This window comes from Bradyrhizobium campsiandrae, assembly GCF_014529705.1.
GTDB lineage: Bacteria > Pseudomonadota > Alphaproteobacteria > Rhizobiales > Xanthobacteraceae > Bradyrhizobium > Bradyrhizobium campsiandrae.
Genome location: NZ_JAANIH010000017.1, coordinates 1 through 57671, shown reverse-complemented (window position 1 = coordinate 57671; position 57671 = coordinate 1). Strand labels below are relative to the sequence as shown.

At 64.9% G+C, this 57671-nt stretch carries 49 protein-coding genes, 1 tRNA gene, 3 pseudogenes and 1 riboswitch; of the genes and pseudogenes, 28 read left to right on the top strand and 25 right to left on the bottom strand.

All coding sequences use genetic code 11. From position 1 onward, the window contains the following. The first annotated feature begins 2 nt into the window (after positions 1-2). On the top strand, positions 3-1151 hold the full coding sequence (locus tag G8O24_RS15010) for an amidohydrolase (RefSeq protein ID WP_188100600.1): 1149 nt from the start codon (positions 3-5) through the stop codon (positions 1149-1151). A 15-nt stretch (positions 1152-1166) separates the two neighbouring features. Here the strand turns inward: G8O24_RS15010 and G8O24_RS15005 are convergent, their stop codons facing one another. The 6 genes from G8O24_RS15005 to G8O24_RS14980 all read right to left on the bottom strand — a co-directional run bounded on the left by G8O24_RS15005 (position 1167) and on the right by G8O24_RS14980 (position 8004). Continuing rightward, positions 1167-1454, bottom strand: coding sequence for a hypothetical protein (locus G8O24_RS15005; protein ID WP_188100465.1), 288 nt, complete (start codon positions 1452-1454; stop codon positions 1167-1169). Positions 1455-1552: 98 nt separating this feature from the next. Next, entirely contained in the window at positions 1553-4057 is a 2505-nt protein-coding gene (locus G8O24_RS15000) for a two-component system VirA-like sensor kinase (RefSeq protein WP_188100463.1), read from the bottom strand. After that, positions 4054-5037, bottom strand: a complete 984-nt coding sequence (locus tag G8O24_RS14995) for a cytochrome-c peroxidase (RefSeq protein WP_311972301.1) — start codon at positions 5035-5037, stop codon at positions 4054-4056. Before G8O24_RS14995 ends, G8O24_RS15000 begins: the two co-directional genes overlap by 4 nt. A 190-nt stretch (positions 5038-5227) precedes the next feature. Further along, positions 5228-5830, bottom strand: coding sequence for a DUF1127 domain-containing protein (locus G8O24_RS14990; protein ID WP_188100462.1), 603 nt, complete (start codon positions 5828-5830; stop codon positions 5228-5230). Between the two features lie 163 nt (positions 5831-5993). Then, positions 5994-6719: a response regulator gene (locus G8O24_RS14985; protein ID WP_188100460.1), complete on the bottom strand. Its 726-nt coding sequence runs from the start codon at positions 6717-6719 to the stop codon at positions 5994-5996. A gap of 334 nt (positions 6720-7053) precedes the next feature. Continuing rightward, positions 7054-8004 carry a c-type cytochrome gene (locus G8O24_RS14980; protein ID WP_188100458.1) on the bottom strand — a complete coding sequence of 317 codons (951 nt, stop codon included), beginning with the start codon at positions 8002-8004 and terminating at the stop codon, positions 7054-7056. Between the two features lie 346 nt (positions 8005-8350). On the opposite strand from G8O24_RS14980, the gene G8O24_RS14975 reads away from it, so the two are divergent. The 3 genes from G8O24_RS14975 to G8O24_RS14965 all read left to right on the top strand — a co-directional run bounded on the left by G8O24_RS14975 (position 8351) and on the right by G8O24_RS14965 (position 12286). Further along, positions 8351-9703 carry a glycosyltransferase gene (locus G8O24_RS14975; protein WP_188100456.1) on the top strand — a complete coding sequence of 451 codons (1353 nt, stop codon included), beginning with the start codon at positions 8351-8353 and terminating at the stop codon, positions 9701-9703. A gap of 83 nt (positions 9704-9786) precedes the next feature. Continuing rightward, positions 9787-11022 carry a Bcr/CflA family efflux MFS transporter gene (locus tag G8O24_RS14970; protein WP_188100454.1) on the top strand — a complete coding sequence of 412 codons (1236 nt, stop codon included), beginning with the start codon at positions 9787-9789 and terminating at the stop codon, positions 11020-11022. 115 nt (positions 11023-11137) lie between these two features. After that, on the top strand, positions 11138-12286 hold the full coding sequence (locus G8O24_RS14965; RefSeq protein WP_188100452.1) for a caspase family protein: 1149 nt from the start codon (positions 11138-11140) through the stop codon (positions 12284-12286). A gap of 76 nt (positions 12287-12362) precedes the next feature. Here the strand turns inward: G8O24_RS14965 and G8O24_RS14960 are convergent, their stop codons facing one another. Together G8O24_RS14960 and G8O24_RS14955 are read right to left on the bottom strand one after the other, a co-directional pair. Further along, a complete protein-coding gene (locus G8O24_RS14960; protein ID WP_188100596.1) occupies positions 12363-15479 on the bottom strand; it encodes a DEAD/DEAH box helicase in 3117 nt (1038 codons plus the stop codon). A gap of 410 nt (positions 15480-15889) precedes the next feature. Next, positions 15890-17077, bottom strand: a complete 1188-nt coding sequence (locus tag G8O24_RS14955; RefSeq protein WP_188100450.1) for a CaiB/BaiF CoA transferase family protein — start codon at positions 17075-17077, stop codon at positions 15890-15892. A 171-nt stretch (positions 17078-17248) separates the two neighbouring features. On the opposite strand from G8O24_RS14955, the gene G8O24_RS14950 reads away from it, so the two are divergent. Together G8O24_RS14950 and G8O24_RS14945 are read left to right on the top strand one after the other, a co-directional pair. After that, positions 17249-18136: a VOC family protein gene (locus G8O24_RS14950; RefSeq protein WP_188100448.1), complete on the top strand. Its 888-nt coding sequence runs from the start codon at positions 17249-17251 to the stop codon at positions 18134-18136. A 127-nt stretch (positions 18137-18263) separates the two neighbouring features. Then, on the top strand, positions 18264-18488 hold the full coding sequence (locus tag G8O24_RS14945) for a hypothetical protein (protein WP_188100446.1): 225 nt from the start codon (positions 18264-18266) through the stop codon (positions 18486-18488). A gap of 106 nt (positions 18489-18594) precedes the next feature. Here the strand turns inward: G8O24_RS14945 and G8O24_RS14940 are convergent, their stop codons facing one another. From G8O24_RS14940 to G8O24_RS14930, 3 genes are read right to left on the bottom strand one after another with little or no spacing between them, the layout of a single operon-like run. Continuing rightward, entirely contained in the window at positions 18595-21489 is a 2895-nt protein-coding gene (locus G8O24_RS14940) for an NHLP bacteriocin export ABC transporter permease/ATPase subunit (protein WP_188100445.1), read from the bottom strand. Continuing rightward, positions 21486-23645, bottom strand: coding sequence for an NHLP family bacteriocin export ABC transporter peptidase/permease/ATPase subunit (locus G8O24_RS14935; protein ID WP_188100443.1), 2160 nt, complete (start codon positions 23643-23645; stop codon positions 21486-21488). Before G8O24_RS14935 ends, G8O24_RS14940 begins: the two co-directional genes overlap by 4 nt. Beyond that, a complete protein-coding gene (locus G8O24_RS14930) occupies positions 23638-24903 on the bottom strand; it encodes an NHLP bacteriocin system secretion protein (protein ID WP_188100441.1) in 1266 nt (421 codons plus the stop codon). The genes G8O24_RS14935 and G8O24_RS14930 overlap by 8 nt, the downstream gene beginning before the upstream one ends. A gap of 56 nt (positions 24904-24959) precedes the next feature. Here G8O24_RS14930 and G8O24_RS14925 point away from each other — a divergent pair, with 56 nt between their 5' ends. Together G8O24_RS14925 and G8O24_RS44300 are read left to right on the top strand one after the other, a co-directional pair. After that, positions 24960-25598, top strand: coding sequence for a hypothetical protein (locus G8O24_RS14925; RefSeq protein ID WP_244645859.1), 639 nt, complete (start codon positions 24960-24962; stop codon positions 25596-25598). Between the two features lie 494 nt (positions 25599-26092). Further along, positions 26093-26212, top strand: a pseudogene (locus G8O24_RS44300) (integrase); the annotation flags it as partial. A gap of 75 nt (positions 26213-26287) precedes the next feature. Here the strand turns inward: G8O24_RS44300 and G8O24_RS14920 are convergent. The 4 genes from G8O24_RS14920 to G8O24_RS14905 all read right to left on the bottom strand — a co-directional run bounded on the left by G8O24_RS14920 (position 26288) and on the right by G8O24_RS14905 (position 31084). Then, positions 26288-28387, bottom strand: coding sequence for an acetate--CoA ligase family protein (locus tag G8O24_RS14920; RefSeq protein WP_188100439.1), 2100 nt, complete (start codon positions 28385-28387; stop codon positions 26288-26290). Between the two features lie 12 nt (positions 28388-28399). Continuing rightward, positions 28400-29185 carry an enoyl-CoA hydratase/isomerase family protein gene (locus G8O24_RS14915; protein WP_188100437.1) on the bottom strand — a complete coding sequence of 262 codons (786 nt, stop codon included), beginning with the start codon at positions 29183-29185 and terminating at the stop codon, positions 28400-28402. A 5-nt stretch (positions 29186-29190) separates the two neighbouring features. Continuing rightward, positions 29191-30174: a tripartite tricarboxylate transporter substrate binding protein gene (locus tag G8O24_RS14910; RefSeq protein ID WP_188100435.1), complete on the bottom strand. Its 984-nt coding sequence runs from the start codon at positions 30172-30174 to the stop codon at positions 29191-29193. Positions 30175-30298: 124 nt separating this feature from the next. Further along, a complete protein-coding gene (locus G8O24_RS14905; RefSeq protein ID WP_188100433.1) occupies positions 30299-31084 on the bottom strand; it encodes an IclR family transcriptional regulator in 786 nt (261 codons plus the stop codon). A gap of 225 nt (positions 31085-31309) precedes the next feature. Here G8O24_RS14905 and G8O24_RS14900 point away from each other — a divergent pair, with 225 nt between their 5' ends. Continuing rightward, the gene (locus G8O24_RS14900) at positions 31310-31735 is read left to right on the top strand and encodes a tripartite tricarboxylate transporter TctB family protein (protein ID WP_188100431.1); all 426 of its coding nucleotides are present in this window, start codon (positions 31310-31312) and stop codon (positions 31733-31735) included. 10 nt (positions 31736-31745) lie between these two features. Further along, a complete protein-coding gene (locus tag G8O24_RS14895; protein WP_188100429.1) occupies positions 31746-33278 on the top strand; it encodes a tripartite tricarboxylate transporter permease in 1533 nt (510 codons plus the stop codon). Positions 33279-33315: 37 nt separating this feature from the next. Here G8O24_RS14895 and G8O24_RS14890 read toward each other — a convergent pair whose 3' ends face one another. Both G8O24_RS14890 and G8O24_RS14885 read right to left on the bottom strand, forming a co-directional pair. Then, positions 33316-34281 (bottom strand): D-2-hydroxyacid dehydrogenase family protein, encoded by a 966-nt coding sequence (locus tag G8O24_RS14890; protein WP_188100427.1) that lies wholly within the window; start codon positions 34279-34281, stop codon positions 33316-33318. 513 nt (positions 34282-34794) lie between these two features. After that, positions 34795-35016 (bottom strand): annotated as a pseudogene (locus G8O24_RS14885) (tripartite tricarboxylate transporter permease); the annotation flags it as partial. On the opposite strand from G8O24_RS14885, the pseudogene G8O24_RS45600 reads away from it, so the two are divergent. The 3 genes and pseudogenes from G8O24_RS45600 to G8O24_RS14875 all read left to right on the top strand — a co-directional run. Next, positions 34907-35361: pseudogene (locus G8O24_RS45600) on the top strand (tripartite tricarboxylate transporter substrate-binding protein); the annotation flags it as partial. The pseudogenes G8O24_RS14885 and G8O24_RS45600 sit on opposite strands and share 110 nt — an antisense overlap. 19 nt (positions 35362-35380) lie before the next feature. Then, entirely contained in the window at positions 35381-35659 is a 279-nt protein-coding gene (locus G8O24_RS45150) for a tripartite tricarboxylate transporter substrate-binding protein (protein WP_283815553.1), read from the top strand. A gap of 186 nt (positions 35660-35845) precedes the next feature. Beyond that, positions 35846-36145 (top strand): hypothetical protein, encoded by a 300-nt coding sequence (locus tag G8O24_RS14875; protein WP_188100425.1) that lies wholly within the window; start codon positions 35846-35848, stop codon positions 36143-36145. A gap of 369 nt (positions 36146-36514) precedes the next feature. Here G8O24_RS14875 and G8O24_RS14870 read toward each other — a convergent pair whose 3' ends face one another. Next, complete coding sequence (locus tag G8O24_RS14870) at positions 36515-36691, bottom strand: hypothetical protein (protein WP_188100424.1); 177 nt, start codon at positions 36689-36691, stop codon at positions 36515-36517. A 184-nt stretch (positions 36692-36875) separates the two neighbouring features. Next, positions 36876-36950 (bottom strand) — tRNA-Gln (locus tag G8O24_RS14865). 245 nt (positions 36951-37195) lie between these two features. Between G8O24_RS14865 and G8O24_RS14860 the strand changes: the two genes are divergently transcribed. Beyond that, positions 37196-38974 (top strand): acyl-CoA dehydrogenase family protein, encoded by a 1779-nt coding sequence (locus G8O24_RS14860; protein ID WP_188100422.1) that lies wholly within the window; start codon positions 37196-37198, stop codon positions 38972-38974. A 64-nt stretch (positions 38975-39038) separates the two neighbouring features. Here G8O24_RS14860 and G8O24_RS14855 read toward each other — a convergent pair whose 3' ends face one another. Then, the gene (locus G8O24_RS14855) at positions 39039-40271 is read right to left on the bottom strand and encodes an MFS transporter (protein WP_188100420.1); all 1233 of its coding nucleotides are present in this window, start codon (positions 40269-40271) and stop codon (positions 39039-39041) included. 296 nt (positions 40272-40567) lie between these two features. On the opposite strand from G8O24_RS14855, the gene G8O24_RS14850 reads away from it, so the two are divergent. The 8 genes from G8O24_RS14850 to G8O24_RS14815 all read left to right on the top strand — a co-directional run bounded on the left by G8O24_RS14850 (position 40568) and on the right by G8O24_RS14815 (position 49755). Then, complete coding sequence (locus G8O24_RS14850; RefSeq protein ID WP_188100419.1) at positions 40568-41326, top strand: enoyl-CoA hydratase-related protein; 759 nt, start codon at positions 40568-40570, stop codon at positions 41324-41326. Positions 41327-41440: 114 nt separating this feature from the next. Next, entirely contained in the window at positions 41441-43099 is a 1659-nt protein-coding gene (locus tag G8O24_RS14845; protein ID WP_188100417.1) for a bifunctional metallophosphatase/5'-nucleotidase, read from the top strand. 134 nt (positions 43100-43233) lie between these two features. Continuing rightward, positions 43234-44163, top strand: coding sequence for a histone deacetylase family protein (locus tag G8O24_RS14840; protein ID WP_188100415.1), 930 nt, complete (start codon positions 43234-43236; stop codon positions 44161-44163). Positions 44164-44238: 75 nt separating this feature from the next. Beyond that, positions 44239-44490: an exodeoxyribonuclease VII small subunit gene (locus G8O24_RS14835; RefSeq protein WP_188100413.1), complete on the top strand. Its 252-nt coding sequence runs from the start codon at positions 44239-44241 to the stop codon at positions 44488-44490. Positions 44491-45076: 586 nt separating this feature from the next. Next, positions 45077-47005, top strand: coding sequence for a 1-deoxy-D-xylulose-5-phosphate synthase (gene dxs, locus G8O24_RS14830; RefSeq protein WP_188100411.1), 1929 nt, complete (start codon positions 45077-45079; stop codon positions 47003-47005). A 193-nt stretch (positions 47006-47198) separates the two neighbouring features. Next, positions 47199-47753: a nucleoside 2-deoxyribosyltransferase gene (locus G8O24_RS14825; RefSeq protein ID WP_188100409.1), complete on the top strand. Its 555-nt coding sequence runs from the start codon at positions 47199-47201 to the stop codon at positions 47751-47753. A gap of 27 nt (positions 47754-47780) precedes the next feature. Then, the gene (locus tag G8O24_RS14820; RefSeq protein WP_188100407.1) at positions 47781-48515 is read left to right on the top strand and encodes a TlyA family RNA methyltransferase; all 735 of its coding nucleotides are present in this window, start codon (positions 47781-47783) and stop codon (positions 48513-48515) included. Beyond that, positions 48508-49755, top strand: a complete 1248-nt coding sequence (locus tag G8O24_RS14815; RefSeq protein WP_188100405.1) for a class I SAM-dependent RNA methyltransferase — start codon at positions 48508-48510, stop codon at positions 49753-49755. Before G8O24_RS14820 ends, G8O24_RS14815 begins: the two co-directional genes overlap by 8 nt. A 4-nt stretch (positions 49756-49759) precedes the next feature. Here G8O24_RS14815 and G8O24_RS14810 read toward each other — a convergent pair whose 3' ends face one another. From G8O24_RS14810 to G8O24_RS14795, 4 genes are all read right to left on the bottom strand, one after another. Continuing rightward, positions 49760-50344 (bottom strand): hypothetical protein, encoded by a 585-nt coding sequence (locus G8O24_RS14810; protein WP_188100403.1) that lies wholly within the window; start codon positions 50342-50344, stop codon positions 49760-49762. A gap of 71 nt (positions 50345-50415) precedes the next feature. Further along, positions 50416-50799, bottom strand: coding sequence for a bleomycin resistance protein (locus G8O24_RS14805; protein WP_188100402.1), 384 nt, complete (start codon positions 50797-50799; stop codon positions 50416-50418). Positions 50800-50852: 53 nt separating this feature from the next. Then, entirely contained in the window at positions 50853-51488 is a 636-nt protein-coding gene (locus G8O24_RS14800; protein WP_188100400.1) for a hypothetical protein, read from the bottom strand. A gap of 165 nt (positions 51489-51653) precedes the next feature. Next, on the bottom strand, positions 51654-52532 hold the full coding sequence (locus G8O24_RS14795; RefSeq protein WP_188100398.1) for a DUF1194 domain-containing protein: 879 nt from the start codon (positions 52530-52532) through the stop codon (positions 51654-51656). Between the two features lie 252 nt (positions 52533-52784). Further along, a riboswitch (Fluoride riboswitch) is annotated at positions 52785-52863 on the top strand. 126 nt (positions 52864-52989) lie between these two features. Between G8O24_RS14795 and G8O24_RS14790 the strand changes: the two genes are divergently transcribed. Genes G8O24_RS14790 through clpS form a run of 5 tightly spaced genes read left to right on the top strand, consistent with a single transcriptional unit; the run spans position 52990 to position 55730 of the window. Next, positions 52990-54198: an MFS transporter gene (locus tag G8O24_RS14790; protein WP_188100396.1), complete on the top strand. Its 1209-nt coding sequence runs from the start codon at positions 52990-52992 to the stop codon at positions 54196-54198. A gap of 7 nt (positions 54199-54205) precedes the next feature. Then, entirely contained in the window at positions 54206-54604 is a 399-nt protein-coding gene (crcB, locus tag G8O24_RS14785) for a fluoride efflux transporter CrcB (protein WP_188100592.1), read from the top strand. 6 nt (positions 54605-54610) lie between these two features. Continuing rightward, positions 54611-55036 (top strand): fluoride efflux transporter CrcB, encoded by a 426-nt coding sequence (crcB, locus tag G8O24_RS14780; RefSeq protein ID WP_188100394.1) that lies wholly within the window; start codon positions 54611-54613, stop codon positions 55034-55036. 2 nt (positions 55037-55038) lie between these two features. Then, positions 55039-55380, top strand: a complete 342-nt coding sequence (locus tag G8O24_RS14775; RefSeq protein ID WP_188100392.1) for a DUF190 domain-containing protein — start codon at positions 55039-55041, stop codon at positions 55378-55380. A gap of 44 nt (positions 55381-55424) precedes the next feature. After that, on the top strand, positions 55425-55730 hold the full coding sequence (gene clpS, locus G8O24_RS14770; protein WP_025034645.1) for an ATP-dependent Clp protease adapter ClpS: 306 nt from the start codon (positions 55425-55427) through the stop codon (positions 55728-55730). Between the two features lie 4 nt (positions 55731-55734). Here the strand turns inward: clpS and G8O24_RS14765 are convergent, their stop codons facing one another. Next, entirely contained in the window at positions 55735-56715 is a 981-nt protein-coding gene (locus G8O24_RS14765; protein WP_244645857.1) for a LysR family transcriptional regulator, read from the bottom strand. Positions 56716-56797: 82 nt separating this feature from the next. Between G8O24_RS14765 and G8O24_RS14760 the strand changes: the two genes are divergently transcribed. Continuing rightward, positions 56798-57511: an aconitase family protein gene (locus G8O24_RS14760; protein ID WP_202988760.1), complete on the top strand. Its 714-nt coding sequence runs from the start codon at positions 56798-56800 to the stop codon at positions 57509-57511. The last annotated feature ends 160 nt before the right edge of the window (positions 57512-57671 follow it).

The following is a 57671-nucleotide window of genomic DNA, read 5'->3' as shown; positions in this document are numbered from 1 at the left end:
TTTTGACCCCCGAGCTGCACCAGAAACTCACCGCGTGGCGCCAGCATCTGCATGCCCATCCCGAGCTGTCGCTGCAGGAGAAGGCAACCGCTGCCTTCGTGCAGGAGCGGCTCACCGAGCTCGGCATTCCCTTCGAGGCCGGCATCGGCGGCCACGGCGTGGTCGCGACGCTGACGCGCGGATCGGCCGCGGGGCGCGTCGGCCTGCGCGCCGACATGGACGCGCTGCCGATCACCGAGGATACCGGGCTCAGCTATGCTTCGAAGACGCCGGGCGTGATGCACGCCTGCGGCCATGACGGGCACACCGCCGCGCTGCTGGGCGCGGCCGCGCTGCTCGCCGCCGACACCAGCTGGAGCGGCACGGTCGACTTCATCTTCCAGCCGGCCGAGGAGGGCTTTGGCGGCTCGCGCGCAATGGTCGCGGCCGGGCTGTTCGAGCGCTTCCCGATGGATCGCGTGTTCGGATTCCACAACTGGCCGGGCCTTGCCGCCGGCACCATCGCGGTCCATGACGGCGCGGTGATGGCATCAGGCGGACGCATCACCATCACCATCGAGGGCCATGCCGGCCACGCCGGCATGCCGCATTTGACGCGCGATCCCGTCATGGCCGCCGGCCATCTGATCGTGGCGATGCAGTCGGTCGTGTCGCGCGGCGTCGATCCGCTCGACACCGCCGTGCTCTCGCTGTCGACGATCGAGGGCGGCACCGCGCCGAACCAGATCGCGGGCAAGGTCGTGATCCGCGGCACGCTGCGGCATCACCGCGACGAGGTGAAGGACATCATCCTCAAGCGGATCGGCGAGATCTGCGCCGGCATCGCCACCAGCTTCGACGTCAAGGTGACGCCCGACATCGTCATGGGCGTCGGCGTGACGGCCAACACGCCGGAAGAAGCCGGCCTTGCGCGCCTCGCCGCCGACAAGGTGAGCGCGCCGGTGCGGCGCGATCTTGCGCCCAGCATGGCGGGCGAGGATTTCGCGTTCTACCTGCGGCACCGCCCCGGCGCGTTCGTCTGGATCGGCAACGGGCCCTTGCGCGACGGCGCCGAGCTGCACGGCCCGCGCTACGATTTCAACGACGCGATCCTCCCGGTGGCGTCTGGCTGGATGGCCGAAGTCGCCAAGACGGCGCTGTCGTCCAACTGAAGCGAGAAGCCATGATCAGCAGCCGCGGCAGATGATCAGCTTGCGGTCGATCTCGGTGTCAAGCCGCCGCAATTCGTCGTCGCCGCGCGTGGCCTCTGTCGCCTCGGGAATATCGACGGGCCGCGGCTGCCGGTGACCGATCGGAGCCTGCCGAAACAAATCCGCATATCGCGCCGGCGCGGCCTCGCCCGGCGCGGCGATGGTCGTATGCGGGGCAGCTGCGCTCCCTCCCGCTTTGAGGCTCGAGGCCGAACCCAGCAAGAAGGTCGCTGCGAGCATGGTCACGCCAAGTCTGATGGACATCATCTCTCTCCCGTTGCGGTGACATGTGCGAAGACACGCCTTTCGAAGGCCCGCAATGGATAGGAGATCCCGGCTACCCGACCATGTCGTTCGCGCTGCTATCGCGTTACTGCTGCAACCCGCCGGAGCGTCGCACGCGCGGGCGACGAGGCGAGGCACCGGGCCAGAGCGCCGGCGAGCTCCGCCGAGGTCAGCGGATGATGGACGAGCTCGGTGATCCCCGACGTCCCCAGCGAGGGCATGGCCAGTTCACGCGTCGACGGCGCCGCCAGAACGATCGGCATCATCGGCGCGGCCCCGTGCAATGCGGCCGCAAGATCGAGCGAGGAGCCTCCGGGCAGATGGCACACCAAGGCGGCATCGAAACGCGCGCGCGCCGCCCGGCAGGCCGCAACCGCCTCCGCCACCGCCGTGAAGCCGACGGGCTCGTAGCCCAGTGCCGCGAGGATTTCCTCGTAGCGCAGCAGGCGACCGCGATCGGCATCGAGCACGAGCACCGTTTCGCCCGCGCCGCGCAACGCCTGATCCGGGCCCTGCTGCACCGAGACCGGCTCGTCCGGCTCGCCCGATGGCAGCCAGACCTCGAAGCGGGTGCCGGCGCCGGGCTCGCTCTGCACCGTGATGGCGCCGCCATGCTGCTCGACGATCTCGCGAACCGTCGCAAGACCGAGGCCGTTGCCATCGGGGCGGGTCGTGAAGAACGGCTCGAAGATTCGCTCCAGCGTCGCCTGATCCATGCCGGGCCCGGAATCGGCGACCGAAATGACGGTGAAGCTGCCGGGGCCGATCTGGCTGCGCCCGACTGCCAATTGCTGCGGAAGATCACGGGTCCTGATGCCGAGCTCGATACGGCCGGGCTGCTTCATCGCCTGTGCCGCGTTGTTGCACAGATTGAGGATGACCTGCTGCAACTGAGCCGGCTCGCCCAGCACGACGGCCGTTTCGGCGGTGTCGCTCACCTCAAATCCGACATGGGAGGGCAGTGAGGCCGCCAGCAGCGACCGGGTCTCGTCGACCAGCATCTTGAGGCAGACGCGCTCCCGCCTGCCCTCGCCGCGGCGGCCGAAGGAAAGTATCTGCCCGACCAGCTCGCGCGCCCGCTCACCGGCGCGGCGGATCTCCGCCAGATTCGCAGCCGACCGGCTTCCCGGCGGGACCCGCGCATCGGCCATTTCGGCATGGCCGAGAATGGCGCCGACGATGTTGTTGAAGTTGTGCGCGATGCCGCTGGCAAAGGAGCCGATCGTCTCCATGCGCCGCGCCTGCTGCAGGCTTGCCTGGAGACGCTCCTTCTCGCTCTCGAGCCGGGCGCGCCGGATCGCGTTGCCGATGGCGTCGAACGCCATGCGAAACAGCGACACCTCGGACCAGTAGGTGAGCGCACCGCCATGCACGGCATCGAAGCCGAGGATGCCGTCGCGGTTGCCGTAGGCCGCCATGATGCACAACCAGCCGCTGACATCAGCCTTGGCGAGCATGTTCATGGTGTCGTGGGGATGCGAGGCATTCACCTTGGGGATATAGACCATGCCGTCGTCGCCGCCGTCGAGCTGCGGCGCAAGACTCAGCGCCCGCTCCGGCCAACCTTGCGGGAATTTGACGCCCTCCCGCGACCACCGATAGGTGTGCCGGGTCGCGCCGACCATGCAGCAGAAATAGGCGCGGTCCGCGCCGATCCATCCTGCGAGCTGATGCAGCGCCGTCTCGACGTCGGCGGCGATGCGCTCGTTGCTCGAATTGATGAACAGCATCGAGATATCGACGATGACATGCTCGAACGCCGCGCGGCGGCGCAGCGCCACGGCGCGCTTGCGCAGCAGCGACCCGAAATAGATGATGCCGCAGAGCAGCAGCAGCGAGGTGATGTATTGCAGCAGGCGCGTCCTGCGCGCCGAGGCGCGCGCGGCAAGCTGGCGTTTCAGGATCACCGCCAGCATCCGATCCTGCTCGCGATTATTGGAATCGGCGACCAGCGCCTTCAGGATGGTGTCGATCTCGGGCAACAGATCGTGCAGCATCTGGCCGTGGGTCAGGAGCGCGCGGACCGTGTCCGCTTCCGCCGGCGGCGCTGGCAGCTGGGCCAGCTCCTCCAGCCGATCCTGGACCTGGCGCGCCGCAACGCTCGACGTATCGAGCGTCAGGCGCAGCATCGCGGCGGCCAATGCGGACGCAGCCGTCACCAGCGGCCGGTCATCCGAGGCCGCCAGCTTGTCGCTGAACAGCCCGAAATAGGCGAAAGAATTCTGGAGCAGCGCGTTCCTGCTCTTGAACCGCTCGATCAGGTTCTCCTCCCGGGCGACACGCACCGTGAGAACATCGATGGCGCTGGTCTGTTCGGCGTCGAGACCCGCCGTCTCGCGCAGCCGCGTCAGGGCGTCGTCATAGGCATTGTCCATCTGCACCAGCGCGTCATAGTTGCGCGACAGGCCGGCGCGCGCGGTGAGGACTTCCCGGGTCATCCCGCGCTCGAAGCGGGTGAAATCGCCGAGCGCCTCGAGCTGGCTGTCGTAGCGCGCCGAATTGACGTTCAACCCGTTCAGCAGCAGCCAGGTGAGCAGGGCCAGCACGAACATCACGCTGGCGACGGTCGGTGCGCGTTTCATGGCGAGCCTCCGACCGGCGCGCCGCGAAAGGTTCCGGTCAGGCTGTTGAGAAAGGCGACCAGCGCCTTGGCCTGCTGGTCCGTCAGCGTCGCGTTCAGCTGGGCCACCGCCATCTTGCGAACCGCGTCCTCGAGCGTCGGCGCGCTGCCGTCGTGAAAATACGGCGGTGTCGTCGCGACGTTGCGCAGGCTCGGCACCCGCAGGATCCTCGGCTCAGGCGATGCGAGCGGATGGAAGATGCCGTGGCGTTCGTACAGATTGCCGCCGACATTGACGCCCTGGTGGCAGGCCGAGCAGCCCAGCGACTTGAACAGGCGGTATCCGTTCAGTTCGTCGGCCGAGAGCGCCGCGTCGTCGCCTTCCAGCCAGCGATCGAACTTGCTGCCCGGCGTGAGCAGCGTGCGTTCGAAGCTTGCCAGCGCGTCGACGACATCGCCGCCCTCGGGCCGGCGGCCGTAAGCGGCAAAGAAGCGATTGCGCATATCGGGATCGGCATCGAGCTTGGCGGCGATCTCGGCCGCGCTGCTGGCCAAGGTGTACGGGCTCTCCAGCGATGAATTGATATCGGCCTGGACGGTGCGGAATTTTCCCTCCCAGCTGAAGCGAAAGCTGAGCGTCGAATTGAAGACGGTCAGGGTGTTGAGCGGCAGCTCCTTGCCGTCAACGCCGACATCATGCTGCTTCTGGCTTGCACCATTGGTGGTGATGTCGTGGCAATATTGGCAGCTGCGGGAATTGTCGTGCGATAGCCGTCGATCGCTGAACAGCCTTTCGCCAAGCTCGACCTTCAGGGGATCGAGGACAGGAGCCGGGGGAATCGGCGTGATCGGCTCTCCCCGGTCCAGCAAGGGAAGCGACGGCGATTTCGACGGCGCGGGCGTGACGTCCGCGCAGCACAGCAGCACCGCGCAAATCGCGACCAGACCACCTCGATAGCCTGCGCCCGGTCCGACTCCGCGAAATCCCGTCAAATGCCGCACAGCCGTTCATATGGGGTGGAAGCGAAACGCAACTGCGCGTGCTCAAGGGTTTTTGATCAGGGGTCGGCGATGTCGTGAACGCGGCCGCCGCAAGGTCCAGAGCCGAGTCCCCGGCACGAGGCCGCTCAAGCCCAGCGAGCGGCACACGGCCTGGCAAAACCCCAGCCCGGCGCAGGCGAGATAGATGGCCTCAGCAATCACGGCAGTACCTCACCATGCGCTCGATGTCGGACCGGTCGCACATGCCGAGGTCCCGCAAGGTCCGGTCGTCGAGTTCCATCAGCGCCGCCACGGCCTGCTTGATCTCGCGCTCCCGGCGCAGATGCGACGACAGCACCGTCAGCGTCTCGCCGAGCGAATGCAGCCAGCTCCAGCGCCGGGCGGGTTGTGCATCGAGGCGTCGGACGCGATCGAGTGTCACGACATTCCCGTTGCCCCCGTCGGGAGGCCCGTGCGGACGCAGCGTTGGCCTCTCGTGGTCAACCTCGTGCGGCCGCCAATCCTGTTGGGACCGCAGAATCTCGTGAACGGGCACCACCGCCATCGGATGCAGCGCGGCACCATAGAGGGCAAAGCCGTCCAGGAAGAAGCCGAAGACATCCCGCCAGATGGAACCTTCCCGGTGCGGCTGCGCCGGGCCTGGACCGACCTCCTCAAAACGCCGCGTCGTCATGCCATCGGAATCGAGGATGGCGACGCCGCGGCCGCCGGCGCTTTCGACCCAGCCGGCTGCATCGGGCTCCCCGTCATCCAGCCGAACCAGACGGACCACACGGTGAGGACGCGTGTTCATCATGAAACTCCCACATGCTGTTCGCGGGAGGCAAATTGCGGGAGCGCCGTTACGCCAAAGTCACCATCGACAGGCAAAGAGGTTACAATTGCAATCGTGCCGCGGATTATTGTTTGAGCAGCATCTTTGCCAATCGCCGATCCGCGCTCCTTCGGATCATGCGCTAGAACGGCTCCACGGGAACCGCGAAGACGTAGCCGACGCCGCGTTCGGTCTGGATGACGCGCGGAGCGCTTGGGTCGGCTTCCAGCTTGCGCCGCAGGCGTAGGACCTGAACATCGATGCTGCGATCGAAAATGTCCTCGTGAATGCGGGTTGCCTGCAACAGATGCTCGCGCGTCAGGGGGCGCTGCGGTGCCTCGAGGAAGGCCAGCAGCAGCGCATACTCGCCCTTGCTGAGCGGAACCGCCGTTTCGCTGGGATCGATCAGTTTTCGGCCGCGCCGCTCCAGCTTCCAGCCGCTGAATCGATAGCCTCCGCGCTCGGGATCGCGGGCGCGCGCCGCTCGGCCCATTTCCTGCCGCCGCAACACCGCGCGAACGCGTGCCAGCAGCTCCCGCAGCGAAAACGGCTTGATGATGTAGTCGTCGGCACCGAGTTCGAGCCCGACGATACGATCGATTTCGTCGGGACGATGGCCGGTCGTGATGATGACAGGCACATCGGAATGCGAACGGATCTCGCGCAACAGATCCAGCCCGTCGTCTTGACCGAGCCGGAGGTCGAGAATGATCAGGCTGGGCTGACCGGTCTCGAGATAGTGATTCAGCTCGGACCTGTTGGAGGCCGCCCTGGTCGGGACATTGTGTTCCTCCAGATATCTGATCACCATCTGTCGCAAGGTAGGATCGTCATCGACAACAACGATGTGGCCAACATCCGCAAGCATACGTCTCTCTCAAAATCCGCCCCCACCAATTGAGTCGCTTCAAGGTCGGCAATCATTCAAAGTAATCTGGACAGTCGAACCGCCGCGATGCGGCGGTGGCGTTCAATCAGGTCTGGATGACGTCGTAACGCGGTTATTCTGCGGCGGAGCGCTCAAGGATGTCGCAGACGTGAAGCATTGTGATCTCAACCAATGCTACTTTTGAGCGATTCCAGTCTGCCGGCGCAGCGACGATCGTTCGTCGGTGATGAAAGGACTTTTCGGCGGTGAGGACAGGCTTGAGCGGCTGGCGCGGCCGAACGAGAACCGGCCGCACCAGATCGCCAGGGCTACGTCAGGATCGCGGCAGACTCATCAGGTACTGGTAGATCGCGGCAAGCTCGTCGTCGTCCATCCGCCCGATCGGTCGCCACGGCATCTGATCGTTGAGCCGATGTCCGTTCGGATCGACACCCGTGCGCATCGTGGCAATGAACTGCGTCTCGCTCCAGTCCTTGACGATGCCGAGGTCGGGTCCAAGCGGGGGCAATTGGCCGGGCACGCCACCGGCGAGGTCCTTGCCATGGCATTCGCGGCAGTCCTGATAGGACAACAGATACTTGCCATAGCGCGCGTTCGGGCCTTTCGGCGGCGCGACGATGACGCCGCCGAACACGGGCTTGGCATCCGGCAATAGTCCGGCGCCCAGCATGGCAAGGCCCAGCAGGCTGAAACGATCGGGCGGATCCGGGGTCCGCTCGCCGCTGATCGGCAGGCTGCGGAGATAGGCGATCACGGCCTTGGTGTCGTCGTCACTGAGCCGGCCGGCGTTGGTGAACGACATGATCGCGAGCCATCGTCCGCGCGCGTCGACACCATTGCGAATGGCGCGGAAGATCTCGCCATCGGACCAATGCCTCAGGTCTCCGGCGGGAGTCAGATTCGCCGGCACGAACGAGCCGATCGGCAGCGGGAGATCCTTGCCGACATCGCCGCCACCCGACAGCACGCCGCTCTTCGAATGACATCCGGCGCAAAAGCCATTGGCGACCGCCCTGCCGCGCTCAACTTGCGCCGGCGTCGCCTCGACCTTGAGATCGGGGACAGGAGCGGTGCGCGCGTGCTGCCTGACGATCCCCGCCACCGTCAGCGCGCTCACCGCGGACAACGGCACGGCCAACATCACCGCCAGCACCACACCGCCCCACTTTGCCAGGGGATGCTTTGCCCGCCAGGCGCGAACGCCCGACCAGACCAGACACGCGATGAAACCAACCATCGCAGCCAGGGCAACATAATTCTGCATGCTGTTTCTCCAAACAATTCTGCGCGATCGAGATCGTGCGCTATCTCAGCCGTCAATATTCACTTCGAGGCCGTTGCCACCGCTCAATCTCTGCTGCATGCGAACCGGCTCCCTGCCGGATTACGAGCGCGGCATTACCGCGCCATGTCACGCGCTGCCGCTCGCGTTACGGCCGTAATCCGCATGCGACGGCGCCCGCCTCGGCAACGCCACGATGCGTTGCCGGCGTAACCATTTCACGGCCATCGGAAGCCCTGCTGTAACGGCGATCCCGTCAAGTGCTCTTGCTTACGCGGCCGGCCGCCGACCGGCGACCGCGCGTCCGATCATCAAGAGGTCAGCTCCCATGAAGATTCTCATCACTTCGACGCCTGCGACGGGCCATCTCAATCCACTGCTCGCGATCACGCAAATCTTGCTGGAGGATCGCCACGAGATCGCCTTCCTCACGGGCAGCGCCTATCGCGCCCGCGTCGAGGCGAGCGGCGCGAAGTTCTTTTCGCTTCCTGAAGGCGCTGATTTCGATCCAAGCGATGTGTTCTCGCGCGCGCCCGAGCTCAAGACCATCCCGCCCGGGCTCGATTGGCTGCGCATTGCCTGCGAGCGGTTGTTCGTCGACACCGTCGCGGCCCAGCACGAGGGGATGCTGCAGACGCTCCAGCAATTTCCCGCCGATATCATTCTCGGTGACGACATGCTGTTCGGCGTGCTGCCCATGCTGCTCGGACCGCGTTCGCAGCGGCCGCCGATCGCTCTCTGCGGAACGTCATTCCTGCACTGGACGCGCGAAGACGGCGCGCCGAACTTCCTCGGCTTGCCGCCGGCGACCACCGACGAGCAGCGCGATCGATATGCGATCCTCGCCCGGGAATATGATGCGGCGGTCGATCAACCCGTGCTGCGGCGGCTGAACCAGGTGCTGAAGGGCCTCGGCGTCGGGCCGATCGCGATGCCGCTGTTCCACTCGGTGGTCGCGCTCGCCGATTCCTATCTGCAATTGTCGGTGCCGAGCTTCGAATTTCCCCGCGAGATCCCGCCGTCCGTTCATTTCGTCGGCACGCCTCCGATCATCGCCAAGCAGGTGCCGCTGCCGCCCTGGGCCAGTGAGCTCGACGGCTCGCGCAAGATCGTCCTGGTGACGCAGGGAACGGTGGCCAATCACAATTTCAACCTGCTGGTTGCGCCGACGCTGGCGGCGCTTGCCGACGAACCCGACGTCCTGGTGGTCGCGACCGCTGGCGGCCGCCCGGTCGACGCCATCCCCGGCAAGATCCCCTCGAACGCGCGCGTTGCCAGCTATCTGCCGTTCGAATGGTTGCTGCCGAAGGTCGACGTGCTCGTCACCAATGGCGGCTATGGCAGCGTCAACCAGGCCTTGAGCTTCGGCATCCCGCTGGTCACCGCGGGGCTCACCGAGGACAAGGCCGATGTCAACGCGCGCGTGGCGTGGTCCGGCGTCGGCATCAATCTCGCGACCAACGAACCGACGCAGGCCGCGCTGCGCGAGGCGGTGCGAACCGTGCTCGATCAGCCGCGCTATAGCCAGCGCGCCTCGCAGCTCGCGGACGAATACGCCGAAATCGATACGCGGTCGGAAATCATCCGGGTGATCGGCGAGCTCGTCACCGACGAAACCTCGGTGTCGCGCGCCCGCGCGATCGCGGCGAGCCAGGGGCGGCGTGCAGGCCGGCGCGCCTGATCACCACCGCTGAACGGAATGATGGAGCGCGGCGCATCCGCGCTCCATCGCCTTGAATTGTCGGATGTCGAGAAGATCAGCCCATGCGAATCGAACCTGAAACCTTTGCATTCACCCTTCTGCTCGGCCTCCTGGCGGCCGTGCCCTATTCCGGCATCGACATCAACCTGCCGGCGCTCGCGGCCACCGGCGCCACGCTCGGCGCCAGCGCCTCGGATGTCGGACTGACGATGAGCGCCTTCATGCTCAGCCTCGCCGCCGCGCCGCTGGTCTATGGGCCGGTCTCGGACCGCCTCGGCCGCAAGCCGGTCCTGGCCTTCGGCCTGACACTGTTCGTCGCCGCCAGCATCGCCTGCGCGGCTTCCTCCTCGCTGCCGGTTCTGCTGCTGGGCCGCTTCGTCCAGGGCATCGGCGCCGCCGCGACCGCGACGACCTTTGCCATCATCCGCGACCTCTTCGATGGCGATGCCGCGCGGGGCAAGATCGCCAACGTCATGGTTGCGGTGAACGTCGCGACCGTGATCGCGCCGACGGCGGGCGCCGCGCTGCTCGCGGTTTCCGGCTGGCAATCGATCTATGCGACCCAGGCCGCGATCGGTTTCATGCTGCTGGTGGTGGTGATGTTTCGCTTCGCCGAGACCGCGTCGATCGCGCCTTCCGGGCGACTGGTGCCGTCGGCCGTGATCGACAGCTATCGGCGGGTGCTGACGCATCCGGTCTCGCTTCCCTACATCCTGGTCGGCGCCGCCGGCGGCGCGACGGTGTTTGCCTACGTCACCGGCGCTTCGCTGTTCTTCGTCGGCGCCGTCGGATTGCGGCCCGAACAATACGGCCTGATCTTCAGCGGCTGCTCGGCGGCGGTGATGGCGGGCGCATTTCTGGACGGCCAGCTCGGCCGGCGCGGGATCTCGTCGGGCCACATGCTCGCGATCGGGCTGACGCTGTCGTCGGCCGCCAGCCTCGCCCTGCTCGCGATGACACTGATCGGCTGGATGCCGACGGCCCCTACCGTCGGGCTGCTGATGGCGGTGGCATTCGGCTTTGGACTGAGCGTGCCGAACGTGATGAGCGCAACGATGCAGCGCCTTCCCGAGATCGCCGGCGCCGTCAGCGCCGCGGCCGGCAGCATCCAACTGATCTCGGGCGCCCTGTCGAGCGCCCTGGTCGCGATCCGCTTCGATGGACGGACCGCACTCTCGATGACCGCGGTCATGGCCGTATCGTCACTGCTCGCCCTGCTCCTCTATCTCTTCGTGGCGCGTCCCGCGGAACGCCGGCTTCAGGCCGAGATCGTCAACCCGGCGCTGGCGTCGCACTGAGTTCACGACGTCCCGGCGCCGCTCCCCTCGCGAACCAGGTCGCCGGGACCGGTGCCCGTGGCTCCGCCGGATCGATTGCGCTAGGATCAGAACTCGCCCGAGCCAGCGAGATCCGATGAACCGGCGCGAATTCGTTTCGGGGGTGATGGCGGCGACAGCGCTGGCCGGCACGGCGGCGGCCGCAGCCGACGGCCGGCGCGTCGCGCTCGTCATCGGCAACGGCGCCTACAGAAGCGTGCCCACGCTGCTCAATCCGCCGAACGATGCGAGCGACATCGCCGCGGCACTGAGGCGGCTTGGCTTCACCGTGTCCCTGGTGACGAACGCCGGCTTCGATGCCATGCGCCGCAGCCTGATCGCCCTGGGGCGCGAGGCCGCCGGCGCCGACATGGCCGCGGTGTATTTCGCCGGTCATGGCATGGAGATCAATGGCGAGAACTGGCTGATCCCCGTCGACGCGGAGTTGAAGCGGGACACCGACGCGGCGAATGAAGCCATCAATTTGCAAAGCGTGATGTTGCAGGTGTCTGATACCACGAGCCTTGGCCTCGTCATCCTCGATGCTTGCCGCAACAATCCGTTTGCCGCCAAGATGAACAGGTCGATCGCCACGCGCGCGGCCGCGGCGAGCGGGCTTGGCCGCATCGAACCGGTCGGCAACGTTCTCGTCGCCTATGCCGCGCGCGACGGCACCACGGCGCTCGACGGCGATGCGCGCAACAGTCCGTTTGCAGCCGCACTGCTGCGCAACATCGAAACGCCCGGCGTCGAGGTGACCTTCATGTTCCGCAACGTCCGCGACGAGGTGATGGAGGCGACGCGGAACGCGCAGCAGCCATTCGTCTACGGCTCGCTGTCGCGCAAGGCGATCTACCTCGCCGGCCGGCCACCGCCAGGGAGCGAGCAGACGGCGCCCGATCCGCTTCCGGCTGCCATCTCTCCAGCGCCATCGCAAGCGCCGGCATCAGCGGTGATCGATCCCGCGCTGGTCGGCACCTGGGAGATCATGGTGCCGAGCGGCCGCGGGCCGTCGCGCTGGATCTGGCGGATCATGGCCGACGGCACCTACCGCTTCCACGCCGAGCCGCAGCGCTCGGCGCGTCCGCATGAAGGCACCATGACGGCCGCGAACGGCCGCTGGACCCTGCACGCCATCAGGGGGCTGTCGGGCTACAGCGACGGCGGCGGCTACGAGATCCACGACGCGCTGGCCGTTATCACAGGCAAGCTCGGCACCGGGGCCTGGAAGCGCAGCGCCGAGTAGATCGGCGAGTGTCGTCGCAGCCCCATTCCCGGCCATGTGAACCGATCGGATCGTCACGCCTGATTGCGTGACGCGGTTACGTCTCGTCGAGAAGCTCCAGCAGCTCCTCGACGCGATCGAACGGAGCATCCCGCAGCTGGCTATGGTAGACGACGCGGTCGCCGTCGCGTTGCAGCGACTTGCCCTTGGACGTCCCCTTGGACTTCCGCAGCCGTCCCGGCAGGAATGTTGCAGCCACCGCGTTCTGCCCGACGTCGAGGCGGATGATGCCCCTGCGCTTGCACTCCAGCCTTAATCGCGCCGCCGCGAAGAAATCGCGGGCCGCCTGCGGCAATGGTCCGAAGCGACGCGAGGTTTCCTCCTCGAGATCCTCGAGATCGTCCTCGTTGCCGCAGCGCGCGGCGCGGGCATAGAGCTCGAGCCGCACCGGAGCCGATTGCACGTAGCTTGCGGGCAGCATGTCCGCGACCGGCAGATTGAGGTCGGGTACCCACACCACCGACGTGCCGTCATCGACCTTCTCGGAGGCCATCTTCAGGAGATGGCTGTAGAGCACCGGCCCGAACACCTGGACGTGGCCGGATTGCTGCTCCGAGAACAGATCGCCCGCGCCGCGGAGATCGAGGTCGCGTTCGCTGATGGCAAAACCGGCGCCCGGCCGGCTGAACTCCTCCAGCACGGCCAGCCGCTTCTCGGACTGCCCCGAGGCCGACTCGGTCAGGAGATAAGCGAAGGCGCGGATGCCGCCGCGACCGACGCGCCCGCGCAGCTGGTGCAGCTGGGCAAGGCCGAAATTTTCCGGCCAGCACACCACGATGGTGTTGGCGCGCGGGATGTCGAGACCGCTCTCCACGATGTTGGTGGCGAGCAGCACGTCGGCCTTGCCCTCGACGAAGGTCATCATGCGGTCGTCGATCTCGTCGGCCGGCAACTTGCCGTGCAGACAGACGATCTTGAGATCGGGCGCCACCGCCTGCACGCGCGCCAGCATGGGCTCGAGATCCTGGATGCGCGGGCAGATCAGGAAGCTCTGGCCGTGCCGACGCTGCTCGCGCAGCAAGGCCGAAGCGATCGCGGCATCCGACAGCGGCGCGATCTTGGTCGCAACCGGAAGCCGGTGCACCGGCGGCGAGGCAATGACGCTGAGATCCCTGAAGCCGGCCAGGCCGGCGGCAAGCGTCCGCGGAATCGGCGTCGCGCTCATCCAGAGCGTATGGACGCCTTTGGCGAGGGCGGACAGTTTCGCCTTCTCGGCCGCGCCAAAATGCTGCTCCTCGTCGATGATGACGAGCCCGAGGTCATCGAACTTCACGTCCTTCGAGGTGAGCGCCTGCGTGCCGACCACGACCCTGGTCCTGCCAGTGCGCAGCCCGTCCCTGGTTTCGCGCGTCTCCGCGCCGGACGTGGCGCGCGACAAGCTTCCGACCTCGATATCGAGAGGCGCGAACCGCTTGCGGAACGTTGCGACATGCTGGCGGGCCAGCACAGTGGTCGGTACCGCGATCGCCACCTGCTTTCCCGACAGCACCACGGCGGCCGCCGCGCGCAGCGCCACCTCGGTCTTGCCGAACCCGACGTCACCGCAAATCACCCGGTCCATGGGATGGCCGGATGCAAGATCGTCCAGCACGTCGTGGATGGCCTTGGCCTGGTCGATCGTGGTGAAATAGGGAAAGCGCGCGACGAATTTCTCGTAAGGCGCCCCCGGCGGGACGAGCTTTTCGGCGCGCCGCCGCTTGCGCTGGCTGATGTGCTTGGCGAGTGCCTTGCCGGCGAGCTGGATCTCCCGCTCGGCCTCACCGCGGCGGGCCCACCATGTGCTGCCATCCGCCTTGTCGAGCGCCAGCTTGCCGCGTTCCGTCGAATAGGGCCACATCTGCGCCAGATCAGACGGCGGCACCAGCACCGCATTGTCGCCAGCGAAGGACAAGCGGACCATCTCGCGCATCGCGCCGCCGCCGGTGTTCACCGTCTGCAAGCCGTCGAGCACCGCAAGACCGCGCTGCAGATGCACCACCACCGTGCCCTGCTCGGGGACGTCGGCGTGATCGAAGGCCGCGCTCCAGCTCCGCGCCATCGGCTGCGGATGATGTGCGCGGCTGCCGAGCACGTCGGTCGCCGTCAGGACGACGGCCTTCCTGCCGGGAACGACGAAGCCGGCGTCGAGATCGGCGAGCAAGGCCACGTCGCGCTGGCGCGCGCTCTCGACCTCCGCCCAATCCGCGACGCGTTCCGCCCGGACGCCGCTCATCCGCTCCATCGCGCGCAGATCTTCCTCCTGCGCTGCGACCAGGACCAGGCGCGAGCCGGCGCGCCTGGTCTCCTCGACGAAGGCACGCAGGGCCTTCCTGGCCGATGTCAGCTTGGAGAATTCCGGCGTCGGCTGGAACGGCGCATTGCGCGGCAGCACCTTCATGCCGCGCGTCGCCTGCTTCCAATCGCTCCGCCCCAGATAGCCGCGCTCCCGGTCGGCGCGGCCCGCTGCTTCCTCGATCGTGTTCAGCCAGGCATCGGCGTGGACGGCAACGCCGGCATCGGCGATCCACTTGGCTTTGCCGCAATAGTCGAACAGCGTCGCGCGCCGCGCCCGCGCGCCTGACATCGCTATTCGTTCCGACATGGGATCGACGAGCAGCTCCCTGGTCTCGAAGATGATGTCATGCTCTTGCGGGTCGAACGCCACGATCCGCTTGATTGTGCGCACCGAATGTTCCACCCGGAATGGACCGAGCGCGCCCGCGGGAAATATCTCAAAGGTCTGGCCGTGAAACAGGACGCCGCCCGGATAATCCGGCTCGTCGTCGAGATCATAGCCGAGCTCTTCGAGACGGACGCGAAGCTCGGCTTCCGCGAACGTGCCGCCGACCTTCAGGCTCGTGTTCAGGCGCAACAGGTTCGCCGGCGCGGGCAAGCGCTCCATGACGGCTTCCGCCGTCGAGATCAGAAACACCGGCTTTCTGGCTTTCGCGAGGCGCCGCAGCACCGAGGCCCTGCGGCCCGCAATCTCGCGCGACGGCTCCAGTTGATCGAACGGAAGGGTGTTCAGCCGCGGAAACACCAGCACCTCGCAGGACGGGTCGAGCGCATGAATGACGCTGCCGAGCCGCTCCGCCCTGTTCTCGCTTTCGGCGAGGAATACGAGACCGTTGCGGCCGGCCTCCTTCCATTGCGCCAGCAGATGCAGCGCCATCATGCCGAGCGGCGATGACGAGGAGACCGTGGCACGCTGCACGCTCTTGCCTTGCTTCGAAGACGCCTTGCTCGGCGAACGCCGGCTTGTCCGGCTCTTTGCGAGCGTGCGCTTTTTGGGCGAACTCTTGACTGTCGCTTTCTTGATTGCCGCGTCCTTGGCTGGCCGCAATGTCTTGGAATGACGCACGTGAATCCGTTTCTCGTAGACAGTCGTCAATGCCAGGCGCCACCGAGCTCATGTTGATTCGGTTGCGAATGGTCATGCATATGGGATGGGGCGCACGAACATGCGCCTCTCCGACACCCTCGTGCGACGCAGAGGTCGCCGGCAAAGGCTGAACGCCCGAGGATGAGCCGCCAGTCGTCTAGCAGACGCGCCGGCCCATTTCCACTCTTGTGATAACGTCGCGACTAAATGATCCCGCCCTGTCGCAGTACTGCAATCTCCGCCTTGTCGTAGCCGAGTTCCGCCAGCACGGTATCGGTATGCTCGCCAAGCGTCGGCGGACGTGCTGCGATCTCGCCGGGCGTTTCCGACAGCCGAATCGCGGCGCGGGCGACCGGTGCCTGTTTCGGCAGGCCGGGATAGTCGACATCCTGCAGAAAGCCGGCGGCGCGAATGTGCGGATGGTCCAGCGCCTGTTGCGGGCTCAGAACCGGCCCGGTCGGAATCATCGCCTTGCCGAGTGTGTCCACAGCCTCCTGCGTGGTGCGCATCGCGCACCAGCGTGCCATCCGCTCGCTGATGACGGCGCCGTTATTGCCGCGGCTGATGTCGTCGGCAAAGCGCGGGTCGTTCAGCCAAAGCTCTTCCTCGCCCATCAGCTTCGCCCAGCGCTTGAACAGCGGATGGCCGGTGACCTGGCACAGCACCCAACCATCTTTGGTGCGATAGATGTCGGCCGGCGCGGCAGTCTGGCCAAGGTTGCCAGTCGGCACACGATTGACATTGATGACCGCCTGCTCGATCAGCGTGGCATTGGTGAACGACAAAGCGGTCGCCAGCAACGCGCCCTCGACGATCTGCCCGCGGCCGGATTTGCCGCGCTCAATCAGCGCGGCAAGCGTTCCGAACGCGCAATGCAGTGCGGTGCCGAAATCGACCCAGTTCACCGCCGCGCGGTACGGCGGATCGCCGGCGCCGGTCATGTAGACCGAACCCGACATGACCTGCCCGACGCCGTCGAAGCCGACGCGGTCGGACCACGGGCCCGGCCCGCCAAACGCGGTGGCCGTGGTCAGGATGATGTCCGGCTTGACCGCCTTCAGAGAGTCATAGTCGAGCTTCATGGCGCGGAGCGTCTGCGGCGGCAGATTGGCGACGACGACGTCGGCGGTCGCGATCAGCCGGCGCATCACCTCCTGGCCCCGCTCGGTCATCGGATCGAGCGTGATGCACTTCTTGTTGCGGTTGACCTGCAGGAACAGCGCGCCCTCGCCGCTCTCACCGACCGGCGCCACGAAGCGATCCTCGCTGCCGTCGCGCTTTTCGACGCGGATGACCTCGGCGCCGAACTCGGCCAGCAATGTCGCGCAATATGGTCCCGCGATATAGCGCCCGAAATCGAGCACGCGCACGCCTTGCAGAACTCCCCCCATCGCCCTCATTCCCTCATCTCGTTCCGGTCAGATTACAGGGAATGAAGACCACGGCAAGCTGCAGCGCAACGTGCCGCCGGCCCTCAAGATGTGATCGGCCAGGTGTTTCGGCCGGCGGACATTCTGCTCTAGGATGGCACGAGCCATCCCTCCAACAAGAAGCGCACAGCCATGCCGCAACAATTCGACAGGTCCGCAGAAGATCTCGGCAATGCCATTCATTTCGAGCACGTCAACATCCAGGTCCCGGACCAGCGCCTTGCCACGCTGTTCTACGTCACCGGCCTCGGGCTCACCCGCGATCCCTATCTGATGGTGTCCGATACCAACATGTGGATCAACGTCGGACGGAGCCAGTTTCATCTGCCCAGCGGCAAGGCGCAGGTGCTGCGCGGCCACACCGGGCTCGTCATCGAAGGACGCGAGGCGCTGCTGGCGCGGCTGGCTTCGGTCAGAGGCAAGCTCAACGGCACGGCCTTCGCCTACGCCGAGCACAACGATTATGTCGAAGCGACCTGCCCCTGGGGCAATCGCATCCGAATCCATGAGCCCGACGCGGCGCGTTTCGGGCGCATCACGCTCGGCATTCCCTATGTCGAGTTCGACGTGCCGGCCGGATCGGCGCAGGCCATCTGTTCATTCTACCCTGACATCATGGGCATGCCGGCGACTTTGCGCAATGGCGATGGGAGGGTTGCCGCGGTCAAGACCGGCCGCGATCAGTATCTTTTGTTCCGCGAGACCGATCGCGCGCAGCCGGACTATGACGGCCACCATGTGCAGATGTACATCACCGATTTCTCCGGTCCCTACCGCAAGCTGCTGGCGCGCGATCTGATCTCGCGCGAGGACAACCAATACCAATATCGCTTCTGCGACATCGTCGATCTCGACAGCGGCAAGCCGTTGTTCACGGTCGAGCACGAGGTCCGCAGCGCGACGCACCCGATGTTCATGCGGCCGATGGTCAATCGCAATCCCGTGGTCAACAACCGCAACTACGCCTATGGCCACGATCAGGCGTCGTGGGCGATGGGGCCGGATCAATACGAGGGATAGGACTCCGGCGACGAAATTCGCGACAGGAAGCGCAGCGTGATACCAGTCACGGCACGCGCGCGTTGCATGCGGCATGCTGTCCACAGTTGCGGGGATGATCCCGCAGCATCAAGACAGGAGAGACAACATGACCCATCAGATCGACAACAACATCGCCAATTGCGAACTCTCGATGGAGCAGCTCGACGGCGTTGCCGGCGGTGGCTGGTTCGGCAGCCTCGTGCACAGCATCGAGCACGGGCTGAAGTCGTTCTTCACCAACCCGGTCGTGGCGGGGATTGCCGCCGGCGTCATTCTGGTCGGCGGCATCGTCACCGGCGGCGCTGGCAATCCGCCCCAGAGGCTGAACTAAGGCGAGCCCGAGAGGCGGCCTCTCAGCCGAGTTGACAGCCGATCAGGAAGCTCCCGGACAAAGGCGTCCGGGAGTTTTCGTTTGCGACAACCAGACAGACGAGACCTCAGAGCATCTGACGCTGCGCGAACGCGGCGAACATGCCGGAGGCGGCGTTCAGCTCGGCGAACGTTCCGGTTTCGACGATCTTGCCGTCGACCAGCACGATGATGCGGTCGGCGCGCTGCACGGTGCTGAGCCGGTGGGCGATCACGATGCGGGTGACGTTCAGATTTTCCAGCGCGTCGCTGACGATGGCCTGGGACCGGTTGTCCAGCGAGCTCGTCGCCTCGTCGAACAGCAGGATGCGCGGACGCCGGGCGATGGCCCGCGCGATCATGATGCGCTGGCGCTGACCTCCGGACAGCGTGCTGACGCCCTCGGCCACCTGCGTGAGCATGCCCATCGGCATCGCCTTGATATCGTCTTCGATGCCGGCGAGGCGGGCGGCTTCCCAGGCCTGATCGAGCGGCAGCCGGATGCCGCCGCAGATGTTCTCGTAGATGTTGCCGTTCGCGAGCTTGGCGTTCTGCAGCACCACGCCGAGCTGGCGCCGCAGCGCGCTCGCATCCAGCGTCTCGATCGACTTGCCGTCGTAGAACACCGCGCCCGTTTCCGGACGCTCGAACCCCAGCAGCAGCCGAAACAAGGACGATTTCCCGCTGCCGGACGGCCCGACCACCGCGACATATTCGCCCGGCGTGATCTTCAAGGTGACGTTGTCGAGCACCAGGGGACCATTTGCGAGATAGCGGAACGACACGCGCGCGAGCTCGACCGATCCGGACAGCTCTCCCGGCGACTTGCGATCGTCGGGGATTTCCGTCGGGCTCGCGATCAGCGGCCGCAACCGAAGCAGCGGCGGAATGGCGATGAGCGCCTCGCTCACGCCGGCGGCCCAGGAGCCGACCGATCCCATGGATTGACCGAAGGCGGAGAAGAACGCGAAGAACGTGCCGATGTCGGTGAGCAGGGCGCTGCTCGAATAGGACGCGTAGGCATAGATGATCAGCGTCGCCACAGTCGGGAACGCCGTCTCGAACGCACCGAGACCGTTGCCAGCGACCTGCGAGGAGACGAAATACTGCTTCTGGGTCGCGAACTGCTTCGACCAGATCGCGAGCGCGCGAGACGTCGCCGCCGAGACGCGTAGCTTGCCGACCCCGGTCAGGAGCTGGAGCACGAAGCCGCTGACCTTGCCCTGCTGGTTGAAATGCTTGCTCTCGAAATGCAGCCGCACCAGATTGGTGCCGATGATGGCCACGGCGCGGACGAATGTCAGCGCCACCGCGACCAGTGCCAGCTTGAGGCTGTAATAGAGCATCAGGCCGAGACTGAACAGGCAGAACAGGCCGGCGATCATGCCGCGCAAAGCGTGCCCGGTCAGGGCCCGCCGCGCGGCATCGATGCCCATGGCGCGGTCGACCAGCTCGCCCGCGGTAAACTCGCGGAAGATGGACGTCGGCAACCGCAGCAGACGGTCGATCATCGCCGACTGCAGCCGCCAGTCGATCATTGCCTCCATCCGCAACATCACAAAGCCCTGCATGACCTGGACGCCGGCCACCGACAGGCCGGCGAGAACCAGCGCGAGCGCGCAGAAGCCGAGTTGATCCAGCTCCGATCGCGGGATGATCGAGCTGATCAGGAGATTGGTGACGAACGGCGTCACCAGCGACAACAGGCCGATCATGACGACCGACAGCGCGATGCGCAGCCCGCTGCCGCGGGCATAGCGCAGCGAAAACCGCAGAAGGTCGGTGAATGTCAGGGTCCGCGACGGCAGCGGCGGATAGAACGTCGCCGCCTCCGGCGCGATCTGCGCCGCGATGGTGCGATCGACCGGCCGGCGCGCCTTGGTGAGCGGATCGATCATGACGTAGCCGCGACGTGGCTCGAAGACGAGCGCGATCGGGGCGGCGGTCTCAGCGAGCCAGCCGACCATCGGACCGGCGTCGAGCTTCCACCAATTCGACCGGAGCAGGACCTGGCGCAGCCGCAGGCGCGCCGACTGCGCGATTGCGACGAGGCCCGCCAAATCCTGCGCACTGCCATCAACGCGACCGGAGATCACGATCGGCGCGCGCATCGCGCTGCCGACGATCTGGCAGGCGCCGGCCAGCCTGTCGGACCAGGAGGCATCGAGCGCATCGTGGTCGAAGCGCCGCACGATGATGCCGGACAAGCGGTCGAAGGCTTCCACGGCCTGGGTCGCGGCGAGCCCGGTTCGGCTCACCAGACGCTCGCTCTCGCTTGAGGAGTCGCGGGACAGAATCTCCCGGACACAGGCAACGAAGCTGAGATGGAATTGGTCGACCGCCGGCCAGACCAAGCCGCCAGCCGGCGCGACGTCCGTTGCGCTTACGACGCAACCCTCGGCGCCCGCCTCGACCCACAGGCCTGCCGTCAGCGGCAGCGAAGGACTTGCCGCGGTGCAGGCCGGACCGCTCCCGATCAGGCTGAGCGCGCCGCGCTGAACATTGAGCCAGAGCAGGCCGCGCATCGGGCCGCGACGGGACTCGCCCGCTGTCATCGCAACGTCGCCGCCAGGCAGTTCGGCCATTTGCCACGACGGCGCCGGTCCCGCCACAAAGCGCGCAAGGCGCTCGATCCAGCGCACCGCCTGTTCCGGCGCCACATCGGCCCTGGGAACGACGGACACACGCGCGTCCTGGGCGCCGACCGCAATGAAGCGCAAGCCGTCCGGAGATGACGAAGCCAATGGCGAAAGGTCAGGAATGATGCCGCCGCGCTCAATGCGGAACAAATGATGCCGCAGGCCGGATCGGCCGTCCCTGACATCGACGGCGAAGATGTCGGCGTGACCGGCGGCGATTTCGAAGACATGGCCGTGGTGATCGAGCAGGATCGGCCGGCGGCCGTCGAGCGCCATCTCGCCCGGCACATCCAGCGCCGCGACGAGCGCCGCGCCGGACACGATATTGTCGATCCGGCCGGTCATTCCTGCGACACCAGTCTGGCATATTCGCCGTTCTGCGCGAGCAGCGTCTCGTGGGTGCCGCGCTCGGCGACCTTGCCCTGCCGCAACACGATGATCTCGTCGCAATCCCTGATCGTGCTGAGGCGATGGGCGATGATGATGCAGGTGCAGCCGCAGCGGCGAAGATTGTCGTCGATGGCCTTTTCCGTCACGGGATCGAGCGCCGCGGTGGCCTCGTCGAGCACGACGATGGAGGGACGGCCGACCAGCGCGCGGGCGATCTCGATGCGCTGGCGCTGCCCGCCGCTGAAATTGGTGCCGCCCTCGTTGACGTAGGAATCGTAATTGCCGGCGCGGATCGCGATATCGTCCTGGATCTCGCCGTCCTTGAGCGCCCTGGTGAGGTCGATGTCGGGGACGGTGCGGTCCCAGAGCGTGAGATTGTCGCGCACCGTTCCCTCGAACAGGAAGATGTCCTGGTCCACATAGGCGATCGAATTGGCGAGGATATCGGGCGGGATAGAAGCAAGCCTGGTCCCGTCGATCAGGATCTCGCCGGCCCAGGGCTTGTAGAGCCCGCAGATCAGGCGGCCGAGCGTGGATTTGCCGCTGCCGGATGCGCCGACCAGCGCCACGCGCGATCCGGGATTGACGGTGATCGAGAGAGCGGAGATCAGCGGCGGCTCCAGCAGCGAATAGCCGAACTGCACGTCGCGGAATTCGATCCGTCCATCCAGCTTCGCCGGGAAAGCGTCGTCCGACGCGCGCGCGGGATCGCCGAGCGGATAATTGTAGACGTCTTCGAGGCGATCGAGCGCGCCCTTGATCAGCTGGAAGCTGCCGGCCTGATTGACCAGCGTCGCCACCGGCTCGGAGAAACTCGCCATCAGCGCCTGGAAGGCGACGAGGCTGCCGAGCGTCAGCGAGCCCTCGATCACCCGCAAGCCGCCGAGGATCAGGATCGCGGTCATGGTCAGTCCGGCGATCAGGGTCGGGATCATGTCGAGAATGATCGACGACGAGGCGAGGTCGCGCTCGGCGTTCAGCACCTTGGCCTGAACGCCAGACCATTGCACGAAGGCCTCGTCCTCGAGCCCGCTCGCCTTGATCGTCTCGATCGACCTGACGATGCTGACGACGGCTCCGAGCAGCTTGCCGCGCTCCAGCGAGAGCCCGCGGCTCAGATCCTCCCTGCGCCGCATCGACAGCCGCAAGGTGAGCACATTGAGCAGCGACAGGCCGATGCACACCAAGGCCAGCCAGTGATCATAGACGATCATGGCGACGGCGAAGAACACCACCGAGGTGAGGCTGAGCGCATTCGCGGCGATGCCGCCGGCCAGCAGCCGCGCAATCTGATCATTGGCGCCGACCCGCGCGGCGATGTCGCCGGCATGGCGCTGGGTGAAGAACTCGATCGGCAAGGCCATCACCCGCCAGAGAAAGCGGCTGATCATCACCACCGAGAGCTTCGTCTGAAGCCGCAGCAGCAGCGATTGCTGCAGCAGCGTCAGGATGGTGCGGATCAGGGCCGTCACACCCATGCCGATCAAGAGCGGGCGCAGCCAGCCGTCCAGATGCTGAATGAGGATGTCGTCGATGAAGATCTTCGAGAAGCTGGCGGCGACGAGGCCCGGGATGACCATGACGAAGCTGAGCAGGACCAGCAGCCCGACCGCGGCCTTGGAGCCGCGCAATTCCCGCAGCAGGAGCCGCAATCCCGCCGGCTTGGCGCCAGAGGGCGCGAACCCGGGCGCCGGCTCCATGGTGAGGACGACGCCGGTAAAGCTGCGGTCGAGCTCGTCGATGCCGATCTGTCGCCGTCCGAAGGCGGGATCGTTGATCCAGGCCGACCTGCCCTTGATGCCTTCCAGAACGACGAAATGGTTGAAGTTCCAGTGGATGATGCATGGCGTCGGCGCCGAGCCGAGCGCTGTGAGGTCCAAGCGAAATCCCTTGGCATTCAGCCCGAAGCGCTTCGCCGCCCTGACGACGTTGCTGGCCTTGCTGCCGTCACGGGAGACGCCGCATTCGACGCGGAGCCGCTCCAGCGGCACCCATGCCCCGTGATGCGCCAGCACCATGGCGAGGCAGGCGGCGCCGCATTCGGCCGCTTCCATCTGCAGGATCGTCGGCGTGCGCTTGATGGCTCCGGAGGGCGCAACAGGACTATCCATCGATCCCCGTCCACTTCCTCAGAAGGGGGACAACGAGGTCGATCGGGCGCCGGCTTCTGGTGGTGATCTCCGCCTGCGCCAGCGTGCCGCTGGTGAGATGCACCTGCGGTCCCTTGCCGACCGCCCAGCGATAGCCGCTCGCGGTCGACACATCCTGCTCCAGCGACACCGTGACCGCATAGGGCGCACCATCGTGGGAGAACACCTTGACGAGCTGGTCGTTGTGCAGCACGGCGGTCATGCCCTGCGGCGTCACCGGAAATTCGGAGACGCTCGAGACCACGCCGACCATCGTGCCGAACTCCTCGCGCTTGACCGTGCTCGGCGCCACCCGCACTTGGTATCCAGCCTTGACACTCTTGCCCTGTTCGGCGGGGATGTAGACCACCGCCTCGAGCCGCGCGCCTTCGTCCTCGATGAGCACGACCGGCGTTCCCACGGCGAGGACCGAGCCGGACGATGTCTTGATCTCGAGCACGCGTCCGGCAATCGGGCTGAGCACCTGCGAATTGCGCCCGAGCGTGCCCGCCAGCGCCTGCATCTCGCGGCGCGCGTTGTTCGCGGCGAATTCGGCCTGCTGCAATTCGCGCGCGCGCTGGGTTTCGAGATCGGTCTTCTGCGCGTGAAGCTTGAGGATCTCGTTCTGCGAATCCGTCCGGCGCTGCTGCGCCTCGGTCAATTCGAGACGGCGGTCCTCGAGCGTCTTGCGCGTCGTCAGGCCCTTCGTCATCAGCTGTTCGAGATTCTTCACGTCGACGTCGAGGGACTGAACGCGCTGGCCGGTCGCCTCGATGACCTTGTTGAAGGCCGCTTCGAGCTTCTCGAAGTTGGAGGCCTTGACCGCGAGCTCCGCCTCGACCTTCGCGGCCATGTCGTCATGCTCGCGCTGACGCTCCTTGTAGGTTTCGACCGCGTTGCCGTATTTCTGCTCGATCTCGGTCTGCGATATCTGGGCGATCACCTGTCCGCGCGCGACATGATCGCCGACCGAGACACTGAGCGAGGCGAGCCGTCCTTCGGCGGCGGAGACCGCGTCGACGACGCGGCCGCTGCCGACCAGAATCCCCTGCCCCGACACGCGCGACGGAATCCGCCCGTAGACGCCCCAAACCAGCGCGGCGACCAATGCGGTCGTGACGATCGCGGCGAGGATCCAGTCGGCCGGCTTGGTAATGGCAACGAGATGGTCAAGCTCCTCCGGCGAGGCCGCGCGCTGCAACGCGCTGGCGCGGAAGATTCGATCGGCGCCTTCGGTCACACCGCCCTCCCTCGCAGGACATTGCGGCGCGATCGTCCGCACGGACGAGGCCGAGAATGGGATTGAGCGAAATTGTGTGCGGGGCTAAGCTCACGGCGAGAACGAGCCGCATTTGTCGAGGCAGAGGACATCGGACGCATCAGATGAATGTGAAAGCGGACCGCATCACGCTCGTCGCAACGGCCCGTGCGTCGACCGCGGCCCTGGTGGGGCCGTGCCTTGGATTCCTGCTTGGATCGCTGCTTGGATTGCTGGTCGCCACGAATGTCTGCCTGGCCGGCGTGCTGAGCCAGACCGATCTGAAGAAGGTCGAAGATCTCAGGCCGATGTTCGCGACCCTGATGGGCGACCTCGTACAGACCTCCAAGCGGACCGACATCTCCGCCGTCGATGCGGATTGCGTGAAGTCCACGATCCAGAATCTTGTTGAAATTTCTCAAGAGCTGTCCAGTTTCGAATATCTGATCACGATCGAGAAAGAGCTGACCAATGTCAGCGAGAATGACCCGACCCGCGACGTCGTGAAATTTGCCGTCGAGCAGTCGACCAATATTCTGACCAGCCAGCGCAAGAAGATCGCCCAGTTGCCCGATCAGTGCATGAGGTTGCCTCTCGCCTTGGCCAAGTCTCAACAGGCTTTGCAAGTCGTCGACGCGACGACGGGAATTTTGAGTTCTATTCGCTCTCGACTTTGATGGGATTATAGCCGGTTACGACATCCGGACAAGCGTGCGCCCCTGTTTGGCCCCACCGACACATCGTCATGGAAGCTTACCGTGCGACGGATCGAAAGCGGTCATCCGAACGAATGACCTCTCCGCATCATTGTCGTCCGGAGCACGCCTGGCCCGGCTCGGGATCGTCATCTCCTGCTTGGGAAAGATCTCTCTGTCAGTGGTGACAGCAATAGGACTCTCGCGTGCGTCCAGGCTGTGAGGGCAGTCACACAGGAACTCGCACTGAAATGCGCGGCAGCATCCCGGCTCCAAACGAGTCTCCCGACCCAAAGGCCCGGAAGAGCAACGCTCGATAGCGGCGGAAGTTGATTAAGTCAGAGAACGGAATATCGAGCGATCAGGCTTTCTCGGGCTGGACGCGCTTGCGCCGGGCGCCCGCGTGGGACCCGCTGATTAAGAGTTCAACCCCATCGCTTCTCTGCAGTTTCCGAATGCACGCCGCACTACGATGAGTCTACAATCATGCACGGAAGACGAACAGGTCGCTGCCGTCAGACAATCCAGCCGATGCTGTCGATTGGAATGAGGAGGAGCGACGCAATACAGGGATGGAATCAGCCGACCTGAAGGGTTGATTTGCTTAGCTTGCTGCGCTCGAGAAACCCGTGCAGGCGCCGACGCAAGCAACTCGCTCTTGGAGATCGTTCTTACGGAGCCAGACCGCTGGTCAGCACCGCCACCGCGTCCGCAGCGCAAACGCCCTCGCCCGCCGGAAGAACAAACATTGGATTGATTTCCGCCTCGACGATGCGCCCGTCGAGCGCGACGGCCATCGCGGCGAAAGCAACGATCGCGCTGACCAATCCCTCGACGTCCAGTCTGGCGCGCCCACGATATCCGTCGAGCAAGGGCCAGCACCTGAGCTCTTGGACCATCTCCAGCGCAAGGTCGCGCGAAAACGAGATATCGGGAGCCAGCAGCCGAATGACCGTGTCGTTCATGAGTTCGGCTGTAATGCCTCCCATCCCGAGCAACAGAACGAGACCAAGCGGATCGCGATGACAACCGAGGATCAGTTCAAATCCTCCGCTTGGCACCATTTCCTGAACGATGAAGGCTTCCGGCGCACGGCCCACGCGGGCTGCGACGACCTCCCGCATCCGATCGAGAGCACCGCCCACGGTCGCAGCATCCAGCCCAACGGCGACGCCCCCCACATCGCTCTTGTGGGTAATCGTCGAGGAGAGGATCTTCAGGACGATCCTGCCACCTAACTCGCGTGCCGCCTCACCGGCCTCGAGCCCGTTCGCCACGATCTTCTCCCGCACGACAGGGACACCAAATCTTGCGAAGAGCGATTTGGCCCTGTGCTCATCAAGTGAACCATGCCAGTCGCCCGGAATATCGACCGCCGGGCGCGGCTGACTTCCTTCGCGCCGGCGGAGGGGGCGTCCGACGGTCCACAGGGCGTTGAGAACAACGGTCACCGCCTCCGGCGTACTGAAGGTCGGAACACCTTGTTTGGTCAACCGCGACACGGCTTCCGGCGCGTACGGGCTTACATAGGCCAGCAATGGCTTGGATTGCGCGGACTTGGCTTCACGGATCGCATTGCTGATCAGATCGGGATTGCGCACGCTCGTTGCCCCGACGATGACGACCAGTGCGTCGTAGGCTGGGCTGTTCAGGAGCGTTTCGATGCAGCCCTTCAGGATTTCGGGCTGCAGGCCTGCAAGGGTGACGTCGATCGGATTGGTCTTCAATGACGCTGGACCATCGGGCATGACGGTGGCGAGTTGCTCCGCAGTCTTCGTGTCGGGATCCGGCGCCTCGAGGCCGTGCAGGCCGAAACTATCCACGATGAGAGTACCCGCCCCGCCGGTCGAGGTCAGGATCGCGACACGGCGCCCCATCAATGCCGGTTGCGTCGCAAGGGCGGCGGGAATGTCGACGAGGTCGCCGAACGTTTGGGCTCGAACGATACCGAGATCGCGGAAGAAGGCATCATATGTCCGATCAGTGCCGGCCATTGCGCCGGTATGCGAGGCGGCAGCGCGGGCACCGGCTGCCGACCGGCCGATCTTCAGGGCGACGATTTTCTTGCCCGCCTCCCGCGCCCGGCGCGCCGCGCGGCGGAATTTCTCCGGGTGACGAATGGCCTCGATGTAGAGGGCTATGACGGATGTGCCGACGTCGTCCGCCAGATAGTCGACGAAGTCGGCGATCTCGAGGTCCGCTTCGTTGCCGGTCGCAATCAGCTTGGACAGACCGACACCGTTCGCCGTCAGCCGCGAGAGCAGCGCTCCGAGAATACCTCCGCTCTGGGACACGACGCTAACGGAGCCCTTCAAGAGCGAGCCCGCCGACAGCGCGCCGCTCGCAGACAGCGGCACGGAATCCGAGACGTTCACGAGACCGATCGTATTCGGTCCCAGGATGCGCGTTCCGCCTGCCGCGGAGAGAAGCTGCCGCTGGCGCTCTTGTCCCTCTTCTCCGCTCTCGCCAAATCCGCCTGCCAGGACGATCGCGTGCTTCGTGCCCTTGGCCGCCAGTTCGCGTACCGCTCCGAGCGCGTGAGCCGAACCAAGCAGGACCATCGCGACGTCCGGCGCGACCGGCAGAGCCTCGATGCTCTTGTAGCATCGAAGGCCGTCTATTTCGGCGACTCGCGGGTTCACCGGGTAGATCTCTCCCTCGAACTTTTGTTGCCTCAAGAACGCGACCGGCAGACCCGATGTCTTGGTCGAGTCCGCCGAAGCCCCGACGACGGCAATGCTGCGAGGGTTGAACAAGGCATTCAAAGACATCGGCTGTCCTCGTCAGTTACCGGACTTGGCCAGGAATGCCAGGACCGACTCGCGATGCTCGGTGCTGGTGTAGCAGATCCCTTGTGCCTGGCTTCCGCTCGCGAAGATGTTGTTGGCCTCGGTCTCGAACGACCGATTGAGGATGGCCTTTCCGAGAGCGATCGCCGTGCTCGAACCAGCCGATAGCTCACGGGCCCAATTCTGCGCATCCTGAAGCAATGTCTCCGCCGAGCTCGTGCGGTCGACGATCCCGAGTTGAACGGCCTCATCCGCGCCCACCTGCCGGCCGGTGAAGATGAGCTCCTTCGCTCTCGGGAGTCCCACGCGCCGAGGCAGAAAATACATGCCTCCGCCGTCGGGAATGAGACCGCGCAGGATGTAGGACCACACGAACTTCGCGTACGGGCTCGCGATGATGAAGTCGCACGCCATCGCCGTGTCCGCTCCAAGTCCCGCCGCCGCGCCGTTGACGGCGGCGATGGTCGGCTTGGGCATGGTATGGAGCAACATCTGCGTGCGATGCACCCGCTGCTGGCGCGCCCAGCCGTTGAATCCGACCTCCCCGGCCGGCGCCTCCATTCGCCGCTTCATGCCGGCGACATCGCCACCCGCACAGAAGCCTTTGCCGGCACCGGTGAGGACGAGCGCGCGAACCGACTTGTCGGCGGCGACGTCCTCCAGCACCTCGATCAGCAACGAACGCATATCGTCGCTCATGGCATTGCGCTTCTCGGGGCGATTCAGCGTGACGGTTGCAATGCCATCGCTGACTGTCTTCAGGACGATATCCGAACTCATGGCGCCTATTCCGGTTTGATCTTGTTTTCAGTGACGACCTTGCGCCAGCGAGCGGCGTCGGCCTTGACATATGCGTCGAGTTCTTCCGGGCTCCCGACCTTCAGCAGCAGGCCCTCGTCCTGCGCCCGCTTGAGAAAGTCAGCATCCTGCGCGGCGAACTTGACGGCATCGAGCAACTTGTCGACGATGGGCTTGGGCGTGCCCGCGGGAACGTACAGCCCGTACCAGCTGTCGAACACATATCCGGGCACGGTTTCCTCGACGCTCGGAACGCCCGGCACCTGCGTCTGTCCCTTGGCGCCCGTCACGGCGATCGCGCGCAGGCTCTTGCTCGTAAGGAACCCGGTCACCGCGGCGCTGCTCGCGAACATCATGTCGACCTGACCGCCGAGGACGTCCGTGAGAGCGGGGCCGGCCCCCTTGTAGGGGATGTGCGTCAGCTCGATGTGAGCAAGGTTGTTCAGCAATTCGCCGGCAAGATGCGCCGACGTCCCAATGCCCTGCGAGGCATAGGTGTACTTCCCGGGATTTGCCTTGGCCGCCTTGATGATGTCTTCGACGGTCTTGAACGGACTCTCCGGCTTGACGACCAGGATGTTCTGGTAAGTGCCGATGAGCGTGACCGGGGCGAACGCCTTGTCCGTATCGTATGGCAGTTTGGCGTGAAGACTGGGATTGACCGAATGGGCGAGCGTCGCAATCAGGAACGTGTAGCCGTCCGGCTGGCTTCGGGCGACGACGTCCGAACCGATGATGGTGCCAGCGCCAGGCCTGTTCTCCACCACGATCGATTGCCCGAGCTTCGCAGCCATCGGCTTGGCAAGCGTTCGGCCGATCAGGTCGGTTCCGCCGCCGGGCGAAAAGGGAACGACGAGCTTGATCGGTCGATCGGGGTACTCGGCCCGGGCCACTCCCGGAATCGCGCCAACCAGTGCGAGCCCCAGGCCCGCCAGCACCAGGACGCTCCGTCTTACGTGATGATCTGCCATGGAAGATTTCCTCCGCCACATCCAGCGTAGGCCGCCGGATCTTGTTGTGGAGGAGACTACGATGCGGCGGCTCGTCCGGGACGCCCTCAATTCCAGCTGCTGGAATTGGCGCGCCGAGCACCGCTCACGTCAATTCGGGCGTCGCCGCATGCTCGAGCCGATTGAGGCAGCGGCGCTTCAGATCGAGCAGCCATGGAGCCAGCCTGTGCGCGGCCTCGGCCAAAGGCTCGGCGCTCCCAATGCTCATGTTCAGGACGTGCGGCTCGCTCGCGCCATAGGTCAACGGGCTGGCTACCGCCACGACTCCGGGCTGCCAGCGAACCGCGCAATAGCCCACCTTGTCGAGTTCCGCGAAGGATCTCTCGATCTCGCGAAACAGCCGTCTGTATGTTTTCGGGCGCCGCTTTGCGATGGCAGCAAACTCGCGTTCGCGGCCGGACGGATCGAGCGCCCACAGATTGGCGCGGCCCAGGGAGGTGAGCTCGATGGGTATGCGCTGGCCCGACACCACGGTCCGGTGTGTCAATCGCGGGTGATAGCGGAACGACTCCAGGTAGACCATCATCTCGCCGTCCGCCGCAGCCAGCCCCACATTGACGCGACGCCGCGATGCTTCGGTTCGCATGAGGGGCGCAACGACGGCAAGCATGGGAGAACTGAGGCGCATCGCATGCGCCAGACTGAGGACCGCCGGCGCCAACCTGTAGACCCGGCGTCCCGGATCCCTCTGCAGCAGCCCACCAGTCACCAGCGTTTGCGTCAGCCGGCTGACCGTCGCCTTGGCGAGTCCGGTGCGTTCCGCGATCTCGGCATTTCCGAGATCGGCCACGCCCGGCTTGAATGCCCGCAATATGGCTATCCCTCGCTCAAGTGAGCGGTTCAAGCCGTCGTAGCTGTGGTCGGTCGCCATATCCTCGCGTTCCAGCAGGTGGAATTCGGGTGCATATCGACCCTAGCACGACAGCTATTCTGAATGCGAGTGGAGGAAGCTCATTACGTCCGTTCTGGCCCTCAGCGTATCGAAGCCGATCAGACGACTATGCGCGTGGCCGAATTCGTCACGCGTCGGGCTCCCTCCTCGTGGGACAATGTGCCGATCAGTGCACGAACCCGCGCAAGACGACCCGGAGGAAGCGTGACAATCAACCGAGATCTGGTGAAAGGGCTGAGCCTGCTCGCCATAGCCCTGTTCTTCGGCCTGCAAGCCAACAGCTATCCCCTCGGCACGCTGGGCCGTGCGGGACCGGGCATGTTTCCGCTCGTCGTGTCAGCCCTGTTGTTCCTCGTGGGCTCGGCGATCGTGGTGCGCACCCGCATCGTCAGGGGCGACCGGCTGGAATTCAAGGCGAGGAACATCGCGCTCGTGGCCGCCGGCCTGCTCAGCTTCGTGCTCCTCTCCGGGTATGTGAACATGCTGGTCGGCCTCACCGTCATGGTGCTCATCAGCTCCTACGCCGCCTCCGACTTCAAGCTGTCGCGAGCTCTTGCGCTGAGCGCCGTACTCGCTTGCGTCGCACTTGCGATGAAGCTCGGCCTTGGACTGCAACTCCCGCTCTATTGAGGCGAATCCGATGGATATGCTGTCCAACCTCTCCTTTGGCTTCAGTCACGCCCTGACTCTCAATAATCTGCTGTTCTGTGCCGCTGGGTGCACCATCGGCACGTTGGTGGGCCTGCTGCCCGGGCTTGGGCCTCTGGCGACGATCAGTCTGCTGTTGCCGTTGACCTACTCCCTGCCGACCGACGGTGCACTGATCATGCTGGCCGGGATCTATTACGGTGCCCAGTACGGCGACAATGTCAGCGCCATCACGATGAGGATGCCGCACGCGTCCAGCATCGTCGCCTGCATCGACGGCTATGAGATGACGCTCAAGGGCAAGACCGGCCTCGCGCTCTTCACGGCGGGCATGTCGAGCTTCATCGGCGGCACGATCGCGACCATCGTTCTGGCATCGCTCGCGCCGCCCCTGAGCCAGGTGGCGCTGATGTTCGGCCCGACCGAATACTGTGCGCTGGTGCTGCTTGGTTTCCTCTGCGTCAGCCTCGTGACGACAGGGAGCGTCCTCGACGGCCTCGCAATGTGCCTCGTGGGCGTCCTCCTCGGCCTCGTCGGCACCGACGTCAATACCGGAACCCTCCGGTTCACTGTGGGCCTTCCGTCGCTGTACGACGGCATCTCGCTCGTCAGCCTGTCGCTCGGCTGCTTTGGCATCGCCGAGATTACCAAGAATCTGGACAAGGACCGACAGGCCTCGCCGTTTCGCGGCACGATCAAGCTGATGCCGAACTGGACCGAGTTCAAGCGGATCATCCCGAGCGCGCTTCGCGGAAGCGCGGCCGGTTCACTGCTCGGACTTCTGCCGGGCGGCGGTCCCGTGATCGCTCAATTCGCCGCTTATGCGGTCGACAAAAAGTTCAGCAAGTATCGCGACGAAATCGGCCAGGGCGCGATCGAGGGCGTCGCCGGACAGGCGGCGGCGGACGAGGCTGCGGCGCGAACGAGCTTCATTCCGCTCATGAGCATCGGAATTCCGGAGAATGCCGTGATGGCGCTCATGATGGCCGCCTTCATCATCAACGGCATCAAGCCGGGGCCGACCATGATCACGGACCATCCGGATCTGTTCTGGGGGCTGGTTGCGAGCATGTGGATCGGAAATCTCTTCCTGGTCGTGCTGAACGTTCCGCTGGTCCGGTACTGGTTGACGGTGTTCAGGATCCCCTACACCGCGCTGTTCCCCTCGATCCTGTTCTTCTGCTGCGTCGGCACCTACAGCGTCAACAACAGCCTCGAGGACATCTACACGACGGCGTTTTTCGGCGTCCTGGGATATATCTTCTTCCGGCTCAGCCTCGATCCCGCGCCCTTGATGCTGGGCTTCATCCTGGGTCCGATCCTGGAGGAGAACTTCCGGCGCGCGATGCTGCTCAGTCACGGCAGCTTTGCAACCTTCGTCGAGCATCCGATCAGCGGGGCCATCCTCGGGGTCGTCGCCCTGATATTCGCCTGGCAGATCTGGGCCGGATTTCTCACGCGGCGCCAACCGGACAAGGAATCCGGCGACGAGCCGCGCGGCGCAATCCGCGGTGCTGCCCGCTGAGACCTATCAGGCTTCGCGATAGCCACAGGCCGCAAGATCAGGCGGTCAGTTCCCGGATCGGCTTTCCGTCGAGCCAGGCGGCGATGTCCTCCACGGCCTGGCTGAAGTAGATCTTGTAGCTGTCGCGCGAGGCATAGCCGAGATGGGGCGTCAGCAGGGTGTTGGGCGCGGACAGGATCGGCGCATCGTGCGGCAAGGGCTCGACGTCGAATACGTCGAGCGCCGCTCCGGCGATCCGGCCGTCCTTCAGCGCGGCAATCAGGGCGGCCTCGTCGACAAGGCCAGAGCGCGACGTATTGATCAGGCAAGCCGACGGCTTCATCCGCGCCAAGTCAGCGGCGCCCACGACATGGCGCGTACGCTCGCTCAAGACGACGTGCAGGCTGATGAAGTCCGAGCGACGAAACAGCTCGTCCTTCTCGACGAAGACGGCGCCGCCCGCAGCCGCATCCTTCGGAGTCAAGTTCTGGCTCCACGCGATCACATCCATGCCGAATGCCCTGCCGTATCCGGCCATCTGAGTGCCGAGCCTGCCGAGGCCGAGGACGCCCAGCGTCGAGCCCTTCACGGCACGGCCCATCCGCGTCTGCCAGCGTCCCTCGCGAAGCGCGCGATCCTCGATCACGATGTTCCGCGAAAGCGCCAAGAGCATCGCGAAGGCCAACTCGGCGGTCGAACTGCTGCCGGTATCCGTGCCGCAGACCGGGATCTTCCGCGCCCTGCACGCGGGCAGATCGATGCCCAGATTGCGCATCCCGGCGGTGACCACCAGCTTGAGGTTGGGCAGACGCGCGATCAGCGAAGCCGGCAACTTGGTCCGCTCGCGGATGAGCATGATCACGTCGAACGGCAGCAGTCGCGCCAGAAGGGCGTCTCCCGTCACGTTATCGTTGAAGAACGTCGTCGTGGCACGGGGTTCGAGACCGCTCCAATCTGCGAGCGAACGCGCGACATCCTGGAAGTCGTCCAGCACGGCAACCCGGAGAGGCGTGACCGACGGCATGAGATTGGCTCCGTACTTGCGCAAGGTGGTGGCGATCACACGAGGGGGCGTTTGATGCGAATACCTAGTCTGAGTATCAAGGCGCCAGCATCACTCGAATTCCAGTAGTTGGAATCGATACCAAATGGAGCTCGGCCCGAAAAGCACACGGCGCGATGTGGCATTTCACGAGCCGGAGCGCTCGACTACATCCTGCAGCCTACGAGGCTTCGAGCCGCCGTGAGGCCGACCGGCAGCGAGAACCACGCGGTGGTTGAGGCTAGGGCCAGGCTTTTTCGGCGATATTAGTGATGGAGGACAGCCCGGCCCCGCCAGAGCCCTCGGGGATGCTCCAGCCGAAAAGCCCTCGGCGCGCATGACGGCCACGATGTCTTCGGGCACGTCATCGCAGCTTTCCACGCGCGCCTCGGCCGGAATGGCGACGTCGCGGACCAACCAGCGGACGCGCTCGAGCAGCGCCTCGAAGGCAGAGGGTTCGCGGATCATGGCAGCAGCCTTCCGATGCTTCGTTCCGCTGTTGATGGAATAGACGCCGATCGAGCAAAACACCATGATCGCGGGGAACAGATAGCGGTAGGGAATGGTGAGCAGCTTGACCCACAGCCCGACCAGCGGAAGATTGAGGATGAACAGCATCAGGTTGCCGGCCCACATCGAGGCGATCAGGCCCCAGAACAAGGTCGGATTCTTCGTCATCACGTCCGGACCCGGATGGATGTTGTGGATGTTCATGGCGCACAACAGCTACGTCCACGTCCGCGGCGTGAGCTCGGCGAACCAGATTCTCGTCGCGACCGCGGCAGCGCCGTACAGCACGCTGGCCGAGTTCGTCGCCTACGCGAAGGCCAATCCGGGCAAGATCAACTTCGGCTCCCCGGCCCCGGCACCGCTCAACACCTTGCCGGCGAGATGTTCCAGGCGGCCGCCGGCATCAAGCTGACCCACGTGCCCTACAAGTCGGGTTCGAGCCAGATGACCGACATGATGTCGGGCATCCTGGACGTCTCTTTCGACTACCTCAGCGTGCTCAGGCCGCTGATCGACACCGGCAAGGTCAAGGTGCTCGGCACCACCGGCACCGCGCGGCTAGCCGCGCTGCCTGACGCGCCGACGGTGCTCGAGGTCGGCTACCCGGACGCCGTCAGCGTCGGCTCGACCTGGGGTCTCGGTCCCGGCCGGGACCGACCCGGTCATCGTCAGCAAGCTCTCCGAGGCGCTGGCCGCCGTGCTCGCCGACCCCGCCATCGTCGCGGACCTCACCACCAACGGCCAAGTGTCGATTGCCGACAAGGGGCCGGACGCAATGGAACCGTTCATCGTCGAGGAGACCGCACGCTACAAGCGAGTGATCGAGAGCGCGAGCATCGCCGCGCATTAGCTCGGGTGTACGACCATGTACACCGCGCACTCGAAGCAGCGGCCGTGCAGGTGGTGCCTACCCATCGCGAAATCCTCTTGTCAATTTTCAGGACGCGCTGCGCGCGCCGCCCAAGCCAAGTCGCCCCTTGGTGGCAATCCTGGCATCATAACCAAACAGGTCGGAAGCATAGGAAGGAGCGCCGTCGTGATCATCGAATGCCTGGACGGCGGTGTCGTCCGACTGGCTGAACCGAACGACTTCCGCAGCTTCAAGCTGGTGCTGCACGCCGGTGCCCGCCCGGAAACACAGAGCTGGAACGGGATCACGCTGCTCGACGATCGCGATGCGCTCGTCTCGATCGACCTGATCCCGACCCTGGACGGCCGCCCCGACGACGCAAGCTGGGAGCAGGCCTATGCGGCGATGGTGGCCAAAGCTCGCGAGCACGGCTGGATCGATACCGACAAAAACGCCATTCGCGCCCATATCGAAAGACCGGCGTAAATCTTCAGTTTCGGAGCGGCCTTTACGAAGCTTCTCCGGTCGAGAGCGGCCGCGCCGTCCCACGCGAGTCCGACGCAGCACTGGGACCATCAAGTATCGGCAAAGTCTCAAAAGGTCCGCGCGAGTCGTGTTCACGTCGTTTCTTTGGAGTCCCAATCAAGGGCAAAGAGGGCTGCGCCGTTTGGCCAGGAAAGGCCGACTACCAGGGTCGAGTGCCCTGGTATTGTGCACCAAGTGTGCTCGACTATCTCGAAACCATTGATGTAACCGGTGGCACGACCGAAGGTACGTTCCGTTTCCGCACAACGATGCTCATGCGACCGCGGCGTTCGGCGGACGAACGGTCGATCACGGTCCCGAGGCAATGGTCTATGCCGTCATCGAAGGCGTCGCCTTTGCCTGCATCCGCTCGAAGAGACTCTCGATGGAGAGACCGTCAAGTCTTATGCCGAAGCGGAGGACGTTTTGAGGCATCTGCCAAAGCTTGGCGTCCCGATGATCATGCGTCGGATCCAAAAGGGTGAACGCAAGGGCGATGCCAGACACCGTCTATCCGCTCAATTCGTATTTTGATAAGTTGAGCGACGTTCACCGCGCGACGACTTTCATCTAGCTTCCGGCAAAAAACGAAACCGGCACAGAATTTCCAAATGGGAGTCAAACGGAATTTCCAAACTGGAAATTCCATTTGAGAAAGGCCGTTTTTATAACGGAATCAGGGCATTGGCCCTGGCTGGGGCGGGAGGGATCGAACCTCCGAATGGCGGAATCAAAATCCGCTGCCTTACCGCTTGGCTACGCCCCATCAGGCGACGAGGGGAACGCCGAAGCACCGGCTACCGCAGATTCCCTCTGATCGCAGCCGGTCTATAGGGAGCGGGACGGCATTTCAACCGCCTGGAGGGGCAAAATACCACGGGCGCCGGGATCGGCCGCACCACACCTTATTATGAGCCCCGGCAGAAGCCCGGTGCGGTACCGTATCGCGGCCATTGAGACCTCTGGCGTTTCGTGGGAAGACGGCGCCAAACCTGTTTTCGGGAGTGAGCCATGACCTACCGCGCCCCCATCTCTGACATGCTGCTGTCGCTCAACCATGGCGCCGGCCTCAAGGCGGCCGTGGAAGCCGGCCATTACGGCGACTTCGACGCCGACATCGCCGCCGCCGTGCTGGAAGAAGCCGGCAAGTTCGCGACCGACGTGCTGGCGCCGCTGAACAAGGTCGGCGACGAGCACGGCATCAAGCTTGACGCCGGCAAGGTCACGACCGCGCCGGGCTGGCCGGATGCCTATAAGCGCTGGATCGAGGGTGGCTGGAACGCAGTGTCCGGACCCGAGGATTTCGGTGGCCAGGGCCTGCCGCTGGCGATCAACGCCGCCTGCACCGAGATCTGGAGCGCCTCGAACGTCGCCTTCGGCCTCTGCCCGCTGCTGACAGCCTCGGCGATCGAGGCGCTGGATGCGCATGGCAGCAACGAGCTGAAGAAGATCTATCTCGAAAAGCTCGTCTCCGGCGAATGGACCGGCACGATGCAGCTCACCGAGCCGCAGGCCGGCTCCGACGTCGGCGCGCTGCGCACCCGCGCCGAAAAGCAGGCCGACGGCACCTATCGCATCAAGGGGACGAAGATCTTCATCACCTATGGCGAGCACGACATGACCGACAACATCGTGCATTTCGTGCTGGCGCGTCTGCCTGACGCGCCCGCCGGCACCAAGGGAATCTCGCTCTTCCTCGTGCCGAAATTCATGGTCAATGAAGACGGCTCGCTTGGCGCGCGCAACGACATCTTTGCCTCTGGCGTCGAGCACAAGCTCGGCATGCATGCCTCGCCCACCTGCACCATGACCATGGGCGATCATGGCGGCGCGATCGGATTTCTGATCGGTGAAGAGAACCAGGGCATGCGCTGCATGTTCACGATGATGAACCAGGCCCGCCTCGGCGTCGGCCTCGAGGGCGTCGGCGTCGCCGATCGCGCCTATCAGCAGGCGCTGGCCTATGCGCAGGAACGCAAGCAGGGCCGCGCCGTCGGCAAGAAGGGCGATGGGTCGGATGCGATCTTCGTCCACCCCGACGTCAAGCGCATGCTGATGCGGATGCGGGCGCAGACGGCGGCCGCGCGCACCATCTGCTATGCGACCGCGGTCGCGCTCGACGTCTCCATGCGCGCCAAGGATCCCAAGGTGCGCGCGGAAGCGGCCGCACGCGCGGCGCTGCTGACGCCGATGGCGAAGGGTTATTCCACCGATATCGGCAACGAGGTCGCCTATCTCGGCGTGCAGGTGCATGGCGGCATGGGATTCATCGAAGAGACCGGTGCCGCGCAGCACTATCGCGATGCGCGCATCACCGCGATCTATGAGGGCACCAACGGCATCCAGGCGATCGATCTCGTCACGCGCAAGCTGGCGGCCAATGGCGGGGCGTCGGTGTGGGCGCTGCTCGACGAGCTCGCAGCGACCGTCGCCCAAGTCGAGGCCTCCAACGATCCCGCCTTCGGCACCAGCGGCGTGAAATTGCGCGAGGCGCTGGAGGCGCTGAGGCGCACCAGCAAATGGCTGCTCGAACGCGTCACCTCTGCACCAAACGACGCACTCGCCGGCGCGACGCCCTATCTTCAGCAGTTCGGCGCCACGCTCGGCGGCTGCTTGCTGGCCTCCGAAGCGCTGGCCGCGAAGGCCGACGGCAACAGCGAGGCGTCGCGCTACGTCTCGCTGGCCCGCTTCTTCGCCGAGAACATCGCGGTGCAGGCCGCAGCGCTCGAGCGCGCCGTGACTGAGAGTGCGGAGTCGGTTGCGGCGGCGGATGCGGTGCTGCTGGGGTGAGCAGTTGCTCGTGTCCCGGACGCGCTGCGTCCGAGGCACGAGCGCGCAAATAAATAAGCGCGGGCTACGATGCTGCGACCTTCACCCGCCTCCCCGGCCGCCATAGCACGATGCCGGCGGCGACGACATCCAGCGCCACGCATATCGCAAACGCCATCGTGTAGTCGCCGCTCACACTGCGTACGAGGCCGACGATGCCGGGGCCAAAGGCGCTGACGATGCCGCTGATCGACGTCCCCAGCCCCATCGCGGCGGCAAAGGCCGCGCTGCCGATCTCGCGCTGGATGATCAAGGGCGGGAACGTGATCATGTTGCCGATTGAGAAGCCGTAAACCGCGCAGCACATCAGCAGCACGGTCGCGCTCTGGCTTTGCAGCAACACGAGCAGCGCGGCTGCCTGGCTGGTCATCGACGCCGCACAAGCGAGCCGCGGGTCCAGCCGGTCGACGAACAGGCCGAGGGACAGCCGTCCGACCACCGCCATCGCCGCCATGAGGGTGACGGCAAAGCCTGCGCTGGCGCGGCCGATCAGCGGTTCGAGAAACGTCACCTGATGGATGATGAACCCCATCTGCGCCAGCAGCGCGATCGCGATCGGCAGCACCATGGTCCAGAACGATGCGTTGGCGAGCAGCTCCTTGCGCGAATGACCCGCTGCCCTGCCGCCGGAAACCGGTGCCCCTGCATTCGGCGATGTATTCACCGACCAGCCGGTGAAGACGACAACAACCGGCAGCACCAGCACCACCATCACGACAGTGGCTGCCAGCATGGCTGAGCTGAAGCCGATGCTGCTGCTCAGCGCCAACAAGATCGGAACGAGAATGATGCCGCCGAAGGTGGCGCCGTTGAAAGCAAGGCTGAGGGCGAGGCCGCGACGCTCCGCGAACCAGGTGTTCAGCACGGTCGCGATCACCACCGAGCCCATGCCGGTCCAGCCGATCGACATCAGCCCGTAGGCGACATAGAGCTGCCAGGGCGCCTGCATCAGTCCGAGCAGCGCCGTCGAAGCGCCAAGCGCCGTCAGCCCGCACAGGATCAGCGCCCGCAGCCCGATGCGGGCGAGCAAATCGTCGGTGAAGATGACGAGGACCGAGGTCAGCAGGAACGAGAAGGTGCTGGCCGCCGACACCAGCGTGCCGGGCCAGCCATGGGCACGCTGGAGCTCGGCAAGATAGACGCCCTGGCCGTAGAGGCCGAAGCCGAACATGAAGAAGGCCATCAGGAAACAGGCCAGCACCACGCGCCAGCCGCGATAATGCAGCGAGGATTCGTCAACGGCCGTTGCGGCAATCATCGGTCAAATAATGGCCTGATGGAACGAGACGGACGATCGTGCCGCACAACCCATGGTTTTTCAAATGAAACATTGTAGCCGATTGTTGCAATGCGCAAAACGCCCGCGGGATCGTGAGCGTCGCATCACAGTTCCTCCCGGACGAGCGCGACCATCGGGCGGGTGTCATGCAACCGCTCATAGACATCTTGGCCGAAATGGTCGAGCCGCAGCATTGGCACGCCTGCGGGATCATGTAGGCTACGCCCTGCAAGACTCGCCGAGGGCAGGCGCCGCGGCGATCGCAGGGAGTGCTCATGCCGAACGGCAATATCATCGTCACCGAGGAACGCGCCACGCGCGTCATTACCCTGCGCCGTCCGGGCAAGAAGAACGCGATTACACAGGATATGTATCGCGAGATGAGCCGCGCGATCGACACGGCGCAGAACAACCCTGATATCCGCTGCATGATCATCACCGGCGGCTCCGGTGTGTTCACGGCCGGCGATGACATTGACGATTTCGTGAAGGCCGACGCCTCGCGTCCCGAGGCGTTGTCGGATGGAGCCAGGTTCCTCTATTCGCTGGCGCTCAACGTCAAGCCGATCATTGCAGCCGTCGACGGCGCATCGATCGGCATGGGCACCGTGATGCTGTTTCACTGCGACTACGTGCTCGCCTCCAACGCCGCGACCTTCTCGGCGCCTTACATCAATCTCGGGCTCGTTCCGGTCGGTGCCGCGAGCCTCCTGATGCCCCGCACCATGGGCTACCAGCGCGCCTTCGCCATGCTGGTGATGGGACGCAGCTTCACCGCCGCCGAGGCCCACGCCGCCGGCTTCGTCAACTCAGTGGTCTCGCCGGGACATACCGAGGTCGAGGCCCGCAAGGTGGCGCGCGAGATCTGCCGGCTGCCGGCCGAAGCGGTCGCGACCTCGCGCAAGCTGTTGCGCGCTCCACCGGAGGAGCTCACCCGGCGCATCGACCAGGAAGGCCATCTGTTCGGCGAGCGGCTGAAGTCGGACGAGGCAACGGCCGCGTTCAATGCCTTTGCCAACAGGAAGAAGCGCTAGGGCCCGGCCGGCGTTTAGCCAATGGTCGTCATTCCAGACGCGACGAAGTCGCGAGCCCGCAATGACAGCAACAAGCTTCGTGAAATCTTCGCGCGGAACGATTAATCTGGTTCCATGCCATACCGATACATCCTTGCCACGCTCTCGCTCGCGCTCTGCGCCCTCCCCGCTTCCGCCCAGACCGCGGCGCCTGTCGAGCTGCGCATTCTCGCGATCAACGATTTCCACGGCAATCTCCGTCCGCCGCCGGGCGGCATCCGCATCAATGACCCTGAAGACAAGAGCAAGAAGGTCATGGTGGCCGCCGGTGGCGCCGAGTACATGGCGACTCTGGTCAAGCAATTGAGCGAGGGGCACAAGAACACCATCTTCGTCGCGGCCGGCGATCTGATCGGAGCCAGCCCGTTCTTGTCGGCGATGTTTCATGACGAGCCCTCAATCGAATCGCTCTCGATGATGGGACTTGCGATCACCTCGGTTGGCAATCACGAATTCGACGAGGGCAAGACCGAACTGCTCAGGATGCAGAACGGCGGCTGCCATCCGGAGGATGGCTGTCAGGGACCGCATGCCTTCACGGGCGCGAAATTCCATTATCTCGCGGCGTCAACCGTCGATACTGCCACCGGCAAGAGCATTCTGCCGCCCTACGAGATCAGGGAGTTCGAGGGTATCCCGGTCGCCTTCATCGGGCTGACCTTGAAGGAGACCGCAGGCATCGTTTCTCCGTCAGGTATCGCAGGGCTGGAATTCCGCGACGAGGCCGAGACCGTGAACGCGCTGGTGCCGCAACTGAAGGCGCGCGGCGTCGAGGCCATCGTGGTGCTGATTCACCAGGGCGGTGAGCCCCGGGGTGACTACAACGAATGCCCTGAAATCACAGGGCCGATCGTCGACATCGTGAAGAAGTTCGACCGCGCGGTCGACGTCGTCGTCAGCGGCCACACCCATCGCGCCTATGTCTGCGACATCGACGGCCGGCTGGTGACCAGTGGCGACAAATACGGCACGCTGGTCACTGCGATCGACCTGAAGCTCGATCCGGTCACCCGCGACGTCGTCGGCGCCAGGGGCGAGAACGTCATCGTCGCCAATGCCTCGCTGGCCAGGGACCCCGAGCAGATTGCGCTGATCGACGCCTATGACAGGCTTTCGGCACCGATCGCCAATCGCCCGGCCGGATCGGTGACGCAGACGCTGTCGCGCGTTCCGAACGAGGCCGGCGAAAGCGCGCTCGGCGACGTGATCGCCGATGCACAGCTGGCCGCCACCAAGGACGCCAAGGATGGCAGCGCCGTCATCGCGCTCACCAATCCCGGTGGCATTCGCACCGACATCGCTCCGAAGGAGAACGGCGCGGTGTCCTACGGCGAGATATTCGCAAGCCAGCCGTTCCGCAACCGCCTCGTCACCGTGACGCTCACGGGCAACCAGCTGAAGGACATGCTGGAGCAGCAATGGCTCGATCCGAAGCGGCCACGGATCCTGCAGGTGTCGGACGGGTTCAGCTACACTTGGGACGCATCGAAGCCGTTCGGCGAGCGCATCGCGGCCGACAAGATGACGCTCAACGGCAAGCCGATCGAGCCGGCCACCTTCTATCGCGTCACCCTCAACGACTATCTGGCCGTCGGGGGCGACGGCTTTTCCGTCGCCAAGCAGGGCACCCTTCCGCAATATGGCGGTTACGATTCCGACGCGCTGTTTGCCTTCTTTAAGGCGCATGGTCCGGTCGGCCCGTTGCCGCCCACCCGCATTCTGCGCGTCAATTGATCTGGATCAAACGGGCCGGAACGGGGCGGGCCTTTGCCATTCCGCGGGGAACGCCTAGATTGTGTTTTGCATTGCGTTTTGGCGTCGGATGCGCCAAGCGACGTCGAGAGTTCGTTCCCCGCGAGGCCGACCTGATGAGCACGCTTCTTCTTTCCCACAAGGCCTGCCTCGACCACGTCACGCCGCCGGGACACCCCGAGCGCCCGGACCGCCTGCGCGCGGTCGAGGAAGCGCTGTCGCATGAGCGTTTCCAGTTCCTGGTGCGCGATCAGGCGCCGGAGGGCGATCTCGATCTCGTCACGCTGTGCCACAACGAGCACTACGTCACCGAGCTGCGCCACATGGCGCCAACCAGCGGCCTGATCTACATCGACGGCGACACCTCGATGTCGCCGGGCACGTGGGAAGCGGTGATGCGCGGCGTCGGCGGCGCGGTGGCGGCGACCGAAGCGGTGATGAATGGCGAGCATCGCAACGCCTTCGTTGCCGTGCGTCCGCCCGGCCATCATGCCGAAATCGGCAAGCCGATGGGCTTCTGCTTCTTCGACAATGTCGCGATCGCCGCGCGCCATGCGCAGCGCAAATACGGCATCAAGCGGGCCGCCATCGTCGATTTCGACGTGCATCACGGCAACGGCACGCAGGACATCTTCTGGTCTGACCCCTCGGTGATGTACTGCTCGACCCATCAGATGCCGCTGTTTCCGGGTACCGGCGCCAAGAGCGAACGCGGCGACCACGACACCATCGTCAACGCGCCGCTCGCCTCGGAAGACGGCGGGCCGGAATTCCGTTCCGCATTCGAGAACCTGATCCTGCCGCAACTGGAAAAGTTCAGCCCCGAACTGCTGATCATCTCCGCAGGTTTCGACGCGCATTTCCGCGATCCGCTGGCCTCGCTGAATCTGCGCGCGGAGGACTATGCCTGGGTGACGCGCAAGCTGATGGACCTGGCCGACAAGTCTGCCGGGGGGCGCGTTGTTTCTGTGCTCGAAGGCGGCTATGACCTGCAAGGACTGAAAGAATCTGTTACGGCGCATGTCGGCGCCCTGATGGGGGCCTGAAACGACCCGCCACATTACGCCCGCAAAACTCTGCTTTTTCTGCATCTGACGCAAATCGGGCAATCGGAAACGGATATGGCCGAAAATACCCTAGTCGACGTCTCCAGGCTCACCTTCGAGCGCGCGATCGAGGAACTCGAGACAATCGTGAAGCGGCTCGAGGATGGCAAGGTGCCGCTCGAGGAATCGGTCACGATCTATGAGCGCGGCGAAGCCCTCAAGCGCCGGTGCGAGGAGCTGCTGCGGCAGGCCGAGGCACGCGTCGACAAGATCACGACCGATGCCAGCGGTCAGGCGACCGGCACCGCCCCGCTCGACGTGCATTAGGGCGGCGTCCGAAGCTGCCCATCTCGAGCAGCGGTCATCTGCGTTTTTTCAAGATCGCACGCCTGCCTCTTCCAGCGACCGTCTCCAGCCGCCGGCCGGATTTGAGGAATTTTTCTTGCCCGCGGCCCGTCGGCCCGAAAATCCCCCAAAACGTCTGTTCTTTCGCCCGGAATCCTGCCAAGGAACCGGGCATCATTGGAACCTCCACCCCGGCGCCGCAATTAACCAAATTGGCCCGCCGGTTGCACCTGCATACCCCTAATCGGTCCGGCGGGTTGGCTTTAGCCCAAGGTTTGGTGTAAAGCTGCTCGCAGTGTGGCTTTTTGTTAGCCTTGACGTGGGGACCGATAACCAACGACAAGACCTTCAAATCGCTAATGAATTGGCTGGGGACGGACGAAGCCGATCTACGTGACAGGGATCACAGAGACTGAACCGGAGCGCACTTAAGCTCACCTAAGCTTGAAGACGGGGCTTTGCCCCATGCAGGTGGCTCCGACGGTTTGAGGACTCGCGCTGCGCCGAAATTGTGCAAACCCATCGCGCACCGGAATGACATTCCGGCGCTGACAAATTGGAAATCGCCGTGAACGCATACAGCAAGACGCCGCTTCTCGACACCATCCGGACGCCGGATGACCTGCGCAAGCTCAAGGTTGAGCAGGTTCGCCAGGTCGCCGACGAACTGCGGCAGGAAACGATCGATGCCGTCTCGGTGACCGGCGGTCACTTCGGCGCGGGCCTCGGCGTGGTCGAGCTCACCACCGCGATCCACTACGTCTTCGACACGCCGCGCGACCGGCTGATCTGGGACGTCGGCCATCAGGCCTATCCGCATAAGATCCTCACCGGACGGCGCGACCGCATTCGCACGCTGCGCACCGGCGGCGGCCTGTCCGGCTTCACCAAGCGCAGCGAGAGCGATTACGATCCGTTCGGCGCCGCGCATTCTTCGACCTCGATCTCCGCCGGTCTCGGCATGGCGGTCGCACGCGACCTTTCCGGCGGCAAGAACAACGTTATCGCCGTGATTGGTGACGGTGCGATGTCGGCGGGCATGGCCTATGAGGCCATGAACAATGCCGGCGCCATGAATTCGCGCCTGATCGTGATCCTCAACGACAACGACATGTCGATCGCGCCGCCGGTCGGCGCCATGAGCGCCTATCTGTCGCGCCTCTACTCCGGCAAGACCTATCGCACGCTGCGTGATGCGGCCAAGCAGATCAACAAGCGTCTGCCCAAGATCCTTGCCAACCGCGCCAACCGCGTCGAGGAATATTCCCGCGGCTTCATGATGGACGGCGGCACACTATTCGAGGAGCTCGGCTTTTATTACGTCGGCCCGATCGACGGCCATAACCTCGACCATCTCCTGCCCGTGCTGAAGAACGTGCGCGACATGGAAACCGGCCCGATCCTGGTCCACGTCGTGACGCAGAAGGGCAAGGGCTACGGTCCGGCGGAAGCCTCTGCCGACAAGTACCATGCCGTCGTCAAGTTCGACGTCGCCACCGGCACCCAGGCGAAAGCCAAGCCGAACGCGCCGGCCTACCAGAACGTGTTCGGCCAGAGCCTCGTCAAGGAAGCGCAGAAGGACGACAAGATCGTCGCCATCACCGCGGCGATGCCATCCGGCACGGGCGTCGACATCTTCAACAAGGCGTTCCCGGACCGCACCTTCGACGTCGGCATCGCCGAGCAGCACGCGGTGACCTTCGCCGCCGGTCTTGCGACCGAAGGCTACAAGCCGTTCTGCGCGATCTACTCGACCTTCCTGCAGCGCGGCTATGACCAGATCGTGCATGACGTCGCGATCCAGAATCTCCCCGTGCGCTTCGCCATCGACCGCGCCGGCCTCGTCGGCGCCGATGGCGCGACCCATGCCGGCTCGTTCGACAACGCCTATCTCGGCTGTCTGCCCAACATGGTGATCATGGCGGCGGCGGATGAAGCTGAACTCGTGCACATGGTCGCGACCCAGGTCGCGATCGACGACCGTCCGAGCTCGCTGCGTTATCCGCGCGGCGAAGGCCGCGGCATCGAGATGCCCGAGGTCGGCATCCCGCTCGAGATCGGCAAGGGCCGCATGATCCGCCAGGGCAACAAGATCGCCCTGCTCTCCTTCGGCACGCGTCTGGCCGAATGTGAGAAGGCCGCTGACGAGCTCGCGGCCCATGGCCTGTCGACCTCGATCGCGGATGCGCGCTTCATGAAGCCACTCGACACCGAGCTGGTGCTGAAGCTGGCCCGCGACCACGACGTGCTGATCACGGTCGAGGAAGGCTCGATCGGCGGCTTCGGCTCGCACGTCGCGCAGTTCCTGACTGATCAGGGCGTGCTCGACACTGGCATGCTCAAGTTCCGCTCGATGGTCCTGCCCGACGTGTTCCAGGACCACGATACCCCGGCCGCGATGTACGCCCGTGCCGGTCTCGACGCCAAGGGCATCGTCGCAAAGGTGTTCGAAGCGCTCGGCAAGGACGTCAAGACCGAGACGGTGAAGCTGGCTTGATACGTCCTACGGGCACCGGACCCACCTCTCCCGTAGGGAGAGGTCGGATCGCGCAAGCGATCCGGGTGAGGGGTTCAGGTCCCAGGTGAGAGCATAACCCCTCACCCGCGCCTTCGGCGCGACCTCTCCCTCCGGGAGAGGTTTTGCACCGCCGACGCCGCGGCGACTCAATGCCTCCTCGCACGGTAGTCTCATGAAAATCTATCTGGCAGGTCCCGATGTGTTCCTGCCGGATGCGGTGGAGATGGGCCGCCGCAAGGCCGCGATCTGCGCTGCTCACGGTCTCGCGGGCCTCTATCCCCTCGACAACACCGTCGATCTCGCCGCGACCGACGCCTCGCGGCAGATCTTTTGCGCCAACGAGGCGATGATGGACGAGGCCGAGGCCATCATCGCGAACCTGACGCCGTTCCGCGGGGCCGGCGCCGATCCAGGTACCGTCTACGAGCTCGGCTACATGGCCGGCCGCCGCAAGTTTTGCCTCGCATACTCCAACGATCCCACCGTCTATGCCGGCCGCCTCGGCCGCCTCGCCGAAGTCACCCCGGACAACGGGCGACTGGTCGATGCGCAAGGGCTGACGGTCGAGGATTTCGGTCTCGTCGACAACCTCATGATGATCCATGCGCTGGAGCTGCACGGCTGCCCGCTGGTGACGCCGGTCAAGCAGCCGGTCGATGTCTGGCACGATCTCGCCGCGTTCGAGACTTGCGTTCGGATGGCAGCCGCGCGATTGATCGCTACATAAACGTTTCAGTCATCGCCGGAGAGTCAATTGTCCCCTGCCCGCAAGCGCGCGGACGTTCTGCTGGTGGAGCGCGGCCTGTTCGAGAGCCGGGCACGGGCGCGCGCGGCGATCGAGGCCGGGCTGGTCACGGCCGACGACAGGCAGGTCGCCAAGCCATCGGAGACGATCGCCGAGGACGCGGTGATCCAGGCTGAGCCGGCACACCCCTACGTCTCGCGCGGTGGCATCAAGCTCGCCGGCGCACTCGAGCGCTACCCGATCGACGTCGAGGATCATGTCTGTCTCGACGTCGGTGCCTCGACCGGCGGTTTCACCGAGGTGCTGCTGGCGAACGGGGCGAGCCTGGTGTTCGCCATCGATGTCGGCACCAGCCAGTTGCATCCCTCGCTGCGCGGTCATCCCAAAATCATGTCGATGGAAGAGACCGACATCCGCGCCTATGAAGGCAAGCGGCTTCCGGCGCGGCCCGATGTCGTCGTGATCGACGTCAGCTTCATCTCGCTCAAGACGGTGCTTCCCGTGGCGCTGTCGCTGGCGGCTGCGCCGATGAGCCTGCTGGCGCTGATCAAGCCGCAATTCGAGGCCGAGCGTAAGCACAACAAGAAGGGCATCGTCCGAGACGCAGCGGTGCACCAGGAGATATGCGAGGACATCGCGGCCTTTGCAGCATCGCTCGGCTGCATCGACATCGAGGTGTTTCCGTCCTCGATCGCGGGCGGCGACGGCAACATCGAATTCTTCCTGGGCGCGCGCCGTGGTTGAACGCCTCACGATCGATCATGTCGGCCATCGCGGCGACGGCGTCTCGCTGACGACTGGCGATGCGATCTACGTGCCTTATACACTTGGCGGCGAGAGCGTCGAGGTCGATCACGTCGCCGGACATCATCCCGATCGTCGCAAGCTGCTGGCGGTCGACGTCGCGAGCCCCGAGCGCATCGAACCGTTCTGTCCGCATTTCGGCATTTGCGGCGGCTGCGCGATCCAGCATTGGGCGGCCGAGCCGTATCACGCCTGGAAGCGCAACATCGTGGTCGAGACGCTGGCGCAGGCGGGCATTACTTGCGAGGTGGCGCCGCTGGTCGATGCCCACGGTGCGGGCCGCAGGCGCGTCACGCTACACGGCCGCTTCGGCACGCATGATATCCTGAAGGTCGGCTTCGCGGCGGCAAGCTCGCACGACGTGATCCCGATCGACCGCTGTCCGATCCTCGATCCCGCGCTAGAAGGCGCGCTCGACGCCGCCTGGGCGCTCGCCGAGCCCCTAACCTCGAAGATGCCGGTGACGAAGCCGCTCGATATCCAGGTGACTGCCACCGCCAACGGCCTCGATGTCGACGTGCGCGGCTCCGGCCCGCTGCCGACGCCGCTGGTCACGGCGCTGTCGCGCGTCGCCGAGCAGCATCGACTTGCGCGGCTGACGCGGCATGGCGAGCTGGTCCTGCAACGGCTGCCGCCGACGCTGAAGATGGGCCGCGCTGAAGTGACACTGCCGCCGGGCTCGTTCCTGCAAGCGACCGTCGCGGGCGAAGAGACGCTTGCCGCCCTCGTCGCCGAACGCATCGGCAAGGCCAGGGACGTTCTCGATCTCTTCTGCGGCGTCGGCCCGTTTGCGCTACGGCTTGCAGAGAAGGCGCGCGTCACCGCCTATGACAGCGATGCCGGCGCCATTGCCGCGCTCGCGAAGGCTGCGCGCACGCCGGGGCTGAAGCCGATCAAGTGCGAGCCGCGCGATCTGTTCCGCCGTCCTCTAGTGCCGCCGGAGCTGCGCGATTTCGATGCCGTGGTGTTCGATCCGCCGCGCCAGGGCGCGCAGGCTCAGGCGCTGAAACTCGCTGCGAGCAAGGTGCCCGTGGTGATCGCCGTGTCCTGCAACGTCGCCACCTTCGCCCGCGACGCGCGGCTGTTGATCGACGGCGGCTACAAGATCGACGCGGTGATCCCGGTCGACCAGTTCCGCCACACGCCCCATGTGGAATTGGTCGCGCGGTTTACGCGATGACGTGTCAGCGCCGCAGCTGACCCAGCGCCGGCGACTCGCCGGGCAGCATGTTCGACCTGATATCGCTGTCCATACGGCTGCCGTCCTGCTGGGCGAACCCGGCTCCGAACGACAGGCTGAGGTTGGAGGTCGGCTTGAATTCGACGCCGGCAAAGGCGCCGTAGCCGGGCGCGGCGGCGGAGGTCAGTGGCGCAACCGAGCTGCCGATGCCGTTGCCGTATTTGAGCGTGTCGAACCCGGCAAAGAACGTTACGGGCGAGCCCCCTGCGGTCTTCATGTTGTAGCCGAATTGCGTGCTGTCGTAGGAGAGCGCGCTGAAATTGCTCGCGGGCCCAGCCTGGGTGAAATTGCTCAGGCCGAAATTGCCGTGCTGGCTTCCGACGAAGAAACCGGGGCGAAAATCGTAGCCGCCGTTGGCATCGGCCGTACTTGGAAAGTTACTGTAGCTCTCGGTGCTGCCGCCGTAACCAAAAGCCCCGCCGGGAATCCAATACCTCAGAGGTGCGACCTGCGCATGCGAAGGTGCTCCACTGAGGCAGAGAACTGCAACAAGGGCCGTAACAGCGCCGAAACGAGTAAGGTTGGGCATTCAGGTAACCGTCAGAAAGCTCGTCAATTATACGCGAAGGATGCCGCAAACGCCAGCGGAGCCGGGACTGCTCACTCGGTTCCGGAGATGCCCATGCCGAATGTGACCTGGTTGCCGTCGGCATCGACCGCGTCGAAGTCGCGCATGCCATAGTCGCGATCCTGCGGCTGGTTGATCAGCCTCGCGCCGCGTCCGGACAGTTCGGTGTAGAGCGGGTCCACGTCCCGCACGAAGATGCAGAGGCCGCCCTGCCCGGGCAATCGTTTCGTTGCCGCCGCCGCGAGCAGATGCAGATCCACCTCGTCGCGACAGAGGCAGGCATAGGACAAGGGCGAGCCGTATTCGAATGTAACCTGGAAGCCGAGCGCGTCGCGGTAATAGGCGAGGCTTGCGTCGATGTCGGAGACGACGAAGACGGTCGCAGCGCCGACCATCATGCGGGGCTCGTCGGCCATGGCTCTCCTCCCTTAGCAAGCAGTTCAATGCGGACGATAGCCGACGTGACCGGCTATGCCGTCCGGTCCACCGAGGATGACGTATCCGCCGGCGGATATTTCGTCACCGGCACCATGAAGGACTTGGTGCCGACCTGGTAGATGATTTTGCCGTTCTGCCCGTCGTCCGTCGCAATCTGCGCCTGTCCGAACATGATGACGTTCTTGTAGACGATGCCGGTGCCCTGGCGGGTGATGCCGTCGGTGGTGACGCTGACCTGCGCTTCATTGCCGTTGACGGCAAGCACCTTGAAGCTCGCGCTCTTGCCGTTGTCGCTGGAATAGCCGCCCCAGCTTCCCATAAGCCGACTGTCGGAGGCCGGCGGCGCTTGCTTTTCGAGCGTCGCGGTCTGCTTGCCGGCACCGCCTGCGGAGAACAGCAGCACCAAATTCTTGCCGTCCTTGGTGCCGACAGTCACCGAGCCGAAAGTAATCAGCGAGCCGCTGACCTGGGCAAAGCCACGCTCGGTGTGACCATTATGGGTGTACTCGACCTGTGCACGCGAACCGCGGATGTTCACGACCTTGAAGCCGACGGGCTGATTGTTGCCCGCCCAATTGCCCTTCCAGTCACCGAGCAGAGCGCTCTGGTGATACATCCGCTCGTTGGCAGGTGAAATCTGGCTGGTGCTTGATGTGACGATGGCCATGGGCTTGCTCGGTGAATGGGCCCCGCCGAACTCGCCTGTTTCGAGCACCGGCAGGCGGCGTCAGACACACTCGGAAACACATCGAATAGGCCACGCCACGGTTAACGAGTGGTTAACCTCGGGCGCTCGACGGGATGAGACGCAGGGCCTTATCGGAACGGGCCCTTAGCGGCCCCAGCGATCCGACCAGATCTTCTCGCCGATCAGGCAGTTCACGCGCGGCTCCTTGTCCTTCTCCGCAACATGCACCACGGGACGTTCGGGCGTACGGCCGGCGACCTCCATCAGGAGCTTGGTGCGGATCGCCTCCTTGAACTTGTCGCGATCCTTGATCGCGATCACGAAGGAGCCGGGTCCACCAATGACGCAATCCTCGTAGTAATAGTCCAGATTGTCGATATCCATCGTCGAATAGGACGGCTCCTTCACCATGATCGGCAGGCCGTTGATGATGATGCCCTTCTCGAGCGCGGTGTCGCGCGCCACGGTGACCGGCCCGCCATTGTTGTTGGGGCCGTCGCCGGAAATGTCGACGACGCGACGAAGTCCGTGATAGGGATCCTCGTCGAACAAGGGCATCGCAAATCCGATCGCACCCGAGATCGAGGTGCGGGAGGCGCGACGGATCGGCGTCTTCATGATCTCGGCCGCGACCGCATCGGCCGTCTCCGGTCCGTCGATCAAACGCCAGGGGATGATGATCTTCTGGTCGCTGGATGCCGCCCACTCGAAATAGGTCACCGCGATCCTGCCGTTGGGGCCGGCCTTCAGCGCCTGCAGGAATTCCTTCGACTGGATCGCCTGCGCGTATCCTTCGCGCTGGATCGCGAGTTCGTCCATGTCCATGGAATAGGAGACGTCGACCGCGAGGATCAGCTCGACGTCAACCGATTGTGCATCGCCATCGGCAGCCTGCCGCTGGTGTCTTGAAGGTTCAAATTTCGGCGGTTCGAGTTTAGGACTCGGTGCCGCGATGCCCGCGACGTCCCCCCCGGCAAGCACGCCGGCCACCAGCACAGCCCCGATCGAGAACAGCAAGCGCATCGCAGTCTCCCGTCGTATGACGCGATGGTGACATGCAAACGCCCTGCCGCAAAGCGCGAAGATCGCTTGTGCTTCACATTCAGGTTAGGAATTTGCAGATTAGGAATTTGCAGGTTAGGGATTTGCAGGTCAGGTACTGCGTGTGTCCGCGCGAAATCGCCGCCATGTCGCCACGCTTGCGCCGTCACGCCCTTGCGCTGTGGGACGGCACGTCCGCCCACTTGTCCCCCGTGATTTCCATGCTAGGCTGACCGCACAGATGGGGATGGAGTCCCCCGACAACCGCCCGGCGGTCGAACGATCGCAATGGGCTTATGACTCCTGCTCGAGGTGAGGCTAGCAGCCTCTGCCTTTGGCGGGAGCATGGACAAGCCCGCCGATGGCGGGTTTTTTGTTGCCTGGAGGCAAGGCCAGGGGGATGTCCAAGACTTGAAGGCAATGACGTGAAGGCGATGAGGTGACGACCATACCGAATGCTGCGCGCGCCAAGCTGCCCAGGGGGATCTGGGTGCTCGGCTTCGTCTCGATGCTGATGGACATCTCCTCCGAGATGATCCATGCGCTGCTGCCGGTCTATCTCGTCACGGTGCTCGGCGCCTCCACGCTCACCGTCGGCTTCATCGAGGGCATCGCGGAAGCAACCGCTGCGATCACGAAGATCTTCTCCGGCGCGCTCTCGGACTGGCTCGGCCGGCGCAAGCTGCTCGCCGCCCTGGGCTATGGCCTCGCCGCCCTGACCAAGCCGTTGTTCCCGCTCGCGCCCAGCGTCGGCTGGCTGGTCGCGGCGCGCTTCATCGATCGCGTCGGCAAGGGCATTCGCGGCGCGCCCCGCGACGCGCTGATCGCCGATATCTCGCCGAAGGGTCTGCGCGGCGCCAGCTTCGGCCTGCGGCAGTCGCTCGACACGGTCGGCGCCTTCGTCGGACCGCTGGTTGCGATCGGACTGATGTGGTGGACAGCAGATCATTTTACCGCCGTGTTCTGGGTGGCCGTGGTGCCGGCGTTTCTGTCGTTTGGCCTGATCGCGTTCGCGGTCGACGAACCAGAACCGGACCCGAGCCGGGAACCTGCGAAGAACCCGCTCGACATCGCCGCGATGCGGCAGCTCGGACCGGTCTATTGGCGCGTCGTCGCGGTCGGCGTCGTGTTCACGCTCGCGCGCTTCAGCGAAGCCTTCCTGGTCCTGCGCGCCCAGAACGTCGGCCTCAATGCGATGTGGGTGCCGGCGGTGCTAGTGTTGATGAACATCACCTACGCGCTCTCGGCCTATCCGGCCGGCGTACTGTCGGACCGGATCAACCGGACCGCCCTGCTCGCGCTCGGCCTGGTCGTTCTCGCCGGCGCCGATCTCGCTCTCGCGCTGCTGCCTGATCTGACCGGGCTTGCCCTCGGCGTCGTGCTGTGGGGGCTGCATATGGGACTGACGCAAGGCTTGCTCTCGGCCCTTGTCGCCGATACTGCCCCGCCAGCCCTGCGCGGCACCGCGTTCGGCTATTTCAATCTGTTCACGGGCCTTGCGATGCTGGCCGCGAGCGTCATCGCCGGCGCATTGTGGGACGCCTATGGTCCAACGGGAACGTTCCTCGCCGGGCTCGGCTTCGCACTGATCGCGCTGGTGGGACTGCTTGCCGTCGGCAACGGCTTGACGGCGGAGGACGGGACATGACGGGGGGCTGTTCATCGTGCTGAGCGGAGTGGTCGCAATCGCGGTCGGCAGCGTGCTGGGCGGCTGCGCCCGCTATTTCGTCTCCGGCGCGATTGCGCGGCGGCTGGGCGAGACTTTTCCCTGGGGCACCATGACCATCAATGTCACCGGCGCCTTCCTGATCGGCATCTTCGGCGCACTGGCGACCCATCCCGGCTCGGCGTTTGCCTCGCCCAATCCCTGGCTGTTCGCGGTGACGGGCTTCCTCGGATGCTACACCACGGTGTCCTCGTTCAGCCTGCAAACGCTGACACTGGCGCGGGGCGGCGAGCCGGTGCAGGCCATCGGCAATGTCGTGGCCTCGGTCGGGCTGTGCCTCGCGGCCGTGAGCTGCGGCTTCCTCCTTGCGGACAGTCTTGGAGGCTAGCGGCAGATGAAGCCCTCCACGGCCGACCGCTGGCGCACGGCGATGCTCTACGCCTGGGTCTCCGCCGGCAGCATCGTCGGCGGGCTGACGCGCTATTTGGTCGGGCTCGCGCTCGATACCGGTCCCGGCTTTCCTTTCGCGACGCTGTTCATCAACGCGACGGGTTCGCTCGTCATCGGCTTCTACGCGACGCTGACCGGCCCCGACGGCCGGGTGCTGGCGCGCCCAGAGCACCGCCAGTTCGTGATGACCGGGTTCTGCGGTGGCTACACCACCTTCTCGACCTTCAGCCTGGAGACCTTCCGCCTGTTCCACGGCGGCATGAAATCCACCGCACTTGCCTATATCGCAGCGTCCGTCATCTGCTGGCTGGTCTCGGTGTGGGCAGGGCATATGATCGCGAGCCGTTACAACCGCTTGACCAGGAGTTGACCATGCAGATCCCCAATCAGGCTGTTTCGCTGCGGATCTTCATCGGCGAAAGCGATCATTATGACGGCAAGCCGCTCTGTGAAGCCATCGTGCTGGCGGCGCGCGAGCGGCATCTTGCCGGCGCCACCGTGCTGCGCGGCCCGATGGGGTTCGGCAAGTCGAGCCGGCTGCACACCTCGAAAATCCTGCGGCTCTCGGAAGACCTGCCGCTCCTGATCGAGATCGTCGACAGCGAAGACAACATCAACGCATTCCTGCCCATCCTGGATGGCATGATGTCGAGCGGCCTGATCACCTTGGAGAAGGTGCAGGTCCTGCAATATGGTGCGAAGGCCGCGAGCTGATCGCTTCGGCAGGAACCCGAGGCCCGCCGTGTCCAGGAGGCGGAATGAACGACACCGTTACCAAGCCGAAAACCAGGACGAAGACCAAGGTCGAGCGGCCGAAGCTGCACAAGGTCATCCTGATCAATGACGACTACACGCCGCGTGAGTTCGTCACCATGGTGCTGAAGGCCGAATTCCGCATGACCGAGGATCAGGCCTACAAGGTCATGATCACCGCGCACAAGCTGGGCGCCTGCGTCGTCGCCGTCTTCACCAAGGACGTCGCCGAGACCAAGGCGACGCGCGCTACTGACGCCGGCCGCGCCAAGGGCTATCCGCTGCTGTTCACGACCGAGCCGGAGGAATAGGCGACTAGCCCCGGCGCGTGCGAGGCACCTTGCGCCGGCTGTTCGCGGGATGCTCGTGAACGTCAGTCCAGAACGCTTCGGCCGCCTGCGTCAGCCGCGATCTCGGCCTGAACACGTGGATCTCGATCGGTATCTCCCATTCCGACCCGCCCGCCCTTACCAGTTCGCCCGATGCGAGCTGGTCGGCGATGAGGCTTTGCGGAAGCCACGCCATGCCGCGGCCGGCCTGGACCATGGTGACGAGAAGCTTTGCAAGATGCGAAGTGAACGCCGGCTTCAAATGTGCTCCGAGCGGCGAGGTCGAGCGCACCGCCTCCAGTATTCGTCCCATCCCGGACTCCTGACGGTAGTTCAGGACTTGCACAGGCATGACTTCCGTTCCCGGCAGCTTGAAGCGCGCAACCTTGCCCGATCGCGAAGCCGGCACCGATGCCGGGATCAGGCAGTCATCGCCGACATGGACGGATTTGAACCGAGCCGTCGTAAGCGCACTGACCACGGCGGGGTGATGGTGGCAGAGCAGAAAATGCACCTCGCCCGCCAACAGCATGCGCTCGCAAGCCTCCATGTGGTTGGCGACGAGCTGAACGTTCGGCACGAATGACAGCGTCGTCTCGGCCTGCCGCAGCCAGTCCGGAAAGAATGTCAGCGACAGCGCATTGGTCGATGCGAATTTCAGCACGTCGGAGGCGCCGCGCGCCAGCTCCTGCGCCTCCAGGCGACCGGCGGACAGGCGACGGATGATGTCCTCGGCGGTCATGCGGAATGCATCACCCGCTTCTGTCAGGCTGACCGCATGCGTCGTGCGCTCGAACAGCGCGGCGCCCGCCCACACTTCCAGCGCCTTGATCCTGCGGCTCAGCGCCGGCTGCGAGGAATTGCGCTGCTCGGCCGCGCGCGAAAAGCTGCGGGTCGACGCCACCGCGATGAAATCGTGCAGCCAGTTGATCTCCATGGCTCCGCCCTGCTTATGCAAATCCTGCATAATCATATCATGACGTGACATTGGATTTCCAGAAGGCGCACCGGCACCCTCCACGGAAAGTCAATTTTCTCCTGGAGGCCCGATGTCAGGGCGCACGCTCTACGACAAGCTGATCGACGCGCATGTGGTCCGCAAGCTCGACGATGACGGGCTGGTGCTGCTCTATGTCGACCGCACCGTCCTCAACGAATATACCAGCCCGCAGGCCTTCGCCGGCTTGCGCGAAGCCGGGCGCAAGGTTTGGAATCCCTCGGCCGCGCTGATGGTGGTCGACCACGTCAATCCGACTGCCGCGCGTCGCACCCGGCAGATGCCGGATGCCGACGCCACGCGGCAGGTCGACCATTTCGCCGACAACGCGCGCGATTTCGGCATCGAATATTTCGACATCCTCGATCCGCGTCAGGGGATCGAACATGTCGTCGCCCCCGAACAGGGGCTGGTGATGCCGGGCATGGTGATCGCCGCCGGTGACAGCCACACGACGGCTTACGGCGCCTTCGGCGCGCTCGGCTACGGCATCGGCACCTCGGACATCGAGCATTATCTGGCGACCTCGACGGTGCGTTACCGCCGGTTGAAGACCATGCGAATCCAGGTGACGGGACGTCCGCCGCTCGGCGTCACGCCGAAGGACATCGTGATGGAGGTCATCCGGCGCATCGGCGCGGACGGCGCCACCGGCTATGCGGTGGAGTTCACTGGGCCTGCCGTGAGCGAGATGAGCGTCGAAGGACGCATCGTGATGTCGATCATGATCGTCGAGGCCGGCGCGCGCGGACGTCCCTTGAGATAATCGAGCACCTTCTGGTCGGGCGCGATGACGACACCGCGCGCGCCGAAGGGCGAGATGTGGGATCGCGCCGCCGAGGCCTGGCTGCAACTCGGCTCCGATTCCGATGCCCGCGTCGCCCGGGAGGTGACGAGCGATGCCGGCGGCGTGGCGCCTGTGGTGA

Coding starts and splice junctions, on each gene's coding strand:
- G8O24_RS15005 (WP_188100465.1), bottom strand. CDS start 1,454: ATGTCCATCAGACTTGGCGTGACCATGCTCGCAGCGACCTTCTTGCTG.
- G8O24_RS15000 (WP_188100463.1), bottom strand. CDS start 4,057: ATGAAACGCGCACCGACCGTCGCCAGCGTGATGTTCGTGCTGGCCCTG.
- G8O24_RS14940 (WP_188100445.1), bottom strand. CDS start 21,489: ATGACCGGCCGGATCGACAATATCGTGTCCGGCGCGGCGCTCGTCGCG.
- G8O24_RS14895 (WP_188100429.1), top strand. CDS start 31,746: ATGGATATGCTGTCCAACCTCTCCTTTGGCTTCAGTCACGCCCTGACT.
- G8O24_RS14845 (WP_188100417.1), top strand. CDS start 41,441: ATGCCATACCGATACATCCTTGCCACGCTCTCGCTCGCGCTCTGCGCC.
- G8O24_RS14965 (WP_188100452.1), top strand. CDS start 11,138: ATGAACCGGCGCGAATTCGTTTCGGGGGTGATGGCGGCGACAGCGCTG.
- G8O24_RS14950 (WP_188100448.1), top strand. CDS start 17,249: ATGCCGCAACAATTCGACAGGTCCGCAGAAGATCTCGGCAATGCCATT.
- G8O24_RS14795 (WP_188100398.1), bottom strand. CDS start 52,532: ATGCGCTTGCTGTTCTCGATCGGGGCTGTGCTGGTGGCCGGCGTGCTT.
- G8O24_RS14910 (WP_188100435.1), bottom strand. CDS start 30,174: ATGGCAGATCATCACGTAAGACGGAGCGTCCTGGTGCTGGCGGGCCTG.
- G8O24_RS14775 (WP_188100392.1), top strand. CDS start 55,039: ATGCAGATCCCCAATCAGGCTGTTTCGCTGCGGATCTTCATCGGCGAA.
- G8O24_RS14985 (WP_188100460.1), bottom strand. CDS start 6,719: ATGCTTGCGGATGTTGGCCACATCGTTGTTGTCGATGACGATCCTACC.
- G8O24_RS14840 (WP_188100415.1), top strand. CDS start 43,234: ATGAGCACGCTTCTTCTTTCCCACAAGGCCTGCCTCGACCACGTCACG.
- G8O24_RS14825 (WP_188100409.1), top strand. CDS start 47,199: ATGAAAATCTATCTGGCAGGTCCCGATGTGTTCCTGCCGGATGCGGTG.
- G8O24_RS14975 (WP_188100456.1), top strand. CDS start 8,351: ATGAAGATTCTCATCACTTCGACGCCTGCGACGGGCCATCTCAATCCA.
- G8O24_RS14765 (WP_244645857.1), bottom strand. CDS start 56,715: ATGCAGGATTTGCATAAGCAGGGCGGAGCCATGGAGATCAACTGGCTG.
- crcB (WP_188100394.1), top strand. CDS start 54,611: ATGAAGCCCTCCACGGCCGACCGCTGGCGCACGGCGATGCTCTACGCC.
- G8O24_RS14960 (WP_188100596.1), bottom strand. CDS start 15,479: ATGATGGCGCTGCATCTGCTGGCGCAATGGAAGGAGGCCGGCCGCAAC.
- G8O24_RS14955 (WP_188100450.1), bottom strand. CDS start 17,077: ATGGGGGGAGTTCTGCAAGGCGTGCGCGTGCTCGATTTCGGGCGCTAT.
- G8O24_RS14970 (WP_188100454.1), top strand. CDS start 9,787: ATGCGAATCGAACCTGAAACCTTTGCATTCACCCTTCTGCTCGGCCTC.
- G8O24_RS14760 (WP_202988760.1), top strand. CDS start 56,798: ATGTCAGGGCGCACGCTCTACGACAAGCTGATCGACGCGCATGTGGTC.
- G8O24_RS14990 (WP_188100462.1), bottom strand. CDS start 5,830: ATGAACACGCGTCCTCACCGTGTGGTCCGTCTGGTTCGGCTGGATGAC.
- G8O24_RS14850 (WP_188100419.1), top strand. CDS start 40,568: ATGCCGAACGGCAATATCATCGTCACCGAGGAACGCGCCACGCGCGTC.
- G8O24_RS14920 (WP_188100439.1), bottom strand. CDS start 28,387: ATGTCTTTGAATGCCTTGTTCAACCCTCGCAGCATTGCCGTCGTCGGG.
- G8O24_RS14915 (WP_188100437.1), bottom strand. CDS start 29,185: ATGAGTTCGGATATCGTCCTGAAGACAGTCAGCGATGGCATTGCAACC.
- G8O24_RS14945 (WP_188100446.1), top strand. CDS start 18,264: ATGACCCATCAGATCGACAACAACATCGCCAATTGCGAACTCTCGATG.
- clpS (WP_025034645.1), top strand. CDS start 55,425: ATGAACGACACCGTTACCAAGCCGAAAACCAGGACGAAGACCAAGGTC.
- G8O24_RS14925 (WP_244645859.1), top strand. CDS start 24,960: ATGGGATTGAGCGAAATTGTGTGCGGGGCTAAGCTCACGGCGAGAACG.
- G8O24_RS14890 (WP_188100427.1), bottom strand. CDS start 34,281: ATGCCGTCGGTCACGCCTCTCCGGGTTGCCGTGCTGGACGACTTCCAG.
- G8O24_RS14980 (WP_188100458.1), bottom strand. CDS start 8,004: ATGCAGAATTATGTTGCCCTGGCTGCGATGGTTGGTTTCATCGCGTGT.
- G8O24_RS14935 (WP_188100443.1), bottom strand. CDS start 23,645: ATGGATAGTCCTGTTGCGCCCTCCGGAGCCATCAAGCGCACGCCGACG.
- G8O24_RS14835 (WP_188100413.1), top strand. CDS start 44,239: ATGGCCGAAAATACCCTAGTCGACGTCTCCAGGCTCACCTTCGAGCGC.
- G8O24_RS14805 (WP_188100402.1), bottom strand. CDS start 50,799: ATGGCCGACGAGCCCCGCATGATGGTCGGCGCTGCGACCGTCTTCGTC.
- G8O24_RS14860 (WP_188100422.1), top strand. CDS start 37,196: ATGACCTACCGCGCCCCCATCTCTGACATGCTGCTGTCGCTCAACCAT.
- G8O24_RS14800 (WP_188100400.1), bottom strand. CDS start 51,488: ATGGCCATCGTCACATCAAGCACCAGCCAGATTTCACCTGCCAACGAG.
- G8O24_RS14855 (WP_188100420.1), bottom strand. CDS start 40,271: ATGATTGCCGCAACGGCCGTTGACGAATCCTCGCTGCATTATCGCGGC.
- G8O24_RS14810 (WP_188100403.1), bottom strand. CDS start 50,344: ATGCCCAACCTTACTCGTTTCGGCGCTGTTACGGCCCTTGTTGCAGTT.
- G8O24_RS14905 (WP_188100433.1), bottom strand. CDS start 31,084: ATGGCGACCGACCACAGCTACGACGGCTTGAACCGCTCACTTGAGCGA.